This window comes from Ruegeria sp. AG1, assembly GCF_056541705.1.
In genome coordinates this window covers 1-54,386 of record NZ_JBQFYU010000011.1, presented here as the reverse complement: position 1 = coordinate 54,386, position 54,386 = coordinate 1, and the positions used below count along the sequence as shown (strand labels likewise).

General features: G+C 59.8%; 57 protein-coding genes, 1 tRNA gene, 1 pseudogene and 1 riboswitch (1 of these 60 running past the window's edge). Of the genes and pseudogenes, 30 read left to right on the top strand and 29 right to left on the bottom strand.

What is annotated here, in order from left to right; translation table 11 throughout:
• Together ACR0B5_RS16705 and ACR0B5_RS16700 are read left to right on the top strand one after the other, a co-directional pair.
• On the top strand, window positions 1-585 hold the 3' portion of the coding sequence (locus tag ACR0B5_RS16705; protein ID WP_480541951.1) for a DUF3833 domain-containing protein. The gene continues 33 nt to the left of window position 1, outside the view; only the last 585 of its 618 coding nucleotides appear in the window; the start codon falls outside the window, past its left edge; it ends in the stop codon at window positions 583-585.
• Complete coding sequence (locus tag ACR0B5_RS16700) at window positions 582-1,124, top strand: DUF3833 domain-containing protein (protein ID WP_480541949.1); 543 nt, start codon at window positions 582-584, stop codon at window positions 1,122-1,124. Before ACR0B5_RS16705 ends, ACR0B5_RS16700 begins: the two co-directional genes overlap by 4 nt.
• Before the next feature lie 577 nt (window positions 1,125-1,701).
• On the opposite strand, the gene ACR0B5_RS16695 is transcribed toward ACR0B5_RS16700, so the two are convergent.
• A tRNA-Lys gene (locus ACR0B5_RS16695) sits at window positions 1,702-1,777 on the bottom strand.
• A gap of 212 nt (window positions 1,778-1,989) precedes the next feature.
• Here ACR0B5_RS16695 and dapF point away from each other — a divergent pair.
• Both dapF and mtaB read left to right on the top strand, forming a co-directional pair.
• Window positions 1,990-2,832, top strand: coding sequence for a diaminopimelate epimerase (dapF, locus tag ACR0B5_RS16690; protein ID WP_480541947.1), 843 nt, complete (start codon window positions 1,990-1,992; stop codon window positions 2,830-2,832).
• Window positions 2,829-4,085, top strand: coding sequence for a tRNA (N(6)-L-threonylcarbamoyladenosine(37)-C(2))-methylthiotransferase MtaB (mtaB, locus tag ACR0B5_RS16685; protein ID WP_480541945.1), 1,257 nt, complete (start codon window positions 2,829-2,831; stop codon window positions 4,083-4,085). The genes dapF and mtaB overlap by 4 nt, the downstream gene beginning before the upstream one ends.
• Window positions 4,086-4,225: 140 nt before the next feature.
• Here the strand turns inward: mtaB and ACR0B5_RS16680 are convergent, their stop codons facing one another.
• The 4 genes and pseudogenes from ACR0B5_RS16680 to ACR0B5_RS16665 all read right to left on the bottom strand — a co-directional run.
• Window positions 4,226-5,014 carry a cytochrome c1 gene (locus tag ACR0B5_RS16680; protein ID WP_170644066.1) on the bottom strand — a complete coding sequence of 263 codons (789 nt, stop codon included), beginning with the start codon at window positions 5,012-5,014 and terminating at the stop codon, window positions 4,226-4,228.
• Between the two features lie 17 nt (window positions 5,015-5,031).
• Window positions 5,032-6,363 carry a cytochrome b gene (petB, locus tag ACR0B5_RS16675; RefSeq protein ID WP_170379706.1) on the bottom strand — a complete coding sequence of 444 codons (1,332 nt, stop codon included), beginning with the start codon at window positions 6,361-6,363 and terminating at the stop codon, window positions 5,032-5,034.
• A 14-nt stretch (window positions 6,364-6,377) separates the two neighbouring features.
• Entirely contained in the window at window positions 6,378-6,962 is a 585-nt protein-coding gene (gene petA / locus ACR0B5_RS16670) for a ubiquinol-cytochrome c reductase iron-sulfur subunit (protein ID WP_170379708.1), read from the bottom strand.
• A 210-nt stretch (window positions 6,963-7,172) separates the two neighbouring features.
• Window positions 7,173-7,271, bottom strand: a pseudogene (locus ACR0B5_RS16665) (hypothetical protein); the annotation flags it as partial.
• A gap of 153 nt (window positions 7,272-7,424) precedes the next feature.
• Here ACR0B5_RS16665 and ACR0B5_RS16660 point away from each other — a divergent pair.
• Complete coding sequence (locus ACR0B5_RS16660; RefSeq protein WP_480541942.1) at window positions 7,425-7,868, top strand: cytochrome C; 444 nt, start codon at window positions 7,425-7,427, stop codon at window positions 7,866-7,868.
• 3 nt (window positions 7,869-7,871) lie between these two features.
• On the opposite strand, the gene ACR0B5_RS16655 is transcribed toward ACR0B5_RS16660, so the two are convergent.
• Both ACR0B5_RS16655 and ACR0B5_RS16650 read right to left on the bottom strand, forming a co-directional pair.
• Window positions 7,872-8,480 carry a glutathione S-transferase gene (locus ACR0B5_RS16655; RefSeq protein WP_480541940.1) on the bottom strand — a complete coding sequence of 203 codons (609 nt, stop codon included), beginning with the start codon at window positions 8,478-8,480 and terminating at the stop codon, window positions 7,872-7,874.
• 56 nt (window positions 8,481-8,536) lie between these two features.
• The gene (locus tag ACR0B5_RS16650; RefSeq protein ID WP_480541938.1) at window positions 8,537-9,166 is read right to left on the bottom strand and encodes an FMN-binding negative transcriptional regulator; all 630 of its coding nucleotides are present in this window, start codon (window positions 9,164-9,166) and stop codon (window positions 8,537-8,539) included.
• Between the two features lie 54 nt (window positions 9,167-9,220).
• Window positions 9,221-9,375, top strand: a riboswitch (FMN riboswitch).
• Between the two features lie 75 nt (window positions 9,376-9,450).
• Here ACR0B5_RS16650 and ACR0B5_RS16645 point away from each other — a divergent pair.
• From ACR0B5_RS16645 to cobO, 5 genes are all read left to right on the top strand, one after another.
• Complete coding sequence (locus ACR0B5_RS16645; RefSeq protein WP_480541936.1) at window positions 9,451-9,888, top strand: 6,7-dimethyl-8-ribityllumazine synthase; 438 nt, start codon at window positions 9,451-9,453, stop codon at window positions 9,886-9,888.
• 141 nt (window positions 9,889-10,029) lie between these two features.
• Window positions 10,030-11,130, top strand: a complete 1,101-nt coding sequence (aroC, locus tag ACR0B5_RS16640) for a chorismate synthase (protein WP_170472822.1) — start codon at window positions 10,030-10,032, stop codon at window positions 11,128-11,130.
• Window positions 11,114-11,776 carry an HD domain-containing protein gene (locus ACR0B5_RS16635; protein WP_480541934.1) on the top strand — a complete coding sequence of 221 codons (663 nt, stop codon included), beginning with the start codon at window positions 11,114-11,116 and terminating at the stop codon, window positions 11,774-11,776. The genes aroC and ACR0B5_RS16635 overlap by 17 nt, the downstream gene beginning before the upstream one ends.
• 54 nt (window positions 11,777-11,830) lie before the next feature.
• On the top strand, window positions 11,831-12,766 hold the full coding sequence (locus tag ACR0B5_RS16630; RefSeq protein WP_480541932.1) for a DMT family transporter: 936 nt from the start codon (window positions 11,831-11,833) through the stop codon (window positions 12,764-12,766).
• Between the two features lie 56 nt (window positions 12,767-12,822).
• Window positions 12,823-13,422 (top strand): cob(I)yrinic acid a,c-diamide adenosyltransferase, encoded by a 600-nt coding sequence (cobO, locus tag ACR0B5_RS16625; RefSeq protein WP_480541930.1) that lies wholly within the window; start codon window positions 12,823-12,825, stop codon window positions 13,420-13,422.
• On the opposite strand, the gene ACR0B5_RS16620 is transcribed toward cobO, so the two are convergent.
• The 4 genes from ACR0B5_RS16620 to ACR0B5_RS16605 form a co-directional block, all read right to left on the bottom strand.
• Window positions 13,416-13,604, bottom strand: coding sequence for a hypothetical protein (locus ACR0B5_RS16620; RefSeq protein WP_209251694.1), 189 nt, complete (start codon window positions 13,602-13,604; stop codon window positions 13,416-13,418). The two genes, cobO and ACR0B5_RS16620, sit on opposite strands and share 7 nt — an antisense overlap.
• Window positions 13,605-13,855: 251 nt before the next feature.
• Window positions 13,856-14,221: an SPW repeat domain-containing protein gene (locus tag ACR0B5_RS16615; protein WP_480541928.1), complete on the bottom strand. Its 366-nt coding sequence runs from the start codon at window positions 14,219-14,221 to the stop codon at window positions 13,856-13,858.
• Window positions 14,222-14,332: 111 nt separating this feature from the next.
• A complete protein-coding gene (locus ACR0B5_RS16610; protein ID WP_480541926.1) occupies window positions 14,333-15,283 on the bottom strand; it encodes an AraC family transcriptional regulator in 951 nt (316 codons plus the stop codon).
• 111 nt (window positions 15,284-15,394) lie between these two features.
• On the bottom strand, window positions 15,395-16,261 hold the full coding sequence (locus ACR0B5_RS16605; protein WP_170494362.1) for a branched-chain amino acid aminotransferase: 867 nt from the start codon (window positions 16,259-16,261) through the stop codon (window positions 15,395-15,397).
• Window positions 16,262-16,420: 159 nt separating this feature from the next.
• On the opposite strand from ACR0B5_RS16605, the gene ACR0B5_RS16600 reads away from it, so the two are divergent.
• The 6 genes from ACR0B5_RS16600 to dxs all read left to right on the top strand — a co-directional run bounded on the left by ACR0B5_RS16600 (window position 16,421) and on the right by dxs (window position 21,678).
• Entirely contained in the window at window positions 16,421-16,933 is a 513-nt protein-coding gene (locus ACR0B5_RS16600; protein ID WP_170459388.1) for a MarR family transcriptional regulator, read from the top strand.
• On the top strand, window positions 16,930-17,631 hold the full coding sequence (locus ACR0B5_RS16595) for a response regulator (RefSeq protein WP_170379735.1): 702 nt from the start codon (window positions 16,930-16,932) through the stop codon (window positions 17,629-17,631). The genes ACR0B5_RS16600 and ACR0B5_RS16595 overlap by 4 nt, the downstream gene beginning before the upstream one ends.
• Before the next feature lie 69 nt (window positions 17,632-17,700).
• A complete protein-coding gene (locus ACR0B5_RS16590; RefSeq protein WP_480541924.1) occupies window positions 17,701-18,627 on the top strand; it encodes a histone deacetylase family protein in 927 nt (308 codons plus the stop codon).
• Complete coding sequence (locus ACR0B5_RS16585; RefSeq protein WP_170484940.1) at window positions 18,624-18,866, top strand: exodeoxyribonuclease VII small subunit; 243 nt, start codon at window positions 18,624-18,626, stop codon at window positions 18,864-18,866. The genes ACR0B5_RS16590 and ACR0B5_RS16585 overlap by 4 nt, the downstream gene beginning before the upstream one ends.
• The gene (locus ACR0B5_RS16580) at window positions 18,867-19,733 is read left to right on the top strand and encodes a polyprenyl synthetase family protein (protein WP_480541922.1); all 867 of its coding nucleotides are present in this window, start codon (window positions 18,867-18,869) and stop codon (window positions 19,731-19,733) included.
• A 16-nt stretch (window positions 19,734-19,749) separates the two neighbouring features.
• The gene (gene dxs / locus ACR0B5_RS16575; protein ID WP_480541920.1) at window positions 19,750-21,678 is read left to right on the top strand and encodes a 1-deoxy-D-xylulose-5-phosphate synthase; all 1,929 of its coding nucleotides are present in this window, start codon (window positions 19,750-19,752) and stop codon (window positions 21,676-21,678) included.
• A 9-nt stretch (window positions 21,679-21,687) separates the two neighbouring features.
• On the opposite strand, the gene ACR0B5_RS16570 is transcribed toward dxs, so the two are convergent.
• Window positions 21,688-23,898, bottom strand: a complete 2,211-nt coding sequence (locus tag ACR0B5_RS16570) for a glycosyltransferase family 32 protein (RefSeq protein ID WP_480541918.1) — start codon at window positions 23,896-23,898, stop codon at window positions 21,688-21,690.
• A gap of 193 nt (window positions 23,899-24,091) precedes the next feature.
• On the opposite strand from ACR0B5_RS16570, the gene ACR0B5_RS16565 reads away from it, so the two are divergent.
• Window positions 24,092-25,060 (top strand): glycosyltransferase family 2 protein, encoded by a 969-nt coding sequence (locus ACR0B5_RS16565; RefSeq protein ID WP_480541916.1) that lies wholly within the window; start codon window positions 24,092-24,094, stop codon window positions 25,058-25,060.
• A gap of 3 nt (window positions 25,061-25,063) precedes the next feature.
• Here ACR0B5_RS16565 and ACR0B5_RS16560 read toward each other — a convergent pair whose 3' ends face one another.
• From ACR0B5_RS16560 to ACR0B5_RS16525, 8 genes are all read right to left on the bottom strand, one after another.
• Window positions 25,064-27,307: a glycosyltransferase family 2 protein gene (locus ACR0B5_RS16560; RefSeq protein ID WP_480541914.1), complete on the bottom strand. Its 2,244-nt coding sequence runs from the start codon at window positions 27,305-27,307 to the stop codon at window positions 25,064-25,066.
• The gene (locus tag ACR0B5_RS16555) at window positions 27,307-28,347 is read right to left on the bottom strand and encodes a glycosyltransferase family 2 protein (protein ID WP_480541912.1); all 1,041 of its coding nucleotides are present in this window, start codon (window positions 28,345-28,347) and stop codon (window positions 27,307-27,309) included. Before ACR0B5_RS16555 ends, ACR0B5_RS16560 begins: the two co-directional genes overlap by 1 nt.
• A 188-nt stretch (window positions 28,348-28,535) precedes the next feature.
• Window positions 28,536-29,003 (bottom strand): Hsp20 family protein, encoded by a 468-nt coding sequence (locus tag ACR0B5_RS16550; RefSeq protein ID WP_480541910.1) that lies wholly within the window; start codon window positions 29,001-29,003, stop codon window positions 28,536-28,538.
• A gap of 126 nt (window positions 29,004-29,129) precedes the next feature.
• A complete protein-coding gene (locus ACR0B5_RS16545; RefSeq protein WP_480541908.1) occupies window positions 29,130-29,945 on the bottom strand; it encodes a trypsin-like serine peptidase in 816 nt (271 codons plus the stop codon).
• Complete coding sequence (locus ACR0B5_RS16540; protein ID WP_480541906.1) at window positions 29,942-30,733, bottom strand: trypsin-like serine peptidase; 792 nt, start codon at window positions 30,731-30,733, stop codon at window positions 29,942-29,944. Before ACR0B5_RS16540 ends, ACR0B5_RS16545 begins: the two co-directional genes overlap by 4 nt.
• A gap of 119 nt (window positions 30,734-30,852) precedes the next feature.
• On the bottom strand, window positions 30,853-32,172 hold the full coding sequence (gene glcF, locus ACR0B5_RS16535; protein WP_480541904.1) for a glycolate oxidase subunit GlcF: 1,320 nt from the start codon (window positions 32,170-32,172) through the stop codon (window positions 30,853-30,855).
• A gap of 4 nt (window positions 32,173-32,176) precedes the next feature.
• Window positions 32,177-33,277, bottom strand: coding sequence for an FAD-binding protein (locus ACR0B5_RS16530; RefSeq protein ID WP_480541902.1), 1,101 nt, complete (start codon window positions 33,275-33,277; stop codon window positions 32,177-32,179).
• A 63-nt stretch (window positions 33,278-33,340) separates the two neighbouring features.
• Window positions 33,341-34,780, bottom strand: a complete 1,440-nt coding sequence (locus tag ACR0B5_RS16525; RefSeq protein ID WP_480541900.1) for an FAD-linked oxidase C-terminal domain-containing protein — start codon at window positions 34,778-34,780, stop codon at window positions 33,341-33,343.
• Between the two features lie 81 nt (window positions 34,781-34,861).
• Here ACR0B5_RS16525 and ACR0B5_RS16520 point away from each other — a divergent pair, with 81 nt between their 5' ends.
• Entirely contained in the window at window positions 34,862-35,572 is a 711-nt protein-coding gene (locus tag ACR0B5_RS16520) for a DUF599 domain-containing protein (protein ID WP_170640695.1), read from the top strand.
• 35 nt (window positions 35,573-35,607) lie between these two features.
• Window positions 35,608-35,955, top strand: a complete 348-nt coding sequence (locus tag ACR0B5_RS16515; RefSeq protein ID WP_480541898.1) for a hypothetical protein — start codon at window positions 35,608-35,610, stop codon at window positions 35,953-35,955.
• A gap of 107 nt (window positions 35,956-36,062) precedes the next feature.
• Here the strand turns inward: ACR0B5_RS16515 and ACR0B5_RS16510 are convergent, their stop codons facing one another.
• The 3 genes from ACR0B5_RS16510 to rsfS are packed head-to-tail and all read right to left on the bottom strand — an operon-like array spanning window position 36,063 to window position 37,435.
• Window positions 36,063-36,548 carry a flavodoxin family protein gene (locus tag ACR0B5_RS16510; protein ID WP_480541896.1) on the bottom strand — a complete coding sequence of 162 codons (486 nt, stop codon included), beginning with the start codon at window positions 36,546-36,548 and terminating at the stop codon, window positions 36,063-36,065.
• A 12-nt stretch (window positions 36,549-36,560) separates the two neighbouring features.
• Window positions 36,561-37,031, bottom strand: a complete 471-nt coding sequence (gene rlmH, locus ACR0B5_RS16505; protein ID WP_170667200.1) for a 23S rRNA (pseudouridine(1915)-N(3))-methyltransferase RlmH — start codon at window positions 37,029-37,031, stop codon at window positions 36,561-36,563.
• Between the two features lie 44 nt (window positions 37,032-37,075).
• Window positions 37,076-37,435, bottom strand: coding sequence for a ribosome silencing factor (gene rsfS, locus ACR0B5_RS16500; RefSeq protein ID WP_170379770.1), 360 nt, complete (start codon window positions 37,433-37,435; stop codon window positions 37,076-37,078).
• Window positions 37,436-37,665: 230 nt separating this feature from the next.
• Here rsfS and ACR0B5_RS16495 point away from each other — a divergent pair, with 230 nt between their 5' ends.
• From ACR0B5_RS16495 to ACR0B5_RS16470, 6 genes are all read left to right on the top strand, one after another.
• Entirely contained in the window at window positions 37,666-37,773 is a 108-nt protein-coding gene (locus ACR0B5_RS16495; RefSeq protein WP_152611973.1) for an isopropylmalate isomerase, read from the top strand.
• 43 nt (window positions 37,774-37,816) lie between these two features.
• Entirely contained in the window at window positions 37,817-39,220 is a 1,404-nt protein-coding gene (gene leuC / locus ACR0B5_RS16490) for a 3-isopropylmalate dehydratase large subunit (RefSeq protein WP_480541893.1), read from the top strand.
• Between the two features lie 37 nt (window positions 39,221-39,257).
• Window positions 39,258-39,812: an HdeD family acid-resistance protein gene (locus tag ACR0B5_RS16485; RefSeq protein WP_480541891.1), complete on the top strand. Its 555-nt coding sequence runs from the start codon at window positions 39,258-39,260 to the stop codon at window positions 39,810-39,812.
• Between the two features lie 42 nt (window positions 39,813-39,854).
• The gene (gene leuD, locus ACR0B5_RS16480; RefSeq protein WP_170379778.1) at window positions 39,855-40,460 is read left to right on the top strand and encodes a 3-isopropylmalate dehydratase small subunit; all 606 of its coding nucleotides are present in this window, start codon (window positions 39,855-39,857) and stop codon (window positions 40,458-40,460) included.
• 333 nt (window positions 40,461-40,793) lie between these two features.
• Complete coding sequence (locus ACR0B5_RS16475) at window positions 40,794-41,624, top strand: hypothetical protein (protein WP_480541889.1); 831 nt, start codon at window positions 40,794-40,796, stop codon at window positions 41,622-41,624.
• Window positions 41,621-42,649: an endonuclease/exonuclease/phosphatase family protein gene (locus ACR0B5_RS16470; RefSeq protein ID WP_480541887.1), complete on the top strand. Its 1,029-nt coding sequence runs from the start codon at window positions 41,621-41,623 to the stop codon at window positions 42,647-42,649. Before ACR0B5_RS16475 ends, ACR0B5_RS16470 begins: the two co-directional genes overlap by 4 nt.
• Before the next feature lie 3 nt (window positions 42,650-42,652).
• Here the strand turns inward: ACR0B5_RS16470 and ACR0B5_RS16465 are convergent, their stop codons facing one another.
• On the bottom strand, window positions 42,653-43,180 hold the full coding sequence (locus ACR0B5_RS16465) for a redoxin domain-containing protein (protein WP_480541885.1): 528 nt from the start codon (window positions 43,178-43,180) through the stop codon (window positions 42,653-42,655).
• Between the two features lie 91 nt (window positions 43,181-43,271).
• Here ACR0B5_RS16465 and leuB point away from each other — a divergent pair, with 91 nt between their 5' ends.
• A complete protein-coding gene (gene leuB, locus ACR0B5_RS16460; RefSeq protein WP_480541883.1) occupies window positions 43,272-44,375 on the top strand; it encodes a 3-isopropylmalate dehydrogenase in 1,104 nt (367 codons plus the stop codon).
• Window positions 44,376-44,448: 73 nt separating this feature from the next.
• Here the strand turns inward: leuB and ACR0B5_RS16455 are convergent, their stop codons facing one another.
• A complete protein-coding gene (locus ACR0B5_RS16455; RefSeq protein WP_480541881.1) occupies window positions 44,449-46,635 on the bottom strand; it encodes a transglycosylase domain-containing protein in 2,187 nt (728 codons plus the stop codon).
• A gap of 260 nt (window positions 46,636-46,895) precedes the next feature.
• On the opposite strand from ACR0B5_RS16455, the gene ACR0B5_RS16450 reads away from it, so the two are divergent.
• From ACR0B5_RS16450 to ACR0B5_RS16440, 3 genes are all read left to right on the top strand, one after another.
• Window positions 46,896-47,234, top strand: a complete 339-nt coding sequence (locus ACR0B5_RS16450; RefSeq protein ID WP_480541879.1) for a P-II family nitrogen regulator — start codon at window positions 46,896-46,898, stop codon at window positions 47,232-47,234.
• Window positions 47,235-47,268: 34 nt separating this feature from the next.
• Window positions 47,269-48,582: an ammonium transporter gene (locus tag ACR0B5_RS16445; protein WP_170555187.1), complete on the top strand. Its 1,314-nt coding sequence runs from the start codon at window positions 47,269-47,271 to the stop codon at window positions 48,580-48,582.
• Between the two features lie 157 nt (window positions 48,583-48,739).
• Complete coding sequence (locus ACR0B5_RS16440; RefSeq protein WP_480541877.1) at window positions 48,740-49,105, top strand: SpoIIAA family protein; 366 nt, start codon at window positions 48,740-48,742, stop codon at window positions 49,103-49,105.
• Window positions 49,106-49,161: 56 nt separating this feature from the next.
• Here ACR0B5_RS16440 and ACR0B5_RS16435 read toward each other — a convergent pair whose 3' ends face one another.
• The 4 genes from ACR0B5_RS16435 to ACR0B5_RS16420 all read right to left on the bottom strand — a co-directional run bounded on the left by ACR0B5_RS16435 (window position 49,162) and on the right by ACR0B5_RS16420 (window position 52,122).
• Window positions 49,162-50,346 (bottom strand): amino acid aminotransferase, encoded by a 1,185-nt coding sequence (locus ACR0B5_RS16435; RefSeq protein ID WP_480541875.1) that lies wholly within the window; start codon window positions 50,344-50,346, stop codon window positions 49,162-49,164.
• Window positions 50,346-51,200, bottom strand: coding sequence for a 3-mercaptopyruvate sulfurtransferase (gene sseA / locus ACR0B5_RS16430; RefSeq protein WP_170379797.1), 855 nt, complete (start codon window positions 51,198-51,200; stop codon window positions 50,346-50,348). Before sseA ends, ACR0B5_RS16435 begins: the two co-directional genes overlap by 1 nt.
• Window positions 51,201-51,270: 70 nt before the next feature.
• Window positions 51,271-51,543, bottom strand: a complete 273-nt coding sequence (locus ACR0B5_RS16425; protein WP_480541873.1) for a CBU_0592 family membrane protein — start codon at window positions 51,541-51,543, stop codon at window positions 51,271-51,273.
• Window positions 51,544-51,567: 24 nt separating this feature from the next.
• On the bottom strand, window positions 51,568-52,122 hold the full coding sequence (locus ACR0B5_RS16420) for a helix-turn-helix domain-containing protein (protein WP_170379801.1): 555 nt from the start codon (window positions 52,120-52,122) through the stop codon (window positions 51,568-51,570).
• A 105-nt stretch (window positions 52,123-52,227) separates the two neighbouring features.
• Between ACR0B5_RS16420 and ilvD the strand changes: the two genes are divergently transcribed.
• A complete protein-coding gene (ilvD, locus tag ACR0B5_RS16415) occupies window positions 52,228-54,060 on the top strand; it encodes a dihydroxy-acid dehydratase (RefSeq protein WP_480541871.1) in 1,833 nt (610 codons plus the stop codon).
• Window positions 54,061-54,386: the final 326 nt, after the last annotated feature.

Below are 54,386 nucleotides of genomic sequence, written 5' to 3'. Positions count from 1 at the left end.
CTCGTTGTCGTGGCGATCAAAAGACGGTTCCTGAGCTTTCGCTCACAATCCCCGGCTGACTATTCGGGAACGGGACCAGAGTTTTCCCTGACCAAACACCTGAACGGAGATATCCTGTCCGAGGGGCTGATCTATGGCCCGAACGGCAAGATGTCGAACAGCTTTGTTGCCCGTATGGTCGGTGAATGGGACGGCAACTCCGGCACTCTGGCCGAGTGGTTCACCTATTCCAACGGCAAACAGATGACCCGAAAGTGGTATCTGACATTGGGCACCGGCAACACGTTCACGGCCACGGCAGACGATATCGTCGGTGAGGGCAAAGGCGTGATCTCTGGCTCGACCGTCAAGCTGTCCTACCGGATCATCCTGCCCGAAGACGCCGGAGGGCACACGCTGGACGTGACCGACTGGATGTACCTGACAGAAAACGGAGCGATCATGAACCGCTCAGAGATGCGCAAATTCGGCCTCAAGGTGGCGGAACTGGTGGCAACCATGCGCCCAGCGCCTGAGGTGCAGACCGCTCATGTACCCGGCGCAAACGGGTATGATGCGGACGCTGAAAACAGGCCGCTGCAATGAACCGGTTGCGTTTTCTGATCTCTCTGGTCGCAATCGCCAGCCTGACGCTGCTCGCGGCCTGCTCGGCTAAACCGCGGGTGCCCAAAAGCTTTCTATCCGACCGGCAACTGAACCTTGAAGAGTTCTTCGAAGGCAAAACCGTCGCCTATGGTCAGTTCCAGGACATTCTGGGAAACGTACCGCGCCGTTTCTCGGTTGAGATCGACGGCACCTGGGACGGCGAAACCCTGACGCTGGTCGAGGATTTCATCTACGACGACGGCGCAACCGAACAGCGCATCTGGACCCTGACCAAAACCGGCGAAGACACCTGGACCGGCACTGCTCCGGGTGTTCTTGGTGTGGCCGAAGGGATCGAGCGCGGCGATACCTTCAACTGGAAATACAAAATCGACCTGCCGATCAAAGAGGGCACCATGCGTGTCAACTTTGACGATTGGATGTGGCTTCTGGAAGATGACCGCCTTCTGAACCGCGCCTATGTTTCGCGTTTTGGCGTCCGTATAGGCGAGGTCATCCTGTTCTTCGAGAAACTGTGACGGCCCGACGGGGCCTCGGCGCGCTGATCCGGCTGCTCCGCCCTGTCGCGGTCATAGAAGATAAACTCATCAACCCAACCGAATATCTTGTTCGACTCGGGCTGACGCGGCTCAGAGGGCGGTGGCGCGGCCTTGGCCTTCACTTGAGCACGCTCGACCTCGGCCCACAAGAAAAACAACCCGCGCCGAGTGCCATTGAGATGCTCGGGTATTTTGACCCACACCACCTGTGAAGATTTGCCTGATTTCTGCTCGATTTTTGCCCCCGGGTTTTTTTGACACCCTTTGGCTAAAGGATAGCAAATCTATCTGAATCTGCCAATTTTTTCGAATCGCGCAGGCGGAAATCCACTAAGAAGTCGCCAATTAACACGTTTGAATATAAGTGAAATTCTCGCAAGCAACCAAAGGTGGTGCTACTGACGGGCACCGCCACCTCGGGCGCCTTCCGTTTTGCTTGAGTTAAAGCCGATCCTCAAAAACCTGGTATTGACGCACAAATGTTTCGCTTGGGTGCTAGCCTCCCGTCCTAGACTAAAAGCACTATCATCCATTCCTTCGATCGTTCTGAAAAAAGTGGTGAGCCGTGCAGGATTCGAACCTGCGACCCACTGATTAAAAGTCAGTTGCTCTACCAACTGAGCTAACGGCCCACTCTTTTGTCTGGATCTTTTCGATCCGTGGCGCTCTTTAAGGCATTTTCCCGACCGGGTTCAAGTCCTTATTTTGCACCTCGTTTCGCCAGAGTAATCAGTGTTTCCGGCGACCCGATAGGCGGCCTAATTAGGCAGGTGGCGCAGGGGGGTCAAGCCCTTTTTTCAGGAATCGTCACCGCAGGGTGGATTCATCGCAGGACCAACGTTATATGCCCGCCATGCAACAGAGACTCGATACCGGTTTGCCCTTCATGAAGATGCACGGGCTGGGCAATGACTTCGTTATTGTCGACGCGCGCGCGCAGGCGACGCCGATCAGGGCTGCATTGGCAAAAGGAATCGGACACCGGCAGTTTGGTGTGGGATTCGATCAGTTGGCCGTGATCGAAAACGGAGCGGCTGACGCGCATCTCGTGTTCTACAACGCGGACGGGTCGACCTCGGCCGCTTGCGGGAACGCCACACGGTGTATCGCCCGTTTCCTGATGAAAGAGAGCGGCAAAACAAACCTGACCCTGACGACCGAACGCGGCACGTTATACGCGCAGGATGCAGGCAACGGCCTGACCTCGGTCAATATGGGGCAGCCCCAGCTGGACTGGCAGGACATCCCGCTGGCCGAAGAGATGGAAACGCTGGAACTGCCGATTGAGGGCGCGCCCTCGGCAACAGGCATGGGCAACCCCCATTGCACGTTTTTCGTGGACGACGCCGAAGCGATTCCCCTGGCCGAGTTCGGCGCGCGGTACGAACACCATCCCCTCTACCCCGAACGCACCAATGTGCAGGTGGCGCAGGTGATCGGACCGGACCACATCCGTATGCGCGTCTGGGAGCGTGGTGTGGGCATCACGCTGGCCTCAGGGTCTTCGTCCTGTGCCACGGCCGTTGCTGCGGCCCGGCGCGGTCTGACGGGGCGCAAAGTGCAGATCGAGCTGGACGGCGGCACAATCTGGATCGACTGGCGCGATGATGGCGTCTGGATGATCGGGCCGACCTGCCATGTTTTCTCGGGCACTCTGACCCCGGAATTTCTGAGGTCACTGGGATGAGCGCCCCGAAATTCACCACTCTGGGCTGTCGCCTGAACGCCTATGAGACGGAGGCGATGAAAGAGCTGTCTCAGCAAGCGGGTCTGCAAGATGCGGTGATCGTGAACACCTGCGCCGTTACAGCCGAGGCGGTTCGCAAGGCCCGACAAGAGATTCGCAAGCTGCGCCGCGAAAACCCCAACGCGCGCCTGATCGTAACCGGATGCGCTGCGCAGACGGAACCGCAGACCTTCTCGGCCATGGACGAAGTTGATGCGGTGATCGGCAATACCGAGAAGATGCAGCCCGACACCTGGAAAGGCATGGCGGCTGATTTCATCGGCGAAACCGAAACCGTTCAAGTCGATGACATCATGTCGGTCACCGAAACGGCAGGGCACCTGATTGACGGGTTCGGCACCCGCTCACGCGCCTATGTGCAGGTCCAGAACGGCTGTGATCATCGCTGCACCTTCTGCATCATCCCCTATGGCCGCGGGAACTCACGCAGCGTGCCGGCTGGCGTGGTCGTGGATCAGATCAAACGGCTGGTCGACAAAGGCTATAACGAGGTCGTCCTGACCGGCGTTGATCTGACCTCATGGGGCGCTGACCTGCCTGCACAGCCCAAACTGGGCGATCTGGTCATGCGCATTCTGAAACTCGTGCCCGATCTGCCGCGCCTGCGCATCAGTTCGATCGACTCGATTGAGGTGGACGAAAACCTAATGCAGGCCATCGCGACCGAGCCTCGACTGATGCCGCATCTGCACCTGTCTCTGCAGCATGGCGACGACCTGATCCTGAAGCGGATGAAACGCCGCCACCTGCGCGATGACGCCATCCGTTTCTCCGAAGAGGCGCGCAGCCTGCGCCCCGACATGACCTTTGGCGCCGACATCATCGCTGGCTTCCCCACGGAAACCGAGGCGCATTTCGCAAACTCCCTAAAACTGGTCACGGAGTGCAACCTGACCTGGCTGCACGTTTTCCCCTACTCCAAACGCGAAGGCACGCCAGCGGCGCGCATCCCGCAGCAGGTCAACGGCAAGATCATCAAGGACCGCGCCGCCCGCCTGCGCAAAGCCGGAGAGGCGCAGGTCGCCAAACACCTCTCAGCCCAGATCGGCCAAACCCATCACATCCTGATGGAAAACCCGCATATGGGCCGCACTGAACAATTCACCGAGGTTAGTTTCGACACCCCCCATCCCGAAGGCCAGATCATCACCGCGACGATCACCGGACAAACAGCAACCCAGCTTCAAGCCTGATCCTTTCTTCATCTGGCCAAAAATACCTCGGGGTGAATTGGCCGCAGGCCAAGAGGGGCTGGCCCCTCTGCCACCTGAAAAAGAAAAACCCCCGCAACCGGATAGGCGCGAGGGTTTTCAGTTTCAAAAGCTCAAAAGCTTCACTGCTCGCGCAGCTTGCCTTTGTGCGGTGCCCACAGGCGCTTGTTGACCAGATATAGCAGCACCGACAGGACGGTCAGGAAGATCACGCCGACAAAACCAGCGTTCTTGCGGTCCGTCAGCTTGGGCTCCGCAGCCCACATCAGGAAGGCTGCGACGTCTTCGGACATGGCTTCGACAGTGGCCGCGTGGCCATCGGCGAATTCAACCTGATCTTCGGACAGCGGCGGGCCCATCGAAATCCAGCCTCCAGGGAAGGCCTTGTTTTCGTAAAGGATCGTGCCTGCCTCTTCCTTCTCCTCACCAGTGTAGCCGTCCAGCAGAGAGGCGATGTATTCCGCGCCGCCCATGCCTTTGACCAGCTGGTTGATGCCCAGACCATAGGGGCCGTGGAAGCCCGCGCGGGCTTTTGCCATCAGGCTCAGGTCCGGCGCGCCAACTCCGTTGTTCGCCGGGAAGTGGTCGGTCGGGATTGCCGGGCGGAAATCGTCCAACTCCGGATCGAAAACCTCGAAATTGTCCGCCGCGTAAGTGATCACCTGCTCTTCACTGTAACCCAGCGCTTCCAGATCGCGCAGAGGAACGTATTGCAGGCCGTGGCAGGCCGCGCAGACTTCGGTATAGACCTGAAGTCCGCGTTGCAGCTGGTTCTGATCCCAAGTTCCAAACGGACCCTCAAACGAGAAGTCGAAATCCTCGATATGAGTGTCATAGTCGCCTGCCGCAAAAGAGGCGGCAGGGGTTAGAGCCAGGGCAAACGCAGCGCCGATTGCAAGTTTCTTGAACATGTTTCCGGTCCCTCTTCTTACTCGGCCGGCGTGGCGTCGGCGTCAGCCTTGCCATAATGCGCGTTGAAGTCTTCTTCGATGGTCTCAGGCGGGGCCAGAGGTTTCTCGATCACGCCAAGCAGCGGCAGGATTACGAGGAAATAGGCAAACCAGTACGCGGACGCGATCAGCGAGAAGGTCGCGTAGGGCTCTTCCGCGGGCATCGCACCCAGCCACATCAGGGCAAAAAAGTCGATGATCAGCAGGTAGAACCACCATTTGAACATCGGACGATACCGACCCGAACGCACGGTCGAGGTGTCCAGCCAAGGCGCCAGCGCCATGGCCAGGATCGCACCGAACATCGCCAGAACACCGAAGAATTTCGCATCAATGATGCCGCCGGTGATGAAGCTGGCGAACTGAACAACCCAGACCTCACCGGTGAAGGCGCGCAGGATCGCGTAGAACGGCAGGAAGTACCATTCGGGCACGATATGTGCAGGCGTCACAAGCGGGTTGGCTTCGATATAGTTATCGGGGTGACCCAGATAGTTCGGCATGAAGCCCACGATGGCCCAGAACACGACCAGGATGACCGCCAGAGCGAACAGATCCTTGATCACGAAATACGGCCAGAAGGGCAGCGTGTCTTTTTCGGCCTCGGCTTTCGAACCGCGACGTACCTCAACACCCGTGGGGTTGTTGTTGCCGGTGGTGTGGAAGGCCCAGATATGCACGATAACCAGCGCCGCAATGATGAACGGCAACAGATAGTGCAGCGAGAAGAAGCGGTTCAGCGTGGCGTTATCCACTGCGGGTCCACCCAGCAGCCATGTCTGCAGCGCATCACCCACAAACGGGATCGCGCCAAACAGGCCGGTGATCACGGTCGCACCCCAGAAGGACATCTGACCCCAGGGCAGAACGTAGCCCATGAAGGCTGTGCCCATCATCATCAGGTAGATCAGCATACCGATGATCCACGTGATCTCACGCGGGGCTTTGTAGGAGCCGTAGTAAAGACCACGGAACATGTGAATATATACCGCAACAAAGAACAGCGACGCGCCGTTCATGTGCAGATAGCGGATGAAATAGCCACCATTCACGTTACGCATGATGTGTTCGACGCTGGCAAAGGCCAGATCGACATGCGGCGTGTAGTGCATAACCAGCATGATGCCGGTAACGATTTGCAGCACCAGGCAGAAGGCCAGAACGATGCCCCAGATCCACATCCAGTTCAGGTTCTTGGGTGTGGGAATCATCAGGGTGTCGTACATCAGGCCGACGATAGGCAGGCGGCTATGCAGCCACTTTTCGCCGTTTGACTTCGGCTCGTAGTGATCGTGGGGAATGCCGGACATAAGTTGGGTCTCCCTTAGCCGAGTTTAATGGTTGAAGCGTCGACCCACTCGACCGGTGGGATCGGCAGGTTCTCAGGCGCGGGGCCTTTGCGGATCCGGCCTGCCAGATCGTAGTGCGAGCCGTGGCAGGGGCAGAACCAGCCGCCAAAGTCGCCTGCATCACCCAGAGGCACGCAGCCCAGGTGGGTACAAACGCCCATCTGAACGATCCACGCGCCCTCTGCCTCGCCTTCGGGCGATGGCATGACGCGGTTAGCGTCGGTCGCAGGTGCATCTGCGTTGATGTTGAAGTTCCGGGCCAGCGGGTCTGGCAGGTTACCTACCGCTTCTTCGTCCTGCTGCTGCGCTTCGGCGATTTCAGCGCCGGTGCGGTGACGGATGAAGACCGGTTTACCCAGCCACTTGACCGTCAGCTGTGTACCCGGCTCAACCCCGCTTACATCCGTACGGATCGAGGACAGAGCCTGCACATCCGCCGACGGGTTCATCTGATTGATCATAGGCCATACCGCAGCACCGGTCGCTACGACCCCTGCGCCGCCCGCGACGTAGTACAGGAAATCTCTGCGGGTGCCTTCGTGGTCTTCTACGTGGGACACGAGGTTTTCTCCGATTGTCTAGCGCCCGTGCGAACGGGCCAATAGCTGGAACCCGGCACGGATGCCGGGTCTTAGCGGAATTCTCTACCGAGCAGAATAGTATTCGTCCAGCGGTGTTGAATGCGCAATACGCCGCATCTGCGTAATTTATCATCGCGCGGGGCAGTCTTTTTGATGTTTCTCGTCCTCATGTTTCAACGAAGCGTCGAATCAGCCCCGCTTGATTCGCGCCCTGTGACCCCAATCTGACCGGGACCAGCGAACCTGGGCCGACAGCACAAGCGGGTCGCATTGGTGCGAAAACCTGAAAAATCCGACATACGAAACCGGGTTTGTTCAGCAACAAATCATATGCCTGAAATAGACGATTTTTAGCACCGCGAACGGGCCTGTTTCCTGTTGCACTTATTGCGCGAATACCTGATGCCCGGTTTCGCGCGAACGCCGATCAGGAGACACCCCATGTCAAAGACCCACTTGGCCGCCGCTCTGTTAACGATTTCTATTTCGACCCAAGCCACCGCGGCCGGAGACCCCGCCAAAGGCGAAAAACTCTACAACCGCTGCTCGGCCTGCCACGCGATCATCAAGGATGGCGAGGTTCTGGTCAAAGGCGGCATCACAGGCCCCAACCTATACGGGGTTGTGGGCCGCACCGCCGGATCCGAGAACGACTATCGCTATGGCAGCGAACGCCTACCCATCGGCATGTTCACCGACGACATGATCCGCGCCGGTGACGCAGGTCTGGTCTGGACCGAGGAAAACATCGCCGCATACTCCGAAGACCCGATCGGGTTCATCAAAGAGTTCCTGCAGGACGATACCGCCCGCCCCAATATGAGCGTGAAGCTCAAGAAAGGCGCGGACGACATCGCCGCCTATCTGGCGACGTTCAGCCAGTAAGGTTTACGTCACAGGGCGCGTGGCGACCATGCTCGGACGCGCGTCAAACTCGGCAAACCAGGTTGCGAGGGCATCATTGCCCTTGCGCCAGCCTCGCGCATCATGACGCAGATCCAGATAGCCCAGCGCACAGCCAACGGCCACTTGCCCCATGTCCAGCGGACCCGACAGATGCGCCATCCAGCGCTGGTTCAGGACGGCACAGGCGCGCTCAACCTTGACCCATTGCGAGTCTACCCATTCATCCCATTGCTTGTCTTCGGGACGCAGCCGGCTTTCATAGGTCATCAGAAGCGCGGCATCCAGAACGCCATCTGCCAGTGCCTCAAGCGTCAGAACATCCCAGCGCCGCGCACCCTCGGGATAAAACCGCCCCCCGGCGCGGTCATCCAGAAAGGCGCAGATCACGCGACTGTCGAATAGGGTCGGGCCGTCGGGCCGCTCCAGCGCCGGAACCTTGGTCAAAGGAGCCTTTCCGATTAAGGGCCCTGCCGGGGTTAAAGGTGTACCTGCCACCGTTTCCAACTCAACATCCTCTAGCTGTTCTGTTTCATGCAACAAAACCATAACCTTACGGACATAGGGCGAAGTCAGACTGTGATAGAGTTTCATGCGCGCACTCCTTTGTTTGGGCCGACCTTACAACAGGGTACGGAAAACAAAAGCCGTCATTTCCCCGAGAGCTCTACAGCGCGCATCAACGCCTGTAGGGCCTGCACCTCCGAGCCGATTCCAAAACTCCCGACCTGCTCCGCCGCCCGCATCCGAACGTCATCGGGCTTGTTCTGGTTAAGCTTCCACGTGCCCTGAATGTCCTCGACCCGCATCCGGCAGGGCAGAATCATCCGCATCATCCGCTCCAGCGCGTCGCCCTCCATCTTGCTGCTGTGCCAGGGCAGCTTCGGGCGCAACCGGTCTTCGAAAAACGCCGACTGCCGGTCCAGCAGGTTTGGCATCTCCTCCGCCGGGCGCAATTCCAGAAAGCCGGTTAGGTGAACGGCGACATAGTTCCATGTCGGCACCTGATCGCTCACCTCATACCAATCGGGCGACACATAGCTATCCGGTCCAGAAACCGCGATCCGGGCTGCCTGCGGTGCCTTCAGCAGCCGAACAATCGGATTCGACCGGACAAGATGTAGCTCAGCCACCGAGCCATCCTCGGACAGCAGAAACGGCACGTGGCTGATCAATGGCGCGGCATCCGTCGACACGGCCAAGACGCCAAAGGCGCGTTCGCGAGCAAAGGCGATATGTTGGCTGATCTCCTCAGCGCGAAATGCGGGATTCGGGTGCATGAGATTCCTCCTGCCAAATCTCTTGCAGAGGAGGCCCAATCTATGCAAGGTCCGCCTCGTTCTCAGGGCGGGGTGAAATTCCCCACCGGCGGTATGCGGGCGTTGACCCGCAAGCCCGCGAGCGGCCTCACCGTGTTTACGGAGAGGTGTCAGCAGATCTGGTGAGAGGCCAGAGCCGACGGTTAAAGTCCGGATGAAAGAGAACGTGCCAGATGCGTCGGTGAAACGGCGTGTCTGCTCGTGATCGCCTTGGGTGAAGTGTCTGTTTTACTAAGGAGATCCTGATGACACACACCCGCTATGCTTTTGTCAAAGCCAACTGGCATTCCGATATCGTCGATCGCGCGCTTGAGGGGTTTCTGGAGCTCATCCCAGCCGATCAGGTTGACGTGCTCGACGTCCCCGGCGCGTTTGAAATGCCCCTGATCGCGCGTGATTTGGCCCAAACCGGTCAATACGCAGCCGTCGCCTGCGCTGCCTTCGTGGTTGATGGAGGCATCTACCGTCACGATTTCGTGGCCCAGGCCGTGGTTGATGGCCTGATGCGCGCAAGCCTCGACACAGGCGTCCCGGTCCTGTCGGTCTCGCTCACTCCACACCAATATCAGGAAACCGACCACCACAACGCCATCTACCGCGACCACTTCGTGCAAAAAGGGCGTGAGGCCGCCAACGCCGCCCTCAACATCACGAAAACCCGCCAGGCGATCAAGGCAGCCTGATCCTTCTTCTGTTTGAAAATACCTCGGGGGAGGCGCGCTTGCGCGGCGGGGGCAGAGCCCCCTCTCCCCATTTCAAACGCAAATCCACTTGAGGCCAAAGGCTCTCCCCGCTAATCACAACCCCGCAAAGGAGCCCGCCCCATGTCGATGAACAGCTTTGGACACCTCTTCCGCGTCACCACCTGGGGCGAAAGCCACGGGCCCGCTTTGGGCGCGACGGTCGACGGCTGCCCCCCCGGCGTGCAAATCGACGAGGCGATGATCCAGCACTGGCTGGACAAGCGCAAACCGGGGCAGAACAAGTTCACCACCCAGCGGCGCGAACCTGATCAGGTCAAAATCCTGTCCGGCGTGTTCGAAGGCCAGACCACCGGCACGCCCGTTCAGCTGATGATCGAAAACACCGACCAGCGCTCGAAAGACTACGGTGATATCATGGAAAAGTTCCGCCCGGGACATGCCGATATCACCTACTGGCAGAAATACGGCATCCGCGACTATCGCGGCGGAGGGCGCAGCTCGGCGCGCGAAACCGCATCGCGCGTCGCGGCGGGAGGGCTGGCGCGCGAAGCGATCAAACAGATCGCGCCCAATGTGCAGATCACCGGCTATATGACCCAAATCGGCCCGCATAGGATCGACCGCGGCAATTTTGACTGGTCGCAGATCGAACAGAATCCGTTCTGGACGCCAGACGCCAAGGCCGCCGAGAATTGGGCTGACTATCTGGACGGTCTGCGCAAGTCCGGCAATTCGGTCGGTGCGGTGGTCGAAGTGGTGGCGCGCGGCGTCCCCGCCGGGATCGGCGCGCCGATTTATGCCAAGTTAGACACTGATCTCGCCGCCGCGATGATGTCGATCAACGCTGTTAAAGGCGTCGAGATCGGCGAAGGCATGGCCGCCGCTGAACTGACCGGTGAGGCCAACGCGGATGAGATTTTCATGGGCCAGAACGGCCCGCAATACAGCTCGAACCACGCCGGTGGCATCCTTGGCGGGATCTCCACGGGGCAGGATGTCGTGGTGCGCTTTGCCGTCAAACCGACTTCGTCAATTCTGACCACGCGCAAGACGATCACCAAATCCGGTGAGGAAACCGAGATCATTACCAAAGGCCGCCACGACCCTTGCGTCGGTATCCGCGCTGTGCCTGTGGGGGAGGCAATGATGGCCTGCGTGATCCTTGACCATCTGCTGCTGCACCGAGGCCAGATTGGCGAGAACCGTGGACATATTGGCTGATCTGCGCACACGCCTGCGCGGCATCGTCGCGCAGCGTATGCAAACCGATCCCGCACATGATCTGGCCCATCTGGACCGTGTCTGGCGAAACGCGCAAGCGATTGCAGACGATAAGGCGGACATGGCCGTGCTGCTGGCCGCCAGCTATCTGCATGATCTGATCAACCTGCCAAAGAACGACCCGAACCGCCACCTGGCCTCTCGCCAATCCGCTCAGGAATCAGAGTCTATTCTAAAGGAATTGGGCTTTTCTGACGCGCAAATCCAAGCCACCCAACACGCGATCGAGACGCACAGCTTCTCGGCCAACATTCCACCCCGCACATCCGAAGCCCGCATCCTGCGAGATGCGGACCGGCTCGATGCGCTGGGGGCCATCGGTATCGCGCGCACTTTTGCGGTCGCGGGTGCGTTGGGCCGGGATCTCTACGACCCCGAGGATCCTTTTGCCAAGGCGCGCGCTCTGGACGATCTGAATTTCTCAATCGACCACTGGAAAGTGAAACTGCTGAGCCTGCCCGACGATATGCTGACCGAGGCGGGCCATGCTCTGGCGCAAGAACGCCGGGCGCAGATGCTTGAATTCCTCAGGGCCTTCGCGGATGAAATCGGCCACCCTGTCCCCGACGCCTGGAATTCCCCCTGATTGGTACAATCCCGTCGTTGATCTTTCCGCGCCAAAAGCGCAGGTTCCCGGCCAATGGCACAATCCTTGACATCGCACCGCCCCGCTCTTGCTGTGGGCCTGAAATTGACCGCCTTGATGCTGTTCACCTCGATGTCGGCCTTGGTCAAAGCGTTGTCCGAAGATTTTCCACCGGGTGAGCTGGTATTTTTCCGGTCTCTCCTGGCGATTCCCGTCATCATCGCCTGGCTGATTTGGCGAGGGGAGCTGTCGCAGGGTTTTGTCGTGAAGAAACCTATGGGTCATTTCTGGCGCGGCGTTCTGGGCACCAGCGCGATGGGCCTGACCTTTACCGGCCTCAGCCTGCTGCCTCTGCCCGAGGTCACCGCCATAGGCTACGCGACCCCGATTTTCACTCTCGTCCTGGCCGCATTGCTGTTGGGTGAGCGCATTCGCATGATCCGCATCGGTGCGGTGATGCTAGGGCTGGTGGGGGTTCTGATCATGCTCTGGCCCCGGCTTGGCAGCACCGAGATGGAGGTGGCGGCAACGATTGGCGCCCTTTGCGTTCTGGCCGCGACCATCGCGCGGGCCTTTGTGCAAATCCATATCCGGCAATTGGTCAAGGTCGACCACCCCGCCGCCATCGTGTTCTATTTCTCGATCACGGCAACGCTGCTTTCATCGCTGACCGTGTTTTGGGGTTGGACCATGCCGACACTGGATCAGGCTCTGTTATTGGTCGTTGTGGGTCTGATCGGTGGGGTTGCGCAGATCCTTGTGACCTCGTCCTATCGGTTTGGTCAGGCATCGATGCTGGCGCCTTATGACTACACCACCATGCTGTTCGCCATTGCGATCAGCTATTTCTGGTTCGATGAGCTGCCGACGCTGGCGATCTTGCTGGGTGCGGCACTGGTGATCGCGGGCAATGTGGTCGTGGTTTGGCGCGAACATCAGCTGGGGTTGGAGCGCGGCAAGGCGCGGTCTCTGACCGACCACAAACCGTGACTTTACCTTTTGCTAACTTCGCTTAGTTTGAGCGCAACAATCAATGAGGGCTCCGCATGAGTGACGCACAAGACCACAAGGAAAAGATGCAAGAGGTGCAGGCCAAGCACCGCAAGAAAGTGTCCGAAGCGGTCGACCCCGACCGCGGTCTGGTGCTGATCAATACCGGCAAGGGCAAGGGCAAATCCTCGGCCGCTTTTGGAGTGGTCATCCGTGCGCTTGGCTGGGGTCAGAAGGTGGCCGTCGTACAGTTCATCAAGGGCAAATGGAAAACCGGCGAGCGGCGTTTTTTCGAAGAACGCGATCTGGTGACGTGGCACACGATGGGCGAAGGCTTTACTTGGGACACTCAGGATCGGGAGCGCGACATCGCCGCCGCCACAGCCGCGTTCGACAAGGCTTGCGACCTGATGGCCAGCGGAGACTACGATTTGGTCGTACTGGATGAGATCAACATCGCGCTGCGCTATGAATACCTGTCGGTTGAACGTGTGATCGAGGGGCTGAACGGCCGCTCTGACAAGACCAGCGTATTCCTGACGGGCCGCGACGCACCGCAAGAGCTGCGGGACTATGCCGATCTGGTCACCGAGATGACCGAAGAAAAGCACCCGTTCCAAGCCGGGATCAAAGCCCAGCGTGGCGTGGACTACTGATCGCGCGCCCTTTTGGGTGTTTCTCTGACAACATCGTCCGAGGGCTGTTGGTTCAGCTCTCGGCATTTTTCTGCGTCGCAGGTTTTGCGATCCAGATAGGCCTCGACATCCGAGGCCAGCGCGTCGCAATCGCAGGACGCGCAACACGGGTCGGATAGTAGCTCTTCAAATCTGGTACGCATCGGTGCCCTCGGTCGTTCCCGGAACGGTGGCAGGCCATCACGACTGAACTTGCTGAGCCCACAGACCGCCCCGGAACCATGTGCTTGATCGGTTCATCTGGCGTTGATTTTTTCTGACTGTTTTTGTTGGTTTTTACAAGGGAAAACGACCGGGCAAGCCAGCGAGACTGTTTTTCCCAAAAAACAGAGCCTAAAAAAGGAAAAAGCCGCGCAGAACAGCGCGACTTTGAGCAGTGGGAGACAGGTTGGATTCAGGCCGCTGCGGTCTGTTCAGGCGCGCTGAGCGAGATCACAGCGACTACAGCGGCCCCGTTCAGCCAGTAGAACAGCGCGTCGATTCCCGAAAAGCCGAGCAAGCTGGGGACCAACAGGAAGGTCACTCCAACGGCCAGATCCACGGCCAGATGCAGCTTGTAAGGTAGCACCCGCCAAATCCCCAGGTGATGGTCAGTGAGCACCGTCAGGACGAAAGCGGCAATGCCGGTAACAACGGACAGCCACAGTGCCAGCGGGTTGGATTGGCCCAGACCAAGCACAAAAGGCAGCACCATCAGCGCAACGGCAACAGGATAGTCGAGATAGGCGTGAATATTGCGGGTAACAAAACGGAGGGACATTTGGATTTCCTTTCCTCAATCAGGGACAGATCAAGAATAGGAACGGCGCTTGGAGCGTAGCAGCCCAGATCGTTTTCAAAACATTGCAGATCGTTCAGAAGTATCGGTGGATCAGTGCATCTCGCGATAAGCGGCGGGGGACACTCCGACCTGTTTCTTGAACACCCGCGAAAACGCCGCCTCAGACGCATATCCGGCCTCGGCTGCGGCATCGGCCACGTTCCAACGCCCCTCGGTCAGACCGTGGCAGGCGATCTGCATCCTCCAGTCCGTCAGATATTGCATCGGGGTGGTTCCCATCTTCTCGGCAAAGAGCTGAGCAAAGGCCGTGCGCGACATCGCGGCCTCATTGGCAAGGCTGGCCACGCTCCACTCTTGCGCGGGGGCTTGGTGGAACGCGGTTAAAGCGCGCGAGATCCGCGGGTCGGCAAATCCGGCCAGGGCGTCATCGCCGGGGCTTTGATGTTCCAGATAGGCCCGGATCGCTTGTGCAAACAGCACTTCGGACAGTTTCAGGGCAATCAGGTCACCGCCAATCCGCGCGCCGGACACTTCTGAGCCGATCATGCGCAGGGTGGCCTCAATCCACGATCCCGCTTCTTGTCCGTAGTTCTGGATCAGGATGTAGGGCGGCAGCCGGTCGATCAGCATATGACCGGTGCCATTCCGGCCAGCCTGTCCCGTGAAGGAAAAATGCCCACAGATCAGTTGGGTGTCGCGTTCCTCATCCCCGCCGCCATAGACCAGAACGCCTTCACCGGTATAGCCCGCGATGTCGAGGACTTGCTCTAACGGCAGAGCGTCAAACGGCCTGACCTCATTGCACAGCAGCGCATGTTGCGCGCCATGCGGGATCACGATCAGGTCGCCCTGTTTCAGGCGCACGGTCTCGCCAGTTGCCGGGATGTGGACCTTCAGCTCTCCGCGTTGGACGAAATGAAACCGGGCCACGTTTTCAAAGCCGGGCACCTGAATCCCGAAAGGCGGGGTAAAGGAGGTTCGGAAATAGAACGTACCACGCAGGGACAGGCGGGTGAGGATATCGCTGAGTAGGTCCAACATAGGCCAAAGATACAGCGCAGCGCGCCAAGGTCCATGCTGTTGAACGATCTGCAAAACACTCTGCACGATCTGCAACAAAAACCCCCGCCGAAGCGGGGGTTTCAGGTCTTATCAGGAGCGGACGAGTTTCTCGTAATCTTCCGCGATTTCGCGGGTCAGATCGCCAACCTCAAAGGTGTAGTCGCCGATTTGCCCGACCGGAGTAACCTCGGCCGCCGTACCGGTCAGCCAGCATTGCTCGAAATCAGCCATTTCCTCGGGCTTGATGCGGCGCTCATGCACGGTGATGCCTTTGTCTTTCAGCATCTGGATCACGGTCTGGCGGGTGATGCCGTTCAGGAAGCAATCCGCCAGCGGTGTGTGGACCTCACCATCCTTGACGAAGAAGACGTTGGCCCCGGTGGCCTCGGCCACATAGCCGCGCCAGTCCATGAACAACGCATCCGAGCAGCCCTTGGCCTCGGCCTTGTGCTTGGAGATCGTGCAGATCATGTAGAGGCCCGCCGCTTTGGCGTGAACCGGAATGGTCTCGGGGCTAGGGCGCTTCCATTCCGCGATGTCCAGCTTGGCGCCCTGCATCTTGGCGTCGCCGTAGTAAGCTCCCCACGGCCAGACGGCGACAGCCATCCGCACGGGGTTCTTGGCCGAGGCCACGCCCATATCCTCGCCCGAACCACGCCAGACCAGCGCGCGGACATAAGCGTCCTGTAGGCCGCTGGCTTTCAGGGCCTCTTCCTTGGCGGCCTCGATCTGATCCACATCGTAGGGCATCGGCATATCCAACGCCTCGGCCGAGGCGATCAGACGTTCGGAATGTTCCCGGCTTTTGAAGATCTTGCCGTTATAAGCGCGCTCGCCCTCGAACACGGACGAGGCGTAGTGCATCGCATGTGTAAGGATGTGGACATTGGCCTCGCGCCATGGGACCAGCTTGCCATCCAACCAGATGGTGCCATCACGATCATCATACCCCGCCATGCGAAACCTCCTGAACCGGGTTGAATTTGCGAATGTTGCGCTAGTTAGGACCGGAGCGGACACAATCTTGCGCAAAAACTGCGATTCGATACCTGTCTGCCCTTGGAATGTCAATAAGGCTGACTTAAACTGTAGATCGAGTAACGCATGAGGCATGATATGTCCGAAATCCGCCCCGCCCCGATTTATGGGGGCGAAAGCCTGTTATTCCTAACCGATGAGCAGTTGCGGCAGGGGATTGAGGCGATGTTTTTCGCCTATCGGGGGTTCACGGCGGATCCGGATCGTATCCTGTCGGACATGTCTTATGGGCGGGCGCATCACCGGGCGATCCACTTCATCAACCGCGCCCCCGGCACGACGGTCAACAACCTGCTGGCCATTCTGGGCGTGACCAAACAATCCCTGAACCGGGTGCTGCGGACGCTGATCGAAGACGGTATGGTCGAAAGCCGCGTTGGGACCGTCGACAAGCGCGAACGGCATCTGTTTCTGACGGAAAAAGGCCGCGCGCTTGAGGCGACATTGTCAGACGCCCAGCGCGCGCGGATGCGGGCTGCTTACAAGGATGCGGGGCCCGAGGCCGTGGCCGGGTTCCGCAAAGTACTTGAAGCAATGATGGATGCTGATATGCGTCATGCTTACAAGAAGTTGCGGGATACGACCTCATGAGCGATATGGATGCCCACCTGCTGATCGTCGATGATGACGAGCGCATTCGCGACCTGCTGAAGAAGTTTCTGATGCGGAACGGGTTTCTGGTGACCGCGGCGCGGGACGCGGCGCATGCGCGGCGTGTACTGTCCGGGCTGGACTTCGACATGATCGTTCTGGATGTGATGATGCCCGGCGAGGATGGTGTGAGCCTGACCAAAGCGCTGCGCGAGACCCACAGCACGCCGATCCTTTTGCTAACGGCGCGCGGCGAAACCGAGCATCGGATTGCCGGGCTTGAGGCCGGGGCGGATGACTATCTGGCCAAACCGTTTGAGCCGAAAGAGCTGTTGTTGCGCATCAATGCTATTCTGCGGCGGATGCCCGAAGCTCCGGCCCAGGATGCAGCGGCGAAAATCCTGACCCTTGGCCCGATCCGCTATGATATCGAACGAGGAGAGATGTGGCAGGGTGAGGACCCGGTGCGTCTGACCGCAACTGAAAGCCAGTTGATGAAGATCTTCTCGGCCAAACCGGGGGAGCCGATCAGCCGGGCAAAACTGGTTGAGGATCTGGGACGCGATAAGGGGCAGGCGCAGGAGCGGGCCGTCGACGTGCAGATCACGCGGTTGCGCCGCAAGATCGAACAGGACCCCAAGCAGCCTCGATACCTGCAAACCGTTCGCGGAGCAGGGTATATGCTGGCACCGGATTGACCGGGCCGCTGCGCGGCGATTTTATGCCTTCGGCGAGGATACTTTTAGCCAGATGAAGAGAGGATCCCGATGAAGACGGCTTTGTTGACCCATGCAGATTGTCTGGACCATGTGACCCCGGATGGCCACCCCGAGCGGGTGGCGCGGCTGGAGCATATTCTGCACGCGCTGGAGGCTTTGGATCTGGACCGCAGGACCGCTCCGATGGCGGCGGATGATGATTTGCTGCGGGTTCATCCCGAAGACTATATCGGTGATATCCGGGCCGCGCGGCCTGCAGAAGGGTATACACAGATTGATGGGGATACCTTTATGTCTCCGGGCTCGGTCGACGCCGCGTATCGCGGCGCTGGGGCCGTTGTTCGGGCGGTGGATCTGGTGCTGTCTGGCGAGGTCCCGAATGCGTTTTGCGCCATTAGGCCTCCGGGGCATCACGCTGAGACCGAAAAGGCGATGGGGTTTTGCCTATTCGGCAATGCCGCTTTGGGTGCCAAACATGCGCTAGATCATCACGAGCTGGCCCGTGTCGCGGTTGTGGATTTCGATGTGCATCACGGCAATGGCACGCAGGACCTGTTATGGGACGAAAAACGCGCGCTCGTGATCACCAGCCAGCAGATGCCCCTGTGGCCTGGCTCCGGTCGCCCCGATGAAACCGGAGCCTATGACACGGTTTTGAACATCCCCCTGCCACCCGCAAGCGGTGGGGCCGAGATGCGCGCAGCCTATGAGGCGCAGGCCTTTCCGCGCCTGAAAGCCTTCAAGCCCGAGCTGATCATTATCTCGGCTGGGTTTGATGCCCATCAGGATGATCCATTGGCCAATCTGAACTGGTCCACGGGCGATTTCGCCTGGATCACTGAGGAACTGTGCAAGATCGCCGATGAGGTTTGTGAGGGCCGTATCGTCTCGACTTTGGAAGGCGGGTATGATCTGAACGCATTGGCCGAGGCGACACGCGCCCATGTGGAAGAACTGATGAAGGCAGCACGATGACCGATACCCCCGTTGAGCAGATGACGTTTGAACAAGCGATGAAAGAGCTTGAGGCTGTAGTGGGCCAGCTGGAACGCGGTGACGTGGCGCTGGATCAGTCGATTGCGCTCTATGAACGCGGCGCGGCTTTGAAAAAGCGCTGCGAAGATGAGTTGAAGCGTGCCGAAGAGAAGGTCGCCGCCATCACGCTGGACGCCAGCGGGCAGCCAACCGGGACGACTCCAGTCGAAGGTCAGTAAATGTTTCGCGACAGGCTGGCGCAGGATGCGGCGCGGATTCAGAGCCATTTTGATATGGTTCTGGGGGCGCTTGACGATCTGGATGTGACGCGGGCCATGGCCTACGCCACCGAAGGCGGAAAGCGTCTGCGTGGGTTTCTGGTTCTGGAAAGCGCGCGCCTGCATGGCGTTGAGGCCGCTCAGGCAATCTGGCCCGCGACAGCCATTGAGGCTTTGCACGCCTATTCCCTGGTCCATGATGACCTGCCCTGTATGGATGACGATGACCTGCGACGCGGGCGCCCAACGGTTCACGTGAAATGGGACGAAGGCACCGCCGTTCTGGCCGGGGATGCCTTGCAGACCCTTGCGTTTGAGCTTTGCACGCGGCCCGAAGTTGGCAAGCCCGAGATTCGCGCCGAACTGGCGATGACTCTGGCCAAGGCAAGTGGGGCGCAGGGCATGGTTCTGGGGCAGGCACTGGATATTGCGGCTGAAACGGCCTCTGCCCCGCTGTCGCTGGACGAAATCACACGGCTGCAAGCAGGCAAGACGGGGGCGTTGATCGAGTGGTCCGCCTGCGCGGGCGCTCGGTTGGCGCAGGCCGATCCGACCCCGTTGCGCCAATATGCCCAAGCCCTTGGGCTTGCTTTTCAAATCGCCGATGACATCTTGGATATCGAGGGCGATGCCGAAAAGGCAGGCAAACGGCTGCAGAAAGACGCGGATGCAGGCAAAGCAACCTTTGTTTCGGTTCTGGGATTGGATGCAGCCAAGACCCGTGCAGCCGAGCTGGTAGGCGAGGCCTGCGCCGCGCTGGATGGGTATGGGGCCAAGGCTGAAACCTTGAAGGACGCTGCTCGCTTCGTTATTGCCCGGGACAGCTAAGCCAGGAACGCGCCAAATGTCTGACCGTCCGAATACGCCACTGCTGGACCTTGTAAACCGCCCTGCGGATCTGAAGCAGTTCTCGGACGCTCAACTACATCAGGTGGCGCAGGAATTGCGGGCCGAGACGATCTCGGCCGTGTCGGTCACCGGCGGGCATCTGGGTGCAGGCCTTGGTGTGGTTGAGCTGACGACGGCGTTGCATGCAGTCTTCGACACACCGCGCGACAAGATTATCTGGGATGTCGGGCATCAGTGCTATCCGCACAAGATCCTAACCGAGCGCCGCGACCGTATTCGCACCTTGCGCATGAAGGATGGCCTCAGCGGCTTCACCAAACGCAGCGAAAGCCCCTATGACCCGTTTGGCGCGGCGCATTCCAGCACCTCGATCAGTGCCGCGTTGGGCTTTGCCGTGGCGCGCGATCTGGGCGGTGTGACGCCCGAAGGGCTGGGCGATGCGATTGCGGTGATCGGTGATGGCTCAATGTCTGCGGGCATGGCGTTTGAGGCGATGAACAACGCAGGACACCTGCGAAAGCGCCTGATCGTGATCCTGAACGACAATGAGATGAGCATCGCGCCGCCCGTCGGGGCGCTGTCGACCTACCTGTCGCGCATTTACGCCGAGGAACCGTTTCACGAGCTGAAGGCTGCCGCCAAGGGCGCGGTCTCTCTGCTGCCCGAGCCGTTCCGCGAAGGGGCCAAACGCGCGAAAGAGATGCTCAAAGGAATGGCCGTTGGCGGGACCTTGTTCGAAGAGCTCGGGTTCTCTTACCTAGGCCCGATTGATGGGCATGACATGGACCAGTTGCTGCCGGTTCTGCACACCGTCAAGGCACGGGCGACGGGGCCGATCCTGATTCATGTGCTGACCAAAAAGGGCAAAGGCTATGCCCCGGCCGAGCAGGCCCGCGACAAGGGCCACGCAACCGCCAAGTTCGATGTGGTCACGGGGGAACAGAAGAAAGCGCCCTCAAACGCGCCGTCCTATACCTCGGTCTTTGGCAAAACGTTGGTGGAAGAGGCTGCACGGGATGACAAGATCGTTGCCGTCACTGCCGCCATGCCCGATGGTACCGGGCTGAACCTGTTCGCGGAACGCTACCCCTCTCGCTGTTTTGATGTGGCGATTGCCGAGCAGCATGGCGTGACCTTCTGTGCCGCGCTGGCTGCAGGCGGGATGAAACCCTTCTGCGCGATGTATTCGACATTCCTGCAGCGCGGCTATGATCAGGTTGTGCATGACGTGGCGATCCAACGCCTGCCCGTGCGCTTTGCCATCGACCGGGCCGGGCTTGTTGGCGCGGATGGGGCCACCCATGCCGGGTCGTTCGACATTGCCTATTTGGCCAACCTGCCCGGCATGGTCGTCATGGCCGCCGCAGATGAGGCTGAGCTGATGAATATGGTGGCCACCGCCGCAGCCCATGATGACGGCCCGATTGCGTTCCGCTATCCCCGAGGTGAGGGCGTTGGCGTTGACCTCCCCGAACGCGGCGAGGTTCTTGAAATCGGCAAAGGCCGGTTGCTTCAGAAAGGCGCGCGCGTGGCTTTGTTATCCTTCGGCACCCGTTTGGCCGAGGTGCAGAAAGCAGCCGAGGCGCTATCGGCACGCGGCATCACTCCGACCATTGCGGACGCGCGCTTTGCCAAGCCGCTGGACCGCGATCTGATCCTCGATCTGGTCGAAAACCACGAGGCGCTGATCACCATCGAAGAAGGCGCCGTGGGCGGCTTCGGCAGCCACGTCGCGCAGCTGTTGGCCGACGAAGGCGTGTTTGATCGTGGCTTCAAATACCGCTCGATGGTCCTGCCCGACATCTTCATTGATCAGGCCAGCCCGGCGGATATGTATGCGGTGGCGGGCATGAATGCCGAACAGATCGAGGCCAAGGTGCTGGAAGTACTGGACGTGGCCTCCATCGGCGAAAAACGCGCCTGAGCGGGGGTTTCATCCCAGCTCTTTCAACCCCAGCCGCACCGCGCGGTTGGGGTTTTGTTTTAGGATATGCGCGCCAAGGCGGCGGGCGAGGTCTTTGTGGCCTTTGCTGACGGCGCGTTTGAACAACTCGCGTTGATAGCGCGGGCTTTGCTTGCGGGCGCGCAGAAGGGTGTAGTAGTCCGCCTCGCTTAAGCTGCCATTCAGGGCCCCAAGAATGATCGGATGCAAAATGCCCATTTGCAGCAGCGAGGACCCCAGCCGGTGCCCCAGCAGCGGCGCGCGCAGATGTGAGACATTGGCGTTGGTGAATCGCGCCGCGTGGCCCGCATCCAGCGGCTCGTAGGGATCATAGAGGATTGACACCCGCCGCGCCGCCTGACTGACCTGCGCGGCATCGCCGTAAGGCCCGGTAAAGTCCCGATCCCATACGGTTTTATAGCGCGTCTCCCACGGCACCACGGACTTGTCGACCGTGCTTTGCGGTGAGATCGCAACCACATCGCAGCCCGGTGCCGCCGGAGAAAAGGCGCAGGCCGCATAGCCGCCCATCGAGGCCCCGTAGAACACAACGCGCTGAAACTGCGCAAAGAAACCGCTTTGCTTCAGGTCATCGAATTGGTCATAGACCCAGGGTTCACGATACCAGGTCCAGCCGCCTGCGATGGCGGACAGCATCGACCAGTTCTGCTCTTTGATGAACGCATATCCCCAGGGGCGGCGATCCGTCCTGTTGTTCATCGCCACGTCCAGATTATCGAAGGTCACCACCAGAGTATCCTTCGAGCGCGGCATAAAAAGCAGCGAATGCCCATTGTCGCCAGGCCGATACCAGCCGTCTTTGCCGGCCAGCTCGGTCGCAATGCGCGTCCAGCTGCTTTCTGCATCGGTGGGTTCAGGCGGTTTGGGCAGAACCTTTACGCGGGTGACCTCGTGCCCATCGACCTTGGAGGTGGCGATCTTTTCATTGGTCCCGAACGCCTTGAGGAATGGAAACGCGCCCGAGCCTTTGCGGATATCCATGAACAGCCGCGTGTCGGAATGCAGCATCCGGGTCAGGAATTTCTCAAGGAACGGCACCCTATAGTGATCGCCGAACCCTTGGAGATTGCACAGCACGTCCACCGGCTTCAGCTGGTCCTCAGAGGTGATGATTTCGATCCGGTCCCGGTCGACCTCGTGATCAGTGAGAAAGGCGACATAGTCGGCAATCCACGGCTCCTCTTCGGATTTGAACTTACCGCGACGGTTGACGTCGACCAGCTTGACGTCGCAATCGAACTTGTGATGCAGCGCAAGAACAAAGCTGCGCGCCTTGCCGGTCAGATCCGCAACCGAGCGGACCTCGGTCAGGTCGACCTCATCAATCAGCGCGCCGTCAAACACGGTGTGCCCACGCCCTTTGATCGGCGCGAGGACGGGGTTGATGCCCGTCTCGGCCACGAGCTTGGCAAGATATGTGCCCTTAGGCGGCAGGCCGTTGTGATGATTGCCCAACTGGCGCTTGTTCGAAGCCCACAGATGAAGTGCCGTGGTGTCTTCGGTAATCAGCTGCTTGGCCAACGCCACACGACGCATGAACTTGTAGCGCTCGGGGAAGGTGACCGGGTAGAAGGCGCTGACCGGCAGGGCGTGGTGCTCCAAACCCAACGCGTGAACAAAATGGGTTACCATCATCGGCCCCCAGACACCCCATGGCTGCTGCGAAATGTGAACCCGGTTACCGCTTTCCGCCGCCTGCTGCATGGCGCGCTGTTTCGCCTTCGGCAGGAACGGCGCGATGGAATAGCGATCCTCGGTGAAGTCCAGCATCTGGCGCAGCAGCTCACTGTCCGAAGGCATCCCCAGCACCGCGTTGTTGATCCGAGGCGAGTCCGGCAGCTCATACCCAAAGACAAAGTCGCTGTCATAGGTTATGGGGCGGTGGCAAAAGACATCCGTGTCGATCCAGATCATGCCGGGGCATTTTTGGATCATGTGCAGCCGGAACCAATCGGCGAACAGCGCGAAGGAGTTCTTCTGTTCGTATTTGATGAAATCGTCGGTATCTATGATCTCGCGCCCGTCGCGGCGGATCACACCATCAGGGACGTTGGGGATATCCTCGTAGGAAAACAGGGTGATCTTCTGCCCCTTATCCACAAAGGATTTCAGGCACAGCTGTTCAAGCCAACTGAGCGGGCCACCGATCCATAACGTGCCGATCTCGCGCGTGCGTGCCATCCGCGTATCCTTGTGCCTGCGTGTATTTTGGCACACGCGTCGTTTTCTTGATCCTAAGGTCTTGCGCCGCGCTTGGGTACCGCCAGATTACGCAGCAGGCGCGAATAGTTGGCCGGGCGTGACCTTGGTGCATCCCGTTTTGCGCCGCATAGGCAAGACCCAGGCGCCACGGCAGGCAAGCGAGCAGACAGTCATGAGCAACGAGACTTATACAGTCGTCTCCACGATGAAAAACGAAGGCCCCTACATCATTGATTGGGTGGCGCATTACAAAACGCTGGGCTTCGACCACATTCTGGTCTGCACGAATGACTGCACCGACCCCACGGTCGAAATCCTTCTGCGCCTGCAAGAGATGGGGCTGGTCACCCAGCACAACACGATCATTCGCGGCGGCGGCATTCACCGCTCGGCCCTGCGGCAGGCCTCGCGCCGCTATGACATCGTGATGGAGGCCAAATGGGTGTTTGTCTGCGATGTGGATGAGTATCTGAATATCCATATGGATGACGGCTCGGCCCGCGCGCTGGTCGAAGGGTCCGGTGCGGATGCGGATGTGATCTCGGTGCCGTGGCGGATTTTTGGCCCGGACCATATCGAGCGCTTCGACGATGCGCCCGTCACCCAGCAATTCACCATGGGTGAGTTTGAATGGGACGCGAAGGAGCGGCCCAACACAGGCAAATTCGTCAAATCCATCTACACCAACCAGCATAAATTCAAGCGGATGGGTCTGCATGCCCCGGTGTCGCTGGATGAGCATGTCTCGGACACCAAACGTGTTTTGCCCGGCGGCGCGGACTACGTCGTAGATGGTGTCCGCACTGAGAACCCGCCTCTGTTCACCCACGCGCAGGTCAACCACTATGCGCTGCGCTCGATGGAGAGTTTCCTGATCAAACGCGCACGCGGGCGGGCGAACCACAGCCACCACGTGCTGGGCATGGAATACTGGGACAGGTTCAACCTCAACGACGAGAAAGACACCTCGATCGAGCGCTACGCCCCACAAAGCAACAAGCTAGCGGAGGAACTGAAGTCGGACCCGGTTTTGGGCGATCTGCACGCGCGGGCGGTCGAATGGCACCGGCGCAAAGCAGCCTCAATGAAGCTGGATCCGGAAATGGATGAGCTGGTCAACAGGCTGAAAGCCGCGCTTTAGGCTCTAATGCTGGGTTTCCCCGTCATGATCGACGGTAAAGAACCAATCCTTGTCGGGGTCGCGCTCCAGCACGTCATCCGGAATGGATGAGGGGCCTTTGAGGAAAATATTCGCTCCGAAATGCCGGTGCAGACGCGCAAGCTTTTCAAGGCGCGCGCCTGTCAGTTCGGCGTAGAAAGCGGCGTAGTTCGGTGTGGCCTTCAGTTCCGCGATCTTGGCGCGGTGGCGATCTACCGAATCGGCATGCGCGGCGGCGATCTCGGGATCGCTGAGCAGCCGATCCAGTTCAGCCCGCATCGCTGGCACCATACGCGCGATAGAGTGATCCTCGACGTAGTTGTTGTTCATGCGGAACCAGTAGGCGAGGCCCTGATCCCGCTCAACGTGGTTCACCCGGCCCCTGTCGCGCTTGACCAGAAAGCTTTCGGCCGAGCGGACGGCGTAGTGGTTCAGCTGCACAAGATCATAGCCATAGGTGTTGATTGTGGACCGCCAGCCATTGCGAAACATCGAACGCGGCATCGGCGCGCCGGATCCGTTGACCCAGTTGATCTCCTCCCACAATTGCGGATTGAGGCCCTTGGGGCGATGTACGCCCAGCTTTCGGAACAGACCGATATTGCGAAACAGCGTCTTGAAACCCCAGGCCTGATGCGGTTTGCGGGCATATTCGGGGGCGCAGCGCTGGAACTGTTCGATGATGGGCCTGTCTTCGAACCCGTGTAGGTCTCCGTTACCGAACAATCGCCAGGTCATCGCGATCATGTTGGCGTCAGGCACGGCGGCAAACAGCGCGTCCAGAGTGCCGTCGCCGCATTTGATGTTCACGTATTCATCCACATCAATGCAGGCGACCCACGTCGCGTCTTTGACGATCTGCTCATCATCCGCGGAATGCAGGGCCGCGTGCTGCGGGCGCATGTCCATCTGACGAAACGGGTTGTTGCGATGCTGAACCAGGCCCTTGCTTTGCAGCATCTCCAGCATCGTATCGGTGCCGTCGGTGCAGTCATTGGTGTAGATCAGGAAGTCATCGAACCCAATGGCCCGATGATAGGCGAGCCATTCCAGAATGAACGGGCCTTCATTCTTCATCGTAGTCACGATGGCACACCGCCCGCGCCCTGTTTCCTTTGAGGTGACCTCCAACTCGGGCATCCGCACTGGCTTGTACCCCCAGGTCGTGACGGATTGGTGCAACAGCGGCTCATGCTCGATCAGAGAGGTCTTGGGCACGATTTTCGAGATCGAGCGTGTCGGGTGTCGCAACAGCATGTGACGGTAGAACCCCATAGTTAGGGTCGAATCCGGGCGCGCATTTCCGACCCGGACCAACCGCCAGACCGCATCAGGGGCAGACTTGGCCGGCGCGATGCACCAGCGCTGCCGACCGCCCGTGGCATCGAACTGCACACAGATATGATCACCGAAATGCGCCTTTTGTCCCGCACGCACGCGCCACGGATAGCAATGCCGTCCGAACAACGCGATCAGTCCACCCTCGGATGCAACGGCTGCGTCGAAGACGAATGTATCTGTTTCGACCATCAGATCATGCACGTCGATATTTGCCACGGCGCGCGCCTGCGCCAGAAACCGTGTGCGCAAGATCTCATAGACCGAAAACGCGCCAAGCGGGCTGTCCCATGGGCTAGGGGGCGGGACCTCCATCCGGTCCTTGCCCGGAGACTCGCTAACGCAAAACGGGTGCGCCTCGGGTGGCAGGTCGGGTTTGCCCAGCGGCACCGGGCTTTGGACCAGAACCACCTGACAGGGCAAGGCATGGCTTTCCAGACCCTCGCGAAGCGCGGCGGCAAACCCGTCCTCGGCACCCGGAGGGGCTCGGTCGAGGATCACCGCGGCCTCAAGCCCCTGCGTTTCGATATGATAGGCCAGCCACTGCAACACGATGTCAGCGCTTTCGCCGTTGCGTTGGGCGATGAAGGCGTTCTGCCCGTCAAACAGCGCGCATTCCGAGGGCGCACAGTTCAGATCAAAGGCCTCCCCGCAGATCGTAAATCGAGGGTGGGCGTCCTGCGGCAAGCGATATCGCAGGATGCGCGCGTCGCCCACGGCGCCTGCCTCCTCAGCTACGCTGCCCTCAGGGGGGATGACTTCCTCAGCCGCAATCAAACGATCAAAGAACAACGTGACGACCTGCGCGCCGCCATCCTGATGCACGACCGCATCGAGCAGGATCGCAACACCCAAATCCTGACCTGCAAACTGCCGTTCGATCAGCCCCATCACTCAGCCGCCTTTGACAAAAGCGAGATCTGTCGGGCAACAAACGCAGCCCCCTCTTGAGCGGAGGGCGGGATGCTGTTGACCAACCCTAGGCGGAACTCCAACCGCACGGCCTCGATATCTTGCTGCAAAGCCGCATAGGCGGCACGGTGCCAGTTCAGGCAGGCCTCATGCGCGGCGGCTACGCCGGGCAAACCCATCAGATCGGCATAAACAGCGCGGGTCGTGTTCATCATCGCGGCAATGCTTGTCTCTTCGACCGTGTTCCAGTTGCGCTCGGCCCAATAGGTCATTCCGATCTCGCGATCCATGTGGTTCGGCAAACCGCGGGCGCGTTTAACCATGAACTCCTCACGCGAGCGCAGGGCATAGTGGTTCAACCAAACCTGACGCGCGCCCATTGGCAGACCATAGAGCGAAATCGCGCCATCATTCCCCGCGAAACCCGCAGGCAGGTCCGCCGCATCCGGGCCGATCCAGCGCGCGGGTTTTGACGGTTTGCTGCGGGGCCGATGCACCCCCAGCTTTTGAAACGCCTCCGGGCGGTGGAGCGTTTTGAACAGGTGGCCGAGCGGAAAATGCAAATCCTCGGGCGCGGCTTGTGTAAACCTTTCGGGCGTCAAACCGCTGCCACGCTGTACTTGACCACCCGCGCCAAAGAACCGCCATGGCAGGGCAAGAGCGTCGAAGGACCCTGATGCTGCCTCAAACCGGGTCAACAAATCCGGCAGAGTGACATCCCGCAGACACAAGAATTCATCACAATCGAAAAACAGCGCCCAATCGGCCGAAGCGTAAGCTGGGTGATCCGAGGCCAGTTTCAACGCCTGCCACTGCACCGCCTTGTTGCCTTTGGGGGTGAAGGGCAGATGATCAATCCGCACATCCTGGGCCAGCGCCCGCAACAACGTATCCGACCCATCCGAGCAATCGTGGCTCAGCACCAGAAACCGGTCGACGCCCGCCGCAAGGTGATGAGCCAGCCATTCCACCAGAAACGGCCCGTCATCCTTCTGACATGTGATGCCCAATAGGGTCATGCATGACCTCTGACTGCTCTTGGTCTTTTCATCCACTTATAGGCAGATCGGAACAGGAAAGCCACGCGGTTGATCAGGGAATGGTTCCCTTGAGCAGCGCAAAAAACAACGCCCCGCGTCTGGAGGAACGCGGGGCGGGTGTTGCGGCAGTCAGGGAGGAGGAGACCGCCGCAGGAACTTAAGGCGCGTTAGTTCACGGCCTTGGCATCAACCACATCTTTTTCGATGGCCTGACCCGAGGAAATCTGAATCCGGCGCGGTTTCAGCGCTTCGGGCATTTCGCGCTTGAGGTCGATGTTCAGCATGCCGTTCTCATGGCTGGCACCTGTCACGCGAACATGGTCGGCCAGAGCAAATCGGCGCTCAAACGCACGGGTGGCGATACCGCGGTGCAGATAGCTGCGGTCCTTGTCCTCGGCGGCTTTCTTGCCAGCCACGATAAGTGCGTTTTCCTTCACTTCGACGGACAGGTCTTCTTCGGAAAAACCGGCGACAGCGACGGAAATCCGATAGGTGTCGGCGTCGGTTTTTTCGATGTTATATGGGGGATAGCTGGGCTGTGCCACGTCGTTGGTCAGAACGCGGTCCATCATGTCGGCGATCTGGTCGAAACCAATGGTGGCGCGGTGCAGCGGTGCAAAATCAAATGTACGCATGTGTCGTTATCCTCATCCTCGAGCGATTTACGATGTTCAGCCCTCCGATCTGGACGGGCCTCGGGTGATACCGGACCCCGTTGTGGCGATCCGATACAAATCAAATGGGTAGCAATTTGGGTAAGTTCAACCCCCGCCCGAGCTGATGAATTTCGCGCCTGACGCGGACTTGCCCGAACCCACCTGCAATCTGCGGATCTTAGCTTCGGGCCGGGGTGCGTCGCGCCGCATGATCGCCTTGAGTTCGGAGACGACCGGAGACAGTTCCATCCCAAAGCCGATCTTGCGCCCCCCACTCTCGCCAATGGCGGAGACGACCGACAAAATCTGCCAGCGCGACCCATTTTTGGTCAGAACAGCCGAGCCGGATGAGCCAAAGGTGACATCGCAATCAAAGGTGATCAGCCCGTCTCGCCGATCCAGGATTCGACAGGATTTTTCGCGCGTTATGGCCTCGGACCGGCCTCGCCCGTAAGAGGCTACACTGAGTTCCGAGCCGATGACGGGCCCCTTATAAAGGACAAAAGGGTCGGCAATCGAATAGGGGATCGGTTCATCCAGCCGCATCAGCGCCACGTCTTCCCGGACACCCTGAGACGATAGAGGGTCATTGGTCCCATAGCTTGGAAGCGTGGCAATCTGCACCACCTTGCGCTCGGCTAGGGCGACGCCATTGCTCAGCCCGGCGCGGAATGTCACCTCGCCCGGCTCATAGGCCTGTCCTGTGCGTTTGTCCAAGGCACAATGGGCGGCTGTCAGCACCATGTCCTGCGCAATCAGCGTTCCCGTACAGAAAGACCGTTTGCCCACATCCAGGCGGCCGATCGCCTCCCACCCATAGAGGTCATCGCGATCCGTCAGCGTGCGTTTATTGCTCTGGGCCTGCGCCGCCGTGGCCACCAAAGAGACGCAAAGGAACAAACAGACAAAGGCGCGCATCATGGCCGGATAAACCTTGCCCCGACATTCTTGCCAGACCCGGTGTTGCCAGAAGACAGGCCAAACCCATTTCCATTGGACAGCTCCGCCTGCAACAACTGCAGCGATCCATCCAGTGCGGTGCCCAGCGATACGTTTTCCCCGTTAAGCTCGGCCTTGGCCGACACCACAGATACGATACGCGGACGTTTACCGCTCAGCGAAAAAATCGGCGCACCCGAGGCCCCGAAATCGACATCGCAGGACATTACCAAAACGCCCCGATGCCCGGCCATAACCGAACAAACCTGCTGCAGCGACGGGGCCTCGGCCCGGTCATGCGCGTAGGACACGACACCCACCTGCTCGCCTTGATCTGGGCGCGCGCCGGTCTCAAAAGGAATAACGGTGGTGTTTCGAACCGGCTGCCAAAGTTCGATCAATGCCAGATCATAGCGGACACGGTCGCTGGTGGCCCTGCCATTGTATACATATTTCGGATGAATCACGGCCTGACGCGCCGGACGATAGGCCGAAGCGCTCCCGCGTCGCCAACCCGCCAGAAACTCGATCCGCGACGGGTCGATTCGCTTCTTGGTGTGTTTTTCGAACAGGCAATGCGCGGCTGTCAGTACCAGCGTTGGCGAGATCAGCGCGCCGGTACAAAACCCGGTGCCATCAATATCCAGCCGCCCAACGGCCATCCATTGCCGTCCGGAATCCGACGTCTCAAGGCTTTTCAGCCCGGTGTCCTGCGCCGAGGCGGCCATTGGCAGCACACTCAGCACGATGGCGTTGATCCAGTTGCGCACGCGGTTCCCCGGCTATCCGTTCCGGTCAAATGTTCTACGGGTCGCGTTGGGCGAAAATAGGGCAGGTCGGGTTGACGGCAATTTCCTGTTCAACTGATGCCAAGGCGCATCATCGCTGCCTAGCGCAAAATAGGCACCTCGGAGGTCGCCCCACCCGCCTGCAAACCACGCGGCTCGGGACCTCCGGTAGCCCAATCCAGAAGCTCGACCGTATGGACGATCGGCAGCTCGGTTCCCGATCCGATCTGCATCATGCAGCCGATATTTCCGGCAGCGATCAGGTCGGGCTTCTTCGCCTCAAGCGTTCGCACCTTGCGCTGCTTCAGCTGGCCCGAGATTTCGGGCTGCATCAAGTTATACGTGCCCGCACTGCCGCAACACAGATGGCTGTCAGCGGGTTCAACAACTTTGAAACCAGCGCGTTTCAACAGGTCCTTCGGGTAGGTCTTGATCTGCTGCCCATGCTGCAGGGAACATGCCGCGTGATAGGCCACGGTCAGCCCCTGATCCGACTGCTCGGGCAGGTCCAACTGCATCAGCACCTCACTGACATCCATCGCAAGGGCCGACACCTGCGCCGCATCCTGCGCCAGAGGGTCATTTCGAAACATGTGCCCGTAGTCCTTGACCGTCGTTCCACAGCCCGAAGTGTTGATGACGATGGCGTCCAGCCCGTCACCATCCATCTCACGCACCCATGCACGGATATTGGCCGCCGCCGCCGCGTGGCTCTGCTTGCTTTTGCCCATGTGGTGGGTTAGCGCGCCACAGCATCCGGCCCCTTCGGCCACCACCACCTCGCATCCCAACCGGGTCAGCAGACGGATCGTCGCGTCGTTGATATCGGTGTTCAGCGCCTTTTGCGCACAGCCCGTCATCAAAGCCACTCGCTTTTTACGCGGCGTTTTGGGCGCAAAGCTCTGCGGGTCGTCGTTGCGACTGACCGGTGGGATATGTTTCGGCGCCATATCCAGCATCGCCCGCAGCCGAGCATCCGGCATCAGAAACCGGAACGGACGCCCCAGCTTGGCCCCGATCAGCGCCCAGCGAAACCGCATCGGATAGGGCAAGATCTGCGCCAGAACCCAGCGCAGCACACGATCGGACAATGGGCGCTTGTAGTTGTTCTCAATATACTCGCGCGCGTGATCGACCAGATGCATGTAATGCACGCCTGACGGGCAGGTCGTCATGCAAGCCAAACAGGACAGGCACCGGTCGATATGTTTGACCGTCTTCTCGTCCGGTACACGCTCATTCTCAAGCATATCCTTGATCAGGTAGATACGGCCGCGAGGGCTGTCCAACTCATCGCCCAGCACCTGATAAGTGGGGCATGTGGCGGTGCAAAACCCGCAATGGACGCAACTGCGCAGGATCTCGTTTGCGCGCTGGATGCCTGGGTCATGCAACTGTTCTTCGGTGAAAGTCGTCTGCATCGGCCTACCCCATCAATCCCGGATTAAACAGAGCCTGTGGATCGAACCGCTGCCGCAAACCTTGGCTCAGGGCTGCAACCGGTGTGGGCTCAGATTGGAACCGGCCTAGCGCCTCAACGGTCTCGGATTTCGCCCGCACGATCGAGGCATGGCCCTGAAAACCGCCAAGCCGCGCACGGACATCGGTGCCCTCATCCACCAACGCCCAGATCAAACCGCCGCCCCAATCGAGCAGGAGTTTGTTCGCCTCAAGCCGCGCAGTGATTTCCGGCGCATCGCTGGGTTTGACCGAGATCCGCCAGACATCGCCCTCTTTCCCCGCGAACGGGGTCACGTCCCGGATCGCGCACCAAGTGGCATCTGAATCCTCAACAACGGCGACCTCTCCAAACCCCGACAGCACGTCCTGCAATCGTTCGACACGATACGCAACCGAATCCGCAAACCCCTCAATCCGCAGCAAGGCCTGACCCGTTTCAGGGGCAAACGCAGCCCCGCTCACTTCATAAGGCGACCTCAATGCGGCAGACAGAACCTCAACCGCGCCCGAGGCATGGGCAACTGGCACGCCCAGGGTCACGACCGCCTCGGGTTTCGGCAACACTTTCAACGACACTTCGGTCAGCACCCCCAGCGTCCCCCAGGAGCCCGCCATCAGCTTGACCAGGTCATAGCCGGTGACATTCTTCATCACCCGCCCGCCATTCTTGACGACCTGCCCTAGCCCGTCGACATAGCGCACGCCCAGCAGAAAATCCCGACACGCGCCGGCCTGCACCCGCCGTGGCCCTGAGATATTGGCGGCAACAACCCCGCCAATCGTCGGCTCACCCGAGGTGCCCAGCAGCGCGCGGTAGTCCGCAGGCTCAAACGCCAATTGCTGGCCTTCGACCTCCAGCGCAGCGACAATCTCAGCGATCGGGGTTCCCGCCTGCGCAACCAAAGTCAGCGCGCCGGGTTCATAGAGCGATATCCCACGCAACCCATCCACATTCAAAACCGCCCCCGGGCCATCCACCCCGCGCGTCCCGCCACCTGCAATACGCACCGGCCCGTGCAACCCGGCCACGATCTCGGCCAGTTCCATCTCTGTCTCAGGTCTCATGACACTTCTTCTGTTCCAAAATACCTCGGGGGAGTCGCGCCTGCGCGACGGGGGCAGAGCCCCCTATTCCGCAGCCATCCGTCGCGCCTGTGACACGTCCAACGGGAACACCTTGGCCGGGTTCAACAGCCACTGCGGGTCGAACACATCCTTCACCGCCATCTGCGCCTCAAGATCGGCCGCGCTATATTGATGCGACATCAGATCCCGTTTCTCGATGCCCACCCCGTGCTCTCCGGTCAGGCAGCCGCCCACATCCACGCAGAGCTTCAGGATATCGGCACCAAATGCCTCACATTTCTCCAGATCACCGGGCTTATTGGCATCGAACAGGATCAACGGGTGCATATTGCCGTCGCCTGCGTGGAAAACATTGCCGACGGGCAGGCCGTAATCCTCGCTCAACTCCCCGATGCGACGCAGAACCTGTGGCAGCGCCGAGACGGGGATCGTGCCGTCCAGACACATATAGTCGTTCATCTGTCCCATCGCGCCAAAGGCCGATTTCCGACCCAGCCAAATCTTGGCGCTTTCTTCCGCCGACTGACTTTCGCGCAGTTCCACCGGGTTGTGGCGTTTGGCGATCTCGACGATCTTCGACAGCTGGTAGTCGATCTCGGCATCCGAGCCTTCGACCTCGACAATCAGCAGCGCGTGGCAGTCAGGATAGCCAGCATGGGCGAAGTTCTCACACGCCTTGATGCAGAGCGTATCCATGAACTCAATCGCGACCGGCAAGATACCCGACTTGATGATGTCCGATACGCACTGACCGGCGACCTCATTGTCATCGAACCCCATCAGAACAGGCCGCGCGCCTTCTGGTTTGCGCAGGATGCGCAGCGTCGCCTCGGTCACGACGCCAAGCTGCCCTTCCGAGCCGCAGACAACCCCCAACAGGTCCAACCCGCCGGAGTCCAGATGTGCGCCGCCGATCTCGACCACACTGCCATCCATCATCACCATGGTCACGCCCAACAGGTTGTTGGTGGTCACCCCATATTTCAGACAATGCGCCCCGCCTGAGTTCATCGCGATATTCCCCGCAATTGCGCAGGCCAACTGGGACGATGGGTCGGGGGCGTAGAAGAAATCCTCCTCTTCAACCGCGCCAGTCACGCTGAGATTGGTGCGCCCGGTCTGAACGCGGATGAAGCGGTTGTCATAGTCGGTCTCCAAAACGTCATTCATGCGTGCCACACCAAGGATCACACAATCCGCCGTCGGCAGCGCCCCGCCTGCAAGCGAAGTCCCCGAGCCGCGCGGGACCACCGGCACGCCCTCGTCATGGCAAATGCGCAGCACGTCCGAGACCTCCTGCGTGGTCGAAGGCAGCACTGCCAGCATGGGCGGGCAACGATACGCGGTCAGCGCGTCACACTCATAGGCCCGCGTTTCCGACGGGTCGTGAATCACCGCGTCCTCAGGCAAAACCTGCAGCAATCGCGCCAGAACGGCCTGCTTTCGCGCAAGCACATCAGGATTTGGCTGGGGCATTTCCATGGCTGATCCTCCAATTTGGTAAAATAATATTACCAATTTCTTCGTCTGGCAAGTTTTATGATCTGACCCTACTGTCGCGCCATGACCTGGATTGATCGCGCGCTCATGTTTTCGACGCTGGACTATGCGGCCGTTCTGCTTTTGCTGGCGGCATGGCAAGGGATCGGCTGGAAGATCGAACACCCCTCGCCGGGCAAACTGTCTGTTGCGATGATGATGGACGACTTCCGCCGCGGTTGGATGCACGAGATGGTCACCCGCCAGCCCCGCATGTTCGACGCGCAGGTTGTTGCGGCCATGCGGCAGGGCAGCACCTTCTTCGCCTCAACCACGATGATCGCAATTGGCGGTGGGCTGGCCTTGTTGGGTAATACCGAGCAACTGGCAGGCGTTGCCAGCGATCTGGCCATCGGCAGCGCCCCTGCGTTGGTGTGGGAGATCAAGATCCTCGTCGTCATCCTGTTTCTGGCAAACGCATTCCTTAAATATGTTTGGGCGCATCGCTTGTTTGGCTACTGCGCCGTTCTGATGGCCGCCGTACCGAATGATCCCGAAGACCCGGAAGCCTACCCGCGCGCCGCGCAAGCCGCCGAGATCTGTGTGACCGCCGCCCGTAGCTTTAACCGTGCACTCAGAGCCACCTACTTCGCGCTTGCCTCGCTCGCGTGGTTCCTTGGCCCCATCGCGTTGATCATCGGCACCGTGATCACCTTTGGCGTCCTCTACCGGCGTGAGTTCGCATCACATTCCCGAACGGTGCTTCTGACCTTGCCACCTGACACCAAGACGTGATCCCTATTTCGCAACCAATTCCTTAGGATCTGCCCATGCGCTATCTGATTCTGACCGCTTTCCTTGCCACACCCGTTCTTGCCGATCCGCCGACCATCGAGAGCGTCTCGGCCAGCCGCAGCGGGGATGCGTGGCGTTTTGATGTGACGATCCGACATCCGGATACCGGGTGGGATGACTACGCCGATGGTTGGCGCGTGCTGGACATGGAGGGGGCCGAGCTTGGCATGCGCGTGTTGCATCATCCGCATGTGGACGAACAACCCTTCACCCGCTCGCTGAGCGGCGTCTCGATTCCCGAAGGTACCACGCAGGTGCAGATTCAAGCCCGCGACAATGTCGGTGGTTGGAGCGAAGACACCACGATCATCGACCTGAACTAGGGATCATAGCGTTTCGGGTTAAACTTTAGACACAAATACCCTGCCACGCTTTCAGCGTTCTCGGGACATTCATGTCACTTGATGATTCAGGTAAAACCCGAAACGCTTTAGAACACCCCGAGGCTCAGCCCAGCTGCCATGGCCGCGCCGATCTCGCGGCACTGATCCAGCTTGTCTTCGGGGATCGTCTTCTCGGCCAGTATCGCCTCAGGCGATTGAGCATGAGTGCAAATGATCAAAGGCGACTGCACCTCTTTCAACCGCCAGCCGGTGGCAATGCGGGCGGTTTGGCGGGCGGCGTTCTCTCCGTCAGACCCGGCACACACCATCTGAGCGTAGGGGCGGCCCTCGATCCGGCCCAAAACGGGATAATAGCTGCGGTCAAAGAACTCTTTCATCAGGCCCGAAATCGCGGCGAGGTTTTCGGGGGCGCAGAAAATGTAGCCGTCAGCGGCCAGCAGATCGTCGGGCCCGGCCTGATCTGCGGTTTTCAGGACGATATCTGCCTCATCCCTACCGACCTCGGCCGCTGCTTCGGCCATTTGCCGAGCACCGCCGGTGCGCGAATGATAGACAATCAGAAGCTGCGCCATGTCAGACCCGTTTCAAACCCGGTGATAGGGGCCGCCCGACAGGATGGTCGCGGCCCGATATAGTTGCTCGGCCAGCATCACACGGACCAGCATATGGGGCCAGACCATGGACCCAAATGAGATGGAAAAATCTGCCTCGGCGCGCAATGAGGGGTCAATTCCGTCTGCTCCGCCGATGATCAGCGCCAGATCCTGCCGCCCGGCGTCGCGCCAAATCCCCAGCTTTTGGGCAAAATCCGGTGAGGACATCAGCCGTCCACGCTCATCCAGCGTACAGATCACCGCTCCTTTGGGCAGCGCCTTGCGCAGCAACCCAGCCTCGGCGCCCATCCCTGCGTTTTTCTTGTCTTCAACCTCGATCACCCGCGCAGGACCAAGGCCCAGGCCACGGCCGGTACGGTCGAAACGGGTCAGGTAATCGTCAAGCAGGGTTTTCTCGGGTCCGGCGCGCAATCGCCCGACCGCAACTATGCTGATACGCATATCTCTCTCGCCTCCGGCCTTTCAATAAAGGCCGGGATGGCGCCTCAGTTGGCTGAGGCGCTGCCGCCCGCAGGCTGCCACATCTTTTCCAGCTGGTAGAATTCACGCACTTCGGGGCGGAAGATATGGACGATTACGTCGCCCGTATCGATCAACACCCAGTCGCCGGCATCCTTGCCTTCGACCTTCGAGGTGAAACCGAATTCCTGCTTGATGCGATCCGTCAGCTTTTCCGCCATGGCTGCGACCTGACGGGTCGACCGACCCGAGGCAATCACCATGTGATCCGCAACAGAAGACTTACCTTGCAGGTTGATCTGCACGACGTCTTCGGCCTTGTCGTCGGAAAGTGAGGAAAGGATACGTTCAAGCAGCTTGTCACTGATTGACTGAGAGTGGGCCATTACACCGGCCCCGTCATCGGCGGGTAAACCCGCCTGGGTATGTAGAGACAGGACATAGTCCTCCTTTGCTGCGCGCCGTAAAACCCGGCGCAGGGTAAATTCAAGGTAGCAAGCGACCCATGACATTTCAATGAAGCACGCCTGATGCCTCGCATGAATGTGCCCTGATGGCATCTGGGGGCCTTACAAGACCTTGATAGACTCGGCCAGTGTCTATATCTGACCGGAATATGAGACTCAATGTAGCCCAACTTCAGAATCTGGAAGACCGCGCGCGGTTGCGCGAACGGTTCTATGGGGCTGCCCGCACGGTTCTGGCCCGCCTATCGGCGGCCTAAGCCACCTCGCCAGCTATTTCTCATTACATACGGGAGAGGACCGATGTCCCCCAAAACACTCTATGACAAGATCTGGGATGCCCATGTCGCGCATGAAGCCGATGATGGCACCTGCCTGCTTTATATCGACCGCCACCTGGTTCACGAAGTAACCAGCCCGCAGGCTTTCGAAGGCCTGCGCATGGCCGGCCGTAAGGTGCGCGCACCGGAAAAGACGATTGCCGTGCCGGACCACAATGTTCCGACCACACCGGACCGTGTGAACGGGATTGAAAACCCAGAATCGCGCATTCAGGTCGAGGCCCTGGACAAGAACGCCAAGGATTTCGGCATTCACTACTACCCGGTGCATGACGTCCGTCAGGGTATCGTCCACATTGTCGGCCCCGAGCAAGGCTGGACCCTGCCCGGCATGACCGTTGTTTGCGGCGACAGCCACACCGCCACCCACGGCGCGTTTGGCGCGCTGGCCCACGGCATTGGTACGTCTGAGGTCGAGCACGTTCTGGCCACCCAGACCCTGATCCAGAAGAAGTCCAAGAACATGAAGGTCGAGATCACCGGCAAATTGCAGCCGGGCGTGACCGCCAAGGACATCACTCTGGCCGTGATCGGTGAGACCGGCACTGCTGGCGGCACCGGCTATGTCATCGAATATTGCGGTGAAGCAATCCGCGATCTGTCTATGGAAGGTCGCATGACCGTCTGCAACATGGCGATCGAAGGTGGCGCGCGTGCTGGCTTAATCGCGCCGGACGAAACCACGTTTGAATATGTCAAAGGTCGCCCGCATGCCCCGAAAGGCGCTCAGTGGGAAGCGGCGCTGGACTGGTGGAAAACGCTCTACACCGACGAAGGTGCGCATTTCGACAAGGCCATCACCCTGCGCGGCGAAGATATCGCGCCGGTCGTCACATGGGGCACCAGCCCCGAAGACGTACTGCCGATCACCGCAACTGTTCCGCACCCTGAAGATTTCGAGGGCGGCAAAGTCGACGCGGCACGCCGTTCGATCGAATACATGGGTCTGGAAGCCGGTCAGAAGCTGAGCGATGTCGAAGTCGACACCGTCTTTATCGGGTCCTGCACCAACGGCCGCATCGAAGATCTGCGCGCCGCAGCGGAAATCCTGAAGGGCAAGAAGATCAAGGACGGTATGCGCGCCATGGTCGTGCCCGGTTCGGGTCTTGTCCGCGCTCAGGCCGAAGAAGAAGGCCTTGCCGAGATTTTCAAAGAGGCCGGTTTCGAATGGCGTCTGGCGGGATGCTCGATGTGTCTGGCGATGAACCCCGACCAGCTGCAACCGGGCGAGCGCTGCGCCGCGACTTCGAACCGCAATTTCGAAGGTCGTCAGGGGCGTGGTGGGCGGACTCACCTGCTGAGCCCGGCAATGGCTGCCGCTGCGGCAATCACAGGACGGCTGACAGACGTCCGTGAATTGATGTAAGGTCCCCTCATATCTAGATATTTGAGGGATTGAACAAATGAGTGACTGGATCAAATGGCTCCTGCTGGGGCTCCTATCCATAGCGTTCGGTATCTTTGTGCTGGGCGCACCTGTCGTGGCATCTGTCGCCGTGACGGTGGTAACCGGCGTGTTGCTGCTGATCTCGGGCGTGCTGCAGGTTATTGGCGGCTTCACGGTTGAAGGCGTTGGCAACAAAATCCTGTCACTCATCATGGGTGCGGTCATGCTGTTTCTGGGCTGGTCCTTTCTGGATCACCCACTGCAGGGCACGCTGACGCTGGCGACCGTTATGCTGATCCTGTTCATGGCAGGCGGCATCGCGCGGATCATTCTGTCGTTCCAGATGAAGGGAACGCAGTTTTTCTGGCCCACGATGATCTCAGGCATCTTGTCGATCGTCCTCGCAGGCATCATCTGGAGCTATGTCGGGCAGCAACCGCAGGCCCTGCTGAGCATTCTGGGGATCTTCCTGGGCATCGAGATGCTGTTTAACGGGTTCGGATTGGTCTTCATGGCGTTCTTCGTCAAGAACGCACCCAAAGACGAAACAACTGAAGCGAAAGAAGCTTAAACGCGAGGCACGGGCGCGGCCCTACCCCGCAGGAGTTTAGACATGGAAAAGTTTGACAAAGTCCACGGGGTGGCCGCCCCAATGCCGCTGATCAACATCGACACCGATATGATCATCCCCAAAGTTCACCTGAAGACCATCAAACGGTCCGGCCTTGGCGTCGTTCTGTTTGACGAGATGCGCTATCACGACGACGGGCAGGAAAACGAAGAGTTCGTTCTGAACAAACCCGCCTATCGCGAGGCCGAGATTCTGGTAGCAGGCGACAATTTCGGCTGCGGGTCGTCGCGGGAACACGCACCTTGGGCGATCAAGGATTTCGGCATCAAAGTCGTGATCTCGACCAGCTTCGCCGACATCTTCTTCAACAACTGCTTCAAGAACGGCATCCTGCCCATCGTGGTCGAAGAAGAGCATCACGCGGTTCTGATGGATGACGCGCATAAGGGCGAAAACGCCCGCATGACCGTGCATCTGGAGGACCAGAGGATTACCACTTCGGACGGTGTTGAGATCACCTTCGACATCGACCCGCACCGCAAGCACTGCCTGCTGAACGGTCTGGACGATATCGGCCTGACGATGGAAAAAGACCATCACATCGACAAGTTCGAGGATCACGCCGGTCAGGCCCGTCCCTGGGTGTGATTCTGGGGACGAATCTGTTGATACTCAACCTAACGGAGTCGCCAAGGTGGCTCCGTTCGCATTCTTGGGGTTGAAAATCTGAGAAACACAACATGTAGGTCTCAAATTGAGATACACGTCGGATTTGCGTCGAAATTGATGCAATCCCGCACCAGTTGCGCCATCATTTTGCCCGAAATCACGTGTTATCTGCACCCTGGCTTGAGCGAATTACCGCTTATCGTCCATGTTTGGTCGAAAGAGGTATCCGTCATAAAACGCAGGCGACGGGCACAAGTTGGAATGAAGCCGACACAGAATTGGCTGGTTCCGGTTTGAAAAAGGGTTCGGATAGTGATTGCACGCACGACAGGGGCGGCGATACGTGGGATTTTGGTCGCCGTTATGGTGTTGACCCCCGCGTTGTACCTGCCAGTTTCATCTACGAACGGGACCGAGGTCGTTGTCTTCCTCGCGATCCTCGCGTTCATCCTGACCTTTGCCGAATATAACTCGGCCTTCCCCAGCTTTATCGAATTCCGTGATGCGCCGCCGGTGAACCGTTTGCGCTTCGTTGGCCTGATGTCGATGGTCACGTTCCTGACGCTGATCTGCAAAAACGCCTATGCGCCGACTGAAATGACCCGCTTTTCCTACGCGATGGGCTTGTCCGTCGCGAATGTGGTGGATTTCCCCTACTCGCCGGTTCGGTTGATCGTTTTGATGCTGCCCGCAGATGCTGCCCAGCCGCTGGTTGAGCTTGTGCGCGTCGCTGCCAGCATCGCCTACATAGCCGCATTGGTGACCATCGCAAGCTTCGTCTATGCTGTGAAAATGCGCGGCTGGCCGACTGGAAACGGGGCGTTCAATGTGTGGACAAACCTGCCTCTGTTCGACCCGACCAAGGGCGGTGACGTGGTAACACGCCTGCAGCGCGATGGGCGCCTGAACATCTGCATTGGCATCCTTTTGCCCTTCCTGATCCCGGCAGTGATGAAACTGCTGACAAATATCTTGCTCCCGATCTCGCTGAGCAACCCTCAGACCCTGATCTGGACCATGTGCGCTTGGGCCTTCCTGCCCGCAAGCATGATCATGCGCGGCATGGCGACCCTGCGGATTGCCGGGCTGATCGTTGAGAAACGCCGCGCCTATTCCACGACCGAGTCCACTCAGACCGCATGATCCGTGCCCTGATCTTGCTGATGCTGCCTCTGGCAGCACAGGCAGAGGCCGTGCGCGTTGCCACCTATAACACCGAACTCAGCCGTAAAGGCCCCGGACTGCTGCTGCGTGATATTCAACGCGATGACGCACAGGTTCAGGCCGTCGTCGACGTCTTGGTGTCCGTCCAGCCTGACATTTTGGCGTTGCAGGGGATCGACTGGGATATGGATGGTTGGGCGCTGGCCGCTTTGATCGACGAGCTGCGCGCGGCCGGTCTGGATTATCCACATCATTTTACCGCGCAGCCCAATACCGGGATAGACAGCGGGCTGGACCTGGACGAAGACGGACGCACCCAAGGACCGGGCGACTCGCAGGGTTGGGGCTTGTTCACGGGTCATGGTGGGCTAGCCGTTCTGTCCCGATACGAGATCGTACAGGACGAGGCACAGGATTTCGCGTCCCTGTTGTGGTCAGAACTGCCGGGGGCTGAACTGCCGGTCGTGAATGGCGCGCCCTACCCCTCAGCACAGGCGCAGGCGGCGCAGAGGCTGTCCTCCACCGGGCATTGGGTGGTTCCCGTCAACACGCCATTTGGGCCCTTGAATCTGATGACCTTTCACGCCACACCGCCGGTCTTCGACGGACCAGAGGACCGCAACGGCCTGCGCAATCGCGATGAGATCCGGTTCTGGTCCCTGCTGCTGGACGGTCGGCTTGGCCCCGTTCCGGATGGCCCTTTTGTCATCGCCGGCGACGCCAATCTGGACGCAAGCAAGAGCGACGGGCGCACCGAGACCATCGCCGCGCTTCTCTCGGACCCCCGCCTGCAAGACCCCCAGCCCAAGACCGCAGAGGGCGACGCCGCAACGGTGAACTGGAAAGCCGTCGGAGAGCTGAGGGTGGACTATGTCCTGCCCTCAGCCGACCTGCAGGTCATCAAGTCGGGCGTGTTCTGGCCCAACCCTGAGGACCCGATGCGCGAGACCGCCCAGCGCGCCAGCCGTCACCGGCTGGTGTGGGTCGATGTCGCGCTGCCATAAGGCCTAGAGCGGGCCTGTATAGGTACCACGCGCAGGATAGTTGTTTCCGAGGGTGAATTTCAGACCGCCAACGATATCTGCCATGGCCGGTCGTCCAAATGGCGTTGTCTGCTGCCACGCGTAGTACAGCGTCCGATCCGTTGCGATGTAGAAATGCCCCGGCTCGGCAAAGAAGGCGGGCTCGGCGCTCCCGTCGCGCGCGGTTGAGATGTTCAGGCCCCAATCCTCACGCGCGGCGGCCAGCGGCAGGCTGTGCCCGACACGCAGACGGGACACACCGGCCTTTTCAGCGGCATCAGCCGCGCGGTCGGCGGTATCGGTGGTGATCATGATGACCTCGACGCCCAGCGTGGCAAAATCATCCAGCGCCGCTTCGACCTCGGTCATCTGCCTTATGCAGATCGGGCAATGCAATCCCCGATACTGGATCACCAGCGTTCCGTTTTCGCCTTTGTCGGCCTCAAGATCGAACACCCCGTGCCCGACTGTTTCAATTTTTAGGCCTGGGACGGGATTTCCCGGTATCAACATGTATTTTCCTCGTGATTCATCCGGATCGTCTCATTGACCCGGTGCGGCGCAGACGCTAGGCCCTTTGCGACAAAACGCAAGGAGACTGTCGATGTCCAACCCCTCGCTCCTCATCCTGCCCGGAGACGGAATTGGCCCGGAAGTTATGGCCGAAGTGCGCAGAATCATCTCTTGGTTCGACACCAATCGCGGCCTTCACTTTGACGTGAGCGAGGATCTGGTCGGCGGTGCGGCCTATGACGCCCATGGCAAACCCCTGTCGGATGAGACCATGGCCAAGGCCCAAGAGGTGGACGCGGTTCTGCTGGGCGCTGTTGGCGGCCCGAAATACGACGATCTGGACTTCAGCCTGAAGCCCGAACGCGGCTTGCTGCGCCTGCGCAAGGAAATGGACCTCTATTCCAACCTGCGCCCGGCGCAGTGCTTTGACGCGCTGGCGGATTTCTCGTCGCTGAAAACCGATGTCGTGGCCGGTCTGGATATCATGATCGTGCGCGAGCTGACCTCGGGCATCTATTTCGGCGAGCCGCGCGGCATCTTCGAGGAAGGCAATGAGCGTGTGGGCGTCAACACCCAGCGCTATACCGAATCTGAGATCGAACGCGCTGCGCGCTCGGCCTTTGAACTGGCAATGCGCCGGAACAAGAAGCTGTGCTCGATGGAAAAGGCCAATGTCATGGAATCGGGCATTCTGTGGCGCGAAGTCGTGAACGAGGTCGCCAAGGATTACCCCGAGGTCGAAGTCTCCCACATGTATGCCGACAATGGTGCGATGCAGCTGGTGCGCGCGCCCAAACAGTTCGACGTGATCGTGACTGACAACCTGTTCGGCGACATCCTGTCGGATTGCGCCGCAATGCTGACCGGATCGCTGGGCATGCTGCCGTCGGCCTCCTTGGGTGCCCCGATGGAGAATGGCCGCCCGAAGGCGATGTATGAGCCGGTACACGGCTCGGCCCCGGATATCGCGGGTGAAAGCAAAGCCAACCCGATCGCATGTATCCTCAGCTTTGCCATGGCGCTGCGCTACAGCTTTGATCAGGGGGCCGAGGCCGACCGTCTGGAAGCCGCGATCGAGAAAGTGCTGGCCGACGGCGTTCGCACCGCAGACCTGCTGGCCGATGAAGGCGTGACGCCGGTTTCGACCTCGGAAATGGGCAATGCAATCCTGGCCGCGCTGGACGCCAGCGTCTGATCCTCAATCCGTTTGAATTGAAAAAGGCGGCACCCAGTGTGCCGCCTTTTTTTAATGCTTGGACCGAGACACGCTAGTTCCCGCCGAAGATATCCCGGATCAGGTTGTTGATGGCGCGTTCAAACCCTCCGCCCTGTTTGCGGCGGGGCTGAGGTTGCGCGACCTGCACCGGCGGCTCTGGCGCGATCATCGGCAGAGGCGTGGGCGTCATCCCTTCGGTCACACGCAGCATCGTCTCTTTCCAGATTTCGGCCGGCAGCCCGCCTCCGGTGACACCGGACAGGGGCGTGTTGTCGTCATAGCCCATCCAGACACCGGCCACGTAGTCGGCCGTGAACCCGATGAACCACGCATCCCGCGCCGCCTGTGTTGTTCCGGTCTTGCCTGCCACCTGCCACCCCGGCAGCTGGGCGCGGCCACCTGTGCCCTCGGACACGACGCGCTCCATCATCCAGATCAGTTCCTTGGCGGCTTTGTCATTGATCACCCGCTCACCAATCCCTGTAGTCGTCACCATCACCGGGGTTTCATCGCCCAGCAGCTTCAACTCGGTCAGGCCGTAGGGTTCAACCGACGAGCCGCCGTTCAGAATACCCGCATAAGCGCCCGTCATCTCAATCAAGGTGCTTTCCGACGCGCCCAGCGCCAACGCGGGGCCTTGCGCCAGATCGCTGGCGATCCCGAAACCGGTGGCCACCGTACGCACATTATCGAGGCCCGAAATCTCGGCCACTTTCACCGCCGGAATGTTCAGAGAGTTCTTGAGCGCATCCGCCAGCGTGACCTGCCCGTAGTATTTGTTGGTGTAGTTCTTGGGGCACCATTGACCCGATCCGGGGATGTTCACGCAGTAGGGCTCATCCATCACTGTGTCATAGGGCGAATACCCAAGCTCCAGCGCGGTGGCATAGACAAAGGGCTTAAACGACGACCCGGTCTGCCGCAGCGCCTGTGTCGCGCGGTTGAACGCGCCCGAGACGCGGGTTTTGCGGCCACCGACCATGGCGCGCACCGCCCCATCCGCCGACATCACGACAATCGCGGCCTGCGCTTTGGATCCTTCCCGGACCTTCTCCTGAAAGATAAACTGCAGCGCCTCCTCCGCCGAGGTCTGGATGCGCGGATCCAATGTTGTACGGATCACCACATCCTCGGTGGTGTTGCGGGTGAAGAACTCTGGCCCGCTGGCCATGACCCAATCGGCGAAATAGCCGCCTGCACGGGCAGCAGCGGCCTCGGAGAGTTGCGCGGGACGGGCACGCGCCTCACTGGCCTGCGCGCCGGACAGGTATCCCTGCGCCTCCATCAGCCCGACCACAAGTCGCGCCCGATCCTGCGAGCGCTGCAGGTTGTTCGTCGGCGCATAGCGCGATGGGGCCACCAGGAGACCGGCCAACATCGCGGCTTCCGCCGGAGAGACCTCGGCCGCAGATTTTCCGAAATAGCGCTGGCTGGCCGCTTCGAACCCACGTGCGCCAGCCCCCAGAAACGCGCGGTTCAGGTAAATCGTCAGGATTTCGTTCTTGGAGTATTTCACCTCCATCGCCAGGGCATAGATCGCTTCCTTGCCTTTGCGCCAGAGCGAGCCCTGACGGCAATCCGCCTCATACGCAGCCTCCGACTCCCATTCGGCTGGGTCATAAGGCACACCCAGACACAGCAGCTTGGCCGTCTGCTGCGTGATGGTCGAGCCGCCATGGCCCGAGAGCGGGCCGCGCCCCTCGCTCAGGTTGATGCGAACCGCGCTGGCCACACCGCGCGGGCTGACGCCGAAATGACGGTAGAACCGTTTATCCTCGGTCGCGATCACCGCGTTCTTGAGGTGGGGCGAGACGGTATCGGCGGTGATCACCCCGCCGAATTGGTCCCCGCGCCAGGCAAAAACCTTGCCATCGCGGTCCAGCATCGTCACCGATCCACGCGCGCGACCATCCAGCAAGGCATCGACATCGGGCAGCGAGGTATAGACCACCCCGACCGCCAGCGCGATCAGCATGGCGACCACGGCCCCAACGCGCCATGTCACGCCCCAGATAAGCCGCCAGATCCAGCGGAACAGACGACGGAAAAACCCACCGCCATTGCCGCCCGACCGCTTGCGCGTTTTCTTCCGTGCCGTCTTGCGGGTCGTGGTTTTTCGGGCGGTCGACTTCTTGCCCGCAGGCTTGGCAGCCCGCTTGGTCGTCGAAGGTTTGCGCGCCTTCGAAGGGTATCTTTTATCCGCGACCAGTGTCGGGTTGCGGCGCTTGGACTCAGACATGCTCAAACTCTGCCCGTTTATGCTTTTGCCTCACCATACCCTGACGTCCCGCCTATGTTGAGGTCCGATTTTCCGGAACTACCCTTCCCATTTTCGCCTATTTTTTAATCACCAAGCACTGTTTGTGCAAAAATTGTGCAATATTGCGTCATTTTCAGTCGGTTTCACGTCGGGGAATCGTTCCTTAACGCCACGACACGCGCTCTTTTTCTGCACGTGCAAACAAGCCGGCCCGATCCGGAGTAGTAGAGGGGACAGACGTGAAACTGATCATTGCGACAATCAAGCCGTTCAAGCTCGAGGAGGTGCGCGTGGCACTGACCGAAGCGGGCGTACGCGGCATGATGGTGACCGAAATCAAGGGCTTCGGCTCGCAATCCGGTCACACCGAAATCTACCGTGGCGCGGAATACGCCGTGAACTTCGTACCCAAGATCAAACTTGAGATCGTGGTACCTGCAACGATGGCCGATCAGATCGTTGAGACCATCACCAACACCGCCAAGACCGGCAAGATCGGTGACGGCAAGATTTTCGTCCTCGATGTCGAGCAGGCCATGCGCGTGCGGACTGGGGAAACGAACGAAGAGGCGCTGTAAGGCGCCCACACTCACTATCATTCGAGGACTGACTATGAACCTGATGAAATCTCTCATCCCTGCTGCCGCGATTGTCGCGCTGCCGCAGATGGGTCTGGCGCAAGAGGCTGCCGCCGAAGGCGAAGCTGCGCTGCACACCCAGTATATCTTCACCACCCTGCTGTTCCTGATGGCGGGCTTCCTGGTCTTCTTCATGGCGGCAGGCTTTGCCATGCTGGAAGGCGGTCTGGTGCGTTCCAAGAACGTGGCCATGCAGATGATCAAGAACGTGGCGCTTTTTTCCATTGCCGCAATCATGTACTGGCTGGTTGGCTTCAACACGATGTACCCGGGCGACTTCAACGGCTTCTTTGCCATTGGCGGCCCAACCGTGCTGGATCCGGTTGGTGTTGACCCCGCTGAGGCTGCTTTGGACTATGCCTCGATCGGGTCGGACTTCTTCTTCCAGCTGGTCTTTGTGGCTGCAACCGCGTCCATCGTGTCGGGTGCCGTGGCCGAGCGGATCAAGCTGTTCCCCTTCCTGATCTTCGTGGTCGTGCTGACCGGTATCCTGTACCCGATCTCGGGCTCCTGGCAGTGGGGCGGCGGCTGGTTGTCTGAAGCCGGCTTCTCGGATTTCGCTGGTTCGACCGTCGTACACTCGGTCGGTGGCTGGGCAGCTCTGGCAGGCGTGATCGTTCTGGGCCCGCGTATCGGCAAGTACAAGGACGGCAAAGTCCATCCCATGCCCGGTTCGAACCTGGCGCTGGCAACTTTGGGTACGTTCATCCTTTGGCTGGGTTGGTTCGGCTTCAACGGCGGCTCGCAGCTGGCGATGGGCACCGTGGGCGATGTAACGGACGTGTCGCGTATCTTCGCCAACACCAACATGGCAGCTGCATCCGGTGCCGTAACCGCGCTGATCCTGACCCAACTACTGTACAAAAAGCCTGACCTGACCATGGTGCTGAACGGCGCGCTGGCCGGTCTGGTATCGATCACCGCTGAACCTCTGGCCCCGACCCTGTTCGGCGCACTGTGGATCGGTGCAGTTGGCGGTATCATCGTGGTCTTCACTGTCCCTATGCTGGACAAATTCAAGCTGGACGATGTTGTTGGCGCAATTCCGGTTCACCTGTTCGCAGGTATCTGGGGCACCATCGCCGTCATCTTCTACGGCGAGGCGTCCCTGGGCACCCAGTTGCTGGGTATCGCGGCCTACGGTGTGTTCACCTTTGTTGGCGCACTGATCCTGTGGACTATCCTGAAAGCCATCGTTGGCATCCGCGTCAGCGAAGAGGACGAGATCAACGGCCTCGACATGGCAGAGCTGGGTATGGAAGCTTACCCCGAGTTCTCGAAAGGGTAAGTGCCGCCTACAACACCTTTGAAATGGCTCGGCGCAATGCCGGGCCATTTTGCTCTTGGTTGATCCCTTGCACCCTCAACTCTGGTATATGGCTGAACACTGGACACAGCCGACCAATCAACGGTCGCAAAGACGTACATCAGATCGGGAGAAAGTTATGTACAAGGTGCTGGACCAAAGCGAGGGCAATATCCTTGGCCTAGAAATCTCCGGCAAAATCGACATCACGCAAGAACGTGAATTGATCGCAAAAGCCGAAGACATACTAAAAGATCACGCCAAGATCAGAGTGCTCGTGGTCATCGACAAAGGGGTCTCTGCCACATTTGAGGCCGCAATGACTGATCTGAAATGGATCATCAAGAATGTGAAGAAACTTGGTAAGCTGGCGATTGTCGCTGACAGCGTGTTTTTGGGTCATTTGGTCGAGATCGACGCGAAATTTGCCGCTATGCTCGACATCGGTGAAAAGCACTTTACCACCGACGAACTTGATAAGGCCTGGGCTTGGATCAAGTCCTGACCGTCAAAGCAAAAAAGCCGCGAATTTCGCGGCTTTCTTGATTTCCAAAGGGTGCCTTAGCAACCTACTTCAACGATCGCTTTGGCCAAAATAGGCACTGTGTTTGCGTTCAGACCGGCGATGTTCAGGCGGCTGTCGCCGACCATGTAGATCCCGTGGTCCGCACGCAGTTTCTCCACCAGCTCGGGTGCAGCACCCAGACGTGAGAACATACCGCGGTGTTGGGCGACAAAGCTGAACCGATCCGACCCGGTCAGGCGCTGCAATTCATCGGCCAGTTGCTGGCGCAATCCCAGCATGGACAGGCGAACCTCTTCCAGTTCGGCCTGCCAATCGGCACGCAGGGCGTCATCGGTCAGGATCGTGGTGACAACGCGCGCGCCGTGATCCGGCGGGAATGAATAGTTCTGGCGGTTCAGGAAGGCCAGCGTCGACTGGTTCAGCGAGGTTTGCGCCGCATCATCGCTGATCGCCATCAGAAGGCCGGTGCGTTCGCGGTACACGCCGAAGTTCTTGGAACACGACGCCGCGATCAGGCAGCGCTTGACCGACGAGGCCACCAGTCGGGTCGCCTGCGCGTCTTTCTCAAGACCGTCACCAAAACCCTGATAGGCGATGTCGATCATCGCCACGAGGCCCAGTTCGTTGATCAGGTTCACGACCTCTTGCCACTGCACCAGGTTCAGGTTCGCGCCGGTTGGGTTGTGGCAGCAGCCATGTAGCAGAACCACGTCGCCCGCCTTGGCGGTTTTCAGGTCCTCGATCATGCCATCAAAATCGACACCACGGGATTCGCCGTCGAAGTAGCGATACTGCACAGTCTCCATGCCCAGATAGTTCAGGATCGACAGGTGGTTCGGCCATGTCGGGTTCGACACGAATACGCGGGCCTCGGGGTTGGCCATGCGGATCATCTCGAACGCCTGACGGCAGGCTCCGGTGCCGCCGGGGGTCGCCACGGCGGCGATGTTGGCACGGGGCACGGCGTCACCAAGGATCAGGCCGATCATCGCATCCGCATAGGCCGGATCACCTGCCAGACCGGTATAGGCTTTGGTTTCCTGCTCTTCGAGAATGCGCTTTTCGGCGGCCTTGACGGCGCGCATCACCGGGGTCACGCCCTCGGCGTTCTTGTAGACGCCGACGCCCAGATCAATCTTCTGATCGCGCGGGTCTTCACGGTACATCTGCATCAGCGCCAGGATCTTGTCGGCTGGCTGCGGCTTGAGGTTCTCGAACATCAGTTCTCTCCGGTTGCGACAGGCAGGGTTGGGAAGGCGCCCCATTCGGCCCATGACCCGTCATAAAGCGAGTGGTCTTTCTTGCCCATGCGCTCCAGCGCAAGGCTGAGGATCGCTGCTGTCACGCCCGACCCACAGGAGGTGATCGCGGGTTTCGACAGGTCCACGCCTGCGGCCTCGAACACGGCGCGGCAATCCTCGGGCGATTTCATTGTACCGTTCTTGTTCAGCAATTGACCAAAGGGCACATTGCGCGATCCCGGGATGTGGCCCGAGCGCAGACCTTCGCGCGGCTCGGCCTCGGTACCCGCGAAACGCGGGGCCGAGCGGGCGTCGATAATTTCATGATCGGCCAGCTTGGCGGCTGCCGAGACCTGAGTCACGTCCCGAACCAGATGGTTCTGCACCCGCACCGTCATATGGCGATCCCGGATAACGGGTGGCAGGTCTTCGACTTCGCGCCCCTCGGCCTGCCATTTCGGTAGACCACCATCAAGAACGGCGACATTCTCTTGCCCCATCAGCCGGAACAGCCACCAGACACGCGCGGCCGACATCAGCCCGGCCCCGTCATAGACCACCACCTGATGACCATCGCCCACTCCCATAGCGCGCAGGCGCGACATGAATTTCTCGACCGGAGGGGCCATATGCGGCAGGTCCGAACGGTGGTCTGAAATGTCATCGATATCGAAGAACCGGGCGCCGGGGATATGTGCCGCGTCATATTCCGCCTTGGCATCACGGTTCTGCGCAGGCAAGTACCACGACCCATCCAGAATCCGCAGATCCGGGTCCTTCAGATGGGCGGCAAGCCAGTCGGTTGAAACGAGGGTTTTGGGATCGTCTTGCATCAAAGCCTCCCCTTAGCGCGGTTGGGTTTTCCCTATACGCGCAAAGGGCCGTATTCAAGCCGGGTTAGCGCTATTCCGCGCGCCGTTTCAGCCGGAAATACTGAATTATCCCGATCACGCTGATGATGATCCAGAACCCCTCGATCAGCATCGAGGCCAGATTGAAGTTATGCAGCAGAGAGTATGCGATCAGCACCGACCCCAGCAGATTGATCACCGGAAAGGCCAGATCGTCGGAATTCATCATCCGCATCTGCGTCGCAAAATAGGCCGCGACCACGACTAGCGCTCCGACTGATCCCACGGCATCGACGATAGTCAGGCTGTTCAGCACGTCCGTCATTGCAAATAATCCTGAAAGGCCGGGCTACCCGACCGAGGCCAACTCGGCCGGTTGAAAATAGTGATGCATGTTCAGAAAGGCTGCCCCATCTGGCCCAGCGCGATAGCCATGCGGCAGATCGGCGGCAAAGCGCAGTCCCTCACCGGCTTTGAGGGCGACCCATTTGCCATCCTGCAAAACTTCAAGCGCGCCGTTCAGCACAAAGACCTCCTCGGTCACCCCAGCGGCATGGGCCGGGGATTCGTGGCTTTGGTTGGCGGCCAGTTCGACATGGAAGGTCTCGGCCCCAAGGGCGGGATCGAAGGGAAAGACGATCTTGACCTGAATGCTACCCGGAAAGGTCACGGTCCGGAACACGCCCTGCGCACGCGCGTCCGAAGTCCCGATCAAGGCGCTGAGCGGGACTTGAAACCCCTTGGCGATTTTCCACAGGGTCGCGATGGTTGGGCTTGATTCGCCACGCTCGATCTGGCCCAACATGGCTTTGCTGACACCCGTCAACTCGGCTACTTTGGACAGGCTGAGGCCCGATGCTGCCCGCACTTCCTTTAGTTTCAGCGTAATTTCGTCCGATTCCATATCCGCGCCCAACGATTTGCCTTGTGCGTTATAACGCACATGTGGTACGTGCGCTATAACGTACGCACCCCGATATCGCAACCGGGGCAAAAGGGAAACAGCATCATGCCAATGTACCGATCCAGAACTTCTACCCATGGCCGCAACATGGCCGGTGCCCGCGGCCTGTGGCGCGCCACCGGTATGCAGGATGACGATTTCGGCAAACCGATCATCGCCATCGTCAACTCTTTCACCCAATTCGTGCCCGGTCACGTCCACCTGAAAGACCTGGGCCAGATGGTTGCGCGCGAGGTTGAGGCCGCCGGTGGTGTCGCCAAAGAGTTCAACACCATCGCCGTGGATGACGGCATCGCCATGGGCCATGACGGCATGCTCTATTCGCTGCCCTCGCGTGAGGTGATCGCGGATTCGGTGGAATATATGGTCAACGCGCACTGCGCCGACGCGATGGTCTGCATCTCGAACTGCGACAAGATCACCCCCGGCATGCTGATGGCCGCAATGCGCCTGAACATCCCGGCGATCTTCGTCTCAGGCGGACCGATGGAGGCCGGCAAGATCGACATCGCCGATCTGGACGTGAAGAAGATCGATCTGGTCGACGCGATGGTTGCCGCAGCGGACGACAAGTACACCGACGAACAGGTCAAACATATCGAGGAAAACGCCTGCCCCACCTGCGGCTCCTGCTCGGGCATGTTCACCGCGAACTCGATGAACTGTCTGGCCGAGGCGCTGGGTCTGGCCCTGCCGGGCAATGGCTCGACTCTGGCAACCCATTCAGACCGCAAGGAGCTGTTCCTGGAAGCCGGTCGCCGCATCGTCGAGATCACCAAACGGCACTACGATCTGGACGAGAAGGGCTTCCTGCCGCGCGAAATCGCCACCTTTGATGCGTTCGAGAACGCAATGTCGCTGGACATCGCCATGGGCGGATCGACCAACACTGTTCTGCACCTGCTAGCCATTGCTTATGAGGGTGGCGTTGATTTCGACATGTCCGACATGGACCGCCTTAGCCGCAATGTGCCCTGTCTGTGCAAGGTCGCGCCCAACACCGAGAACGTGCATATGGAGGACGTTCACCGCGCAGGCGGCATCTTCTCGATCCTCGGAGAGTTGAGCCGCGCCGGGCTGCTGCACGAAGACTGCAGCACCGTGCATTCAGCTACCATGGGCGAGGCGATTGCCAATTGGGACATCAAGGTTGCCAACAACCCGAAGGCGCAAGAGCTGTTCAAAGCGGCCCCCGGCGGGGTCCGCACCACGCAAGCCTTCAGCCAGTCGAACCGCTATAAAGAGCTGGACACCGATCGCGAAGGCGGCGTCATCCGCGCCAAGGAGCACGCGTTCAGTCAAGACGGTGGTCTTGCGGTTCTGTTCGGCAATATCGCCCGCGATGGTTGCATCGTGAAAACCGCAGGCGTCGACGCCAACATCCTGCAATTCACCGGTACGGCCTATGTCTGCGAAAGCCAGGATCAGGCGGTCAGCGACATCCTGACCGGCAAGGTGAAAGAGGGCGATGTGGTGGTCATCCGCTACGAAGGCCCACGCGGCGGGCCGGGCATGCAAGAGATGCTGTACCCGACCTCATACCTAAAATCCAAAGGTCTAGGCAAAGCCTGCGCCCTTTTGACTGACGGCCGTTTCTCGGGCGGTACATCGGGTCTGTCAATTGGACACGTCTCGCCTGAGGCGGCTGAAGGTGGCGTCATCGGCTTGGTGCAAACCGGCGACAAGATCGAAATCGACATTCCAGCCCGCTCGATCCATCTGGCGGTCTCGGATGAGGATCTGGCCGAACGGCGCAAGGTGCAGGACGAAAAAGGCTGGACCCCGGCAGCACCGCGCAAACGCAAAGTGTCCACTGCGCTTAAAGCCTATGCTAAGCTGACCACCAGCGCAGCAAAGGGAGCCGTGCGCGAGCTGTAACGCCTTCGGAAGCGAAATCCAAAGGCCCCACCCGCCCGGCGGATGGGGCCTTTTTTGAGGTGAATGGAGCAATCCCACGGTCGGACGTTCCTCTTCGGGATACACTCATACAACTGACGCGTCTTGGGACCCATCCAGACTACAGAAACTGGCCGTCAGCCCCTCGACCATGAACCGAGCGTCCGGTGAACCCGAACGCCCGGTACGATGGGGATCGATACCTTGCGATCAATACAACAATCCCGACGGCTCCCGCGTCCGACTCGCGCCATCGGCTACGCCGATACCCCGTTCGGACTTGGGCCCGGCGCCGCGCTTTGCGCGGC

What these genes read in the sequence shown, in the direction of transcription:
- ACR0B5_RS16580 (WP_480541922.1), top strand. Translation starts at nt 18,867, where the DNA reads ATGTTTCGCGACAGGCTGGCGCAGGATGCGGCGCGGATTCAGAGCCAT.
- rlmH (WP_170667200.1), bottom strand. Translation starts at nt 37,031, where the DNA reads ATGCGTATCAGCATAGTTGCGGTCGGGCGATTGCGCGCCGGACCCGAG.
- ACR0B5_RS16530 (WP_480541902.1), bottom strand. Translation starts at nt 33,277, where the DNA reads ATGAGACCTGAGACAGAGATGGAACTGGCCGAGATCGTGGCCGGGTTG.
- ACR0B5_RS16600 (WP_170459388.1), top strand. Translation starts at nt 16,421, where the DNA reads ATGTCCGAAATCCGCCCCGCCCCGATTTATGGGGGCGAAAGCCTGTTA.
- ACR0B5_RS16510 (WP_480541896.1), bottom strand. Translation starts at nt 36,548, where the DNA reads ATGGCGCAGCTTCTGATTGTCTATCATTCGCGCACCGGCGGTGCTCGG.
- ACR0B5_RS16570 (WP_480541918.1), bottom strand. Translation starts at nt 23,898, where the DNA reads ATGGCACGCACGCGCGAGATCGGCACGTTATGGATCGGTGGCCCGCTC.
- ACR0B5_RS16485 (WP_480541891.1), top strand. Translation starts at nt 39,258, where the DNA reads ATGAGTGACTGGATCAAATGGCTCCTGCTGGGGCTCCTATCCATAGCG.
- ACR0B5_RS16615 (WP_480541928.1), bottom strand. Translation starts at nt 14,221, where the DNA reads ATGTCCCTCCGTTTTGTTACCCGCAATATTCACGCCTATCTCGACTAT.
- ACR0B5_RS16610 (WP_480541926.1), bottom strand. Translation starts at nt 15,283, where the DNA reads ATGTTGGACCTACTCAGCGATATCCTCACCCGCCTGTCCCTGCGTGGT.
- ACR0B5_RS16565 (WP_480541916.1), top strand. Translation starts at nt 24,092, where the DNA reads ATGAGCAACGAGACTTATACAGTCGTCTCCACGATGAAAAACGAAGGC.
- ACR0B5_RS16585 (WP_170484940.1), top strand. Translation starts at nt 18,624, where the DNA reads ATGACCGATACCCCCGTTGAGCAGATGACGTTTGAACAAGCGATGAAA.
- ACR0B5_RS16550 (WP_480541910.1), bottom strand. Translation starts at nt 29,003, where the DNA reads ATGCGTACATTTGATTTTGCACCGCTGCACCGCGCCACCATTGGTTTC.
- leuC (WP_480541893.1), top strand. Translation starts at nt 37,817, where the DNA reads ATGTCCCCCAAAACACTCTATGACAAGATCTGGGATGCCCATGTCGCG.
- dxs (WP_480541920.1), top strand. Translation starts at nt 19,750, where the DNA reads ATGTCTGACCGTCCGAATACGCCACTGCTGGACCTTGTAAACCGCCCT.
- ACR0B5_RS16645 (WP_480541936.1), top strand. Translation starts at nt 9,451, where the DNA reads ATGACACACACCCGCTATGCTTTTGTCAAAGCCAACTGGCATTCCGAT.
- ACR0B5_RS16515 (WP_480541898.1), top strand. Translation starts at nt 35,608, where the DNA reads ATGCGCTATCTGATTCTGACCGCTTTCCTTGCCACACCCGTTCTTGCC.
- ACR0B5_RS16560 (WP_480541914.1), bottom strand. Translation starts at nt 27,307, where the DNA reads ATGGGGCTGATCGAACGGCAGTTTGCAGGTCAGGATTTGGGTGTTGCG.
- ACR0B5_RS16605 (WP_170494362.1), bottom strand. Translation starts at nt 16,261, where the DNA reads ATGGCGGGGTATGATGATCGTGATGGCACCATCTGGTTGGATGGCAAG.
- ACR0B5_RS16445 (WP_170555187.1), top strand. Translation starts at nt 47,269, where the DNA reads ATGAACCTGATGAAATCTCTCATCCCTGCTGCCGCGATTGTCGCGCTG.
- rsfS (WP_170379770.1), bottom strand. Translation starts at nt 37,435, where the DNA reads ATGGCCCACTCTCAGTCAATCAGTGACAAGCTGCTTGAACGTATCCTT.
- sseA (WP_170379797.1), bottom strand. Translation starts at nt 51,200, where the DNA reads ATGCAAGACGATCCCAAAACCCTCGTTTCAACCGACTGGCTTGCCGCC.
- ACR0B5_RS16620 (WP_209251694.1), bottom strand. Translation starts at nt 13,604, where the DNA reads ATGCGTACCAGATTTGAAGAGCTACTATCCGACCCGTGTTGCGCGTCC.
- ACR0B5_RS16495 (WP_152611973.1), top strand. Translation starts at nt 37,666, where the DNA reads ATGAGACTCAATGTAGCCCAACTTCAGAATCTGGAAGACCGCGCGCGG.
- aroC (WP_170472822.1), top strand. Translation starts at nt 10,030, where the DNA reads ATGTCGATGAACAGCTTTGGACACCTCTTCCGCGTCACCACCTGGGGC.
- ACR0B5_RS16420 (WP_170379801.1), bottom strand. Translation starts at nt 52,122, where the DNA reads ATGGAATCGGACGAAATTACGCTGAAACTAAAGGAAGTGCGGGCAGCA.
- ACR0B5_RS16590 (WP_480541924.1), top strand. Translation starts at nt 17,701, where the DNA reads ATGAAGACGGCTTTGTTGACCCATGCAGATTGTCTGGACCATGTGACC.
- ACR0B5_RS16655 (WP_480541940.1), bottom strand. Translation starts at nt 8,480, where the DNA reads ATGAAACTCTATCACAGTCTGACTTCGCCCTATGTCCGTAAGGTTATG.
- ACR0B5_RS16425 (WP_480541873.1), bottom strand. Translation starts at nt 51,543, where the DNA reads ATGACGGACGTGCTGAACAGCCTGACTATCGTCGATGCCGTGGGATCA.
- glcF (WP_480541904.1), bottom strand. Translation starts at nt 32,172, where the DNA reads ATGCAGACGACTTTCACCGAAGAACAGTTGCATGACCCAGGCATCCAG.
- dapF (WP_480541947.1), top strand. Translation starts at nt 1,990, where the DNA reads ATGCCCGCCATGCAACAGAGACTCGATACCGGTTTGCCCTTCATGAAG.
- mtaB (WP_480541945.1), top strand. Translation starts at nt 2,829, where the DNA reads ATGAGCGCCCCGAAATTCACCACTCTGGGCTGTCGCCTGAACGCCTAT.
- ACR0B5_RS16680 (WP_170644066.1), bottom strand. Translation starts at nt 5,014, where the DNA reads ATGTTCAAGAAACTTGCAATCGGCGCTGCGTTTGCCCTGGCTCTAACC.
- ACR0B5_RS16525 (WP_480541900.1), bottom strand. Translation starts at nt 34,780, where the DNA reads ATGGAAATGCCCCAGCCAAATCCTGATGTGCTTGCGCGAAAGCAGGCC.
- ACR0B5_RS16545 (WP_480541908.1), bottom strand. Translation starts at nt 29,945, where the DNA reads ATGATGCGCGCCTTTGTCTGTTTGTTCCTTTGCGTCTCTTTGGTGGCC.
- ACR0B5_RS16470 (WP_480541887.1), top strand. Translation starts at nt 41,621, where the DNA reads ATGATCCGTGCCCTGATCTTGCTGATGCTGCCTCTGGCAGCACAGGCA.
- ACR0B5_RS16440 (WP_480541877.1), top strand. Translation starts at nt 48,740, where the DNA reads ATGTACAAGGTGCTGGACCAAAGCGAGGGCAATATCCTTGGCCTAGAA.
- leuB (WP_480541883.1), top strand. Translation starts at nt 43,272, where the DNA reads ATGTCCAACCCCTCGCTCCTCATCCTGCCCGGAGACGGAATTGGCCCG.
- ACR0B5_RS16455 (WP_480541881.1), bottom strand. Translation starts at nt 46,635, where the DNA reads ATGTCTGAGTCCAAGCGCCGCAACCCGACACTGGTCGCGGATAAAAGA.
- ACR0B5_RS16465 (WP_480541885.1), bottom strand. Translation starts at nt 43,180, where the DNA reads ATGTTGATACCGGGAAATCCCGTCCCAGGCCTAAAAATTGAAACAGTC.
- ACR0B5_RS16435 (WP_480541875.1), bottom strand. Translation starts at nt 50,346, where the DNA reads ATGTTCGAGAACCTCAAGCCGCAGCCAGCCGACAAGATCCTGGCGCTG.
- ACR0B5_RS16595 (WP_170379735.1), top strand. Translation starts at nt 16,930, where the DNA reads ATGAGCGATATGGATGCCCACCTGCTGATCGTCGATGATGACGAGCGC.
- ACR0B5_RS16650 (WP_480541938.1), bottom strand. Translation starts at nt 9,166, where the DNA reads ATGCACCCGAATCCCGCATTTCGCGCTGAGGAGATCAGCCAACATATC.
- cobO (WP_480541930.1), top strand. Translation starts at nt 12,823, where the DNA reads ATGAGTGACGCACAAGACCACAAGGAAAAGATGCAAGAGGTGCAGGCC.
- ilvD (WP_480541871.1), top strand. Translation starts at nt 52,228, where the DNA reads ATGCCAATGTACCGATCCAGAACTTCTACCCATGGCCGCAACATGGCC.
- ACR0B5_RS16660 (WP_480541942.1), top strand. Translation starts at nt 7,425, where the DNA reads ATGTCAAAGACCCACTTGGCCGCCGCTCTGTTAACGATTTCTATTTCG.
- petB (WP_170379706.1), bottom strand. Translation starts at nt 6,363, where the DNA reads ATGTCCGGCATTCCCCACGATCACTACGAGCCGAAGTCAAACGGCGAA.
- ACR0B5_RS16520 (WP_170640695.1), top strand. Translation starts at nt 34,862, where the DNA reads ATGACCTGGATTGATCGCGCGCTCATGTTTTCGACGCTGGACTATGCG.
- leuD (WP_170379778.1), top strand. Translation starts at nt 39,855, where the DNA reads ATGGAAAAGTTTGACAAAGTCCACGGGGTGGCCGCCCCAATGCCGCTG.
- ACR0B5_RS16555 (WP_480541912.1), bottom strand. Translation starts at nt 28,347, where the DNA reads ATGACCCTATTGGGCATCACATGTCAGAAGGATGACGGGCCGTTTCTG.
- ACR0B5_RS16700 (WP_480541949.1), top strand. Translation starts at nt 582, where the DNA reads ATGAACCGGTTGCGTTTTCTGATCTCTCTGGTCGCAATCGCCAGCCTG.
- ACR0B5_RS16630 (WP_480541932.1), top strand. Translation starts at nt 11,831, where the DNA reads ATGGCACAATCCTTGACATCGCACCGCCCCGCTCTTGCTGTGGGCCTG.